This window comes from Pseudomaricurvus albidus (assembly GCF_018863235.1).
Lineage (GTDB): Bacteria > Pseudomonadota > Gammaproteobacteria > Pseudomonadales > Cellvibrionaceae > Pseudomaricurvus > Pseudomaricurvus albidus.
The window spans coordinates 57,476-115,146 of the sequence record NZ_JAHKRS010000008.1 but is presented as its reverse complement, the minus strand read 5'-3'; the positions used below and the strand labels follow the sequence as shown (position 1 = coordinate 115,146).

Genomic DNA, 57,671 nt, shown 5'->3' with positions numbered 1-57,671 from the left:
GCGAAGACTTATGCGACAAAGTGTCAGAGTATAATATACTGTTCATACGAGTGGGCAAGTGTTGTTAAATCCTGTTGGATTGAGATAACCCGAAGAAATTAAAATTCAAATTCATTAGAACCAAAGCGTACTTATCGTTCAAAAGACAAACAGACATATAACCAAGACAAGAAAGCGGGAAATCCTCCTGCGATCAGTCAGTAATGGTTAATACAATCACGGATTGAAATTGACTCCAACATCGCAGACACGGATGAAACAATGCACAAACATATAACCGAATGGATAACACGGTAAGCTGATGATTAGCTCTCCCGGATTTTACAGTTATCTACTGACTTTTTTAGCGTTTACCTTTCTATCACTCCTGCTGATAGCCTCATCAAGAAAGAAGCATCATGGTAAACGTCTGATTATTGCCTGTGCAGCCACCTCTGTCTGGGCACTGCTGGCCGCTCTGAAAGAAACTTCCTTACACATCCCGGACCCGCTATCTGATTCATTTGAATGGTTTCGCTATGCTGCCTGGGCCTACTTTCTGTCCGGGCTTATTTCAGGTGATACAGACTCAAGTGATACTTCGGTTAATTTAGAAAAGTCGACTCCCATCATCAAACCCCATACCGTGTTACTCATCGGCTTCGTCACCTATGTAGCGGTCATCTCACCCTATGTCCTGCAATGGCTGCCACAATCGGTCAACTCTGGCTTTTCTCAAGAGGGAGAAAGCAGAACACTTCAAATTTCCATCCTGATTCTTCTGACTATTCTGGGGCTCGGTGTTATCGAACAAATCATACGCAGCAGTTCTCCGGAACAACGCTGGGTAATCAAATTCCTATGCCTCGGCATCGGAGCGATGTTTGTCTATGACTTTTATATGTACAGCGAGGCACTGCTGTTTAAAGAGGTAAACCCACAGCTCTGGATAGCCCGAGGCATCATTAACGCCCTGACAGTACCTCTCATCGCTGTATCTGCAGCACGCCACACCAACCTGAACCTAGGAATCCATGTTTCCCGTCATGTGGTTTTTCAATCCGCAACGGTGATGGCGGCGGGTATATACCTTCTGGCAATGGCCGCCATGGGCTATTACGTTCGCTATATTGGTGGCACATGGGGCAACTTATTGCAAATCCTGTTTTTGTTTGGATCTGGGCTACTTCTGGTCGCCATGCTGTTTTCCAACAAACTGCGCATGAACCTGAAAGTGTTGCTCAACAAACACTTCTACAGCTATAAATATGATTACCGTCAACAATGGCTGGAATTCACTCATCATCTTGCAAACACATCCGGCGAAGTGCCGGATCGAAGCTGTCAGGCGATAGCAGGCCTCCTCAATTGTGCAGGCGCTCTGCTATGGAGTAAAAATCTAAACCAAAAGTACGAACTGTTAAGCCACTGGAATATGCCACCGCCTGATATAGGAAGCGATCAGCTGCAAACAGACGTGTCCTCGGTCAATCAGTTCTTGGAGAAAACCCTCTGGGTCATTGATTTCGATGAATATCTTCAGGATCCGCAACGCTATGAAGGCCTGGTTATTCCCGAGTGGCTTATCGCCATTCCAAAAGTCTGGTTGATTGTTCCCCTTATATTGCAAAATCAGATTTTGGGATTTGTGCTTTTGAAAAAATCTGACATCAGCACATCTGTAAACTGGGAAGACCGTGACCTTCTAAAAATGGCAGGGCAACAGGCAGCCATTCATCTGGCACAATACCGGTCAGAAATGGCACTTATAGAAGCACGACAATTTGAGGCATACAACCGCCTTTCTACTTATGTCATGCACGACCTGAAAAATATCCTTGCCCAGCAATCTCTGATCGTTTCCAATGCCGAAAAACACCGTCATAAACCCGAATTTGTGGATGATGTTCTCAGTACGATTGCCAACTCAGTCGATCGAATGAAACGGCTCTTGGGTCAAATGAAACGGGGGGAACGCAGTGAATCAAACCGCCTAATTGCTTTGCAGTCCCTGCTGGAAGAGGTCATCAATGAACACGCTATCCGCAACCCCATTCCTCAATTGGTATCACCATCAACTCCCGCAACAGTGCTCGCTGACAGAGAACAGCTCAAGAATGTTCTTGGGCATCTAATCCAAAATGCCCAGGAGGCCACCCCCGACAACGGCGAAATTACTGTGGAATGCGTCCAATCCAATCAAGCGACTGTGATTACCGTCTCGGACAGTGGCCATGGAATGGACGCGGACTTTATCAGAGAACGCTTGTTCAAGCCTTTTGATTCAACCAAAGGCCTAATGGGGATGGGCATTGGCGCTTATGAAAGCCGACAGTATATACTTTCAATTGGCGGGGATATCCGAGCTTACAGTGAAGTAGGTATTGGCAGTCAATTTAAAATCACCTTGCCCAGTCCTTCTCCCTCTTACTCTGCTGCAGATCAGAAATCAGCATTGGATACAGAAGAGGCAGGAAATGCGCTAATATCACAACAGCACAACCCGCCAGGCAACGCCGACACGTGCGAGAAAAACGCGTCAAATGAAAGCATCGAACAAGGATTGACAACTCAAAGGAGCAGTTTGTGAACGACACTGAACGACACCTGCTGGTGGTCGAAGATGATCCCGGACTCCAGAGCCAACTGCGCTGGTGTTTCGACGACTTCAATGTCGCCATCAGCAGCAATCGTGAAGAAGCCATTGCCATGGTAAGGCGCCAACCACCAGGTGTAGTCTTACTGGATCTTGGCCTGCCTCCGGATCCCGGCGGAGTGACTGAAGGCATGAACACGCTGCGAGAAATTCAAGCTCTTTCACCCACAACCAGAATCATCGTTGTCACAGGGGATCACGACCGCGACCATGCGGTAAAGGCCATTGGTCTGGGAGCTTACGATTTCTATCAAAAGCCCGTCGATGCCGAAATCCTCACATTGATGGTCAATCGTGCCTACAGCGTTTACGAACTGGAACAAGAAAACCAGCGATTGCACACCTTACAAAAAGAAAGCCCACTGGAAGGCATTATTGGCTCAAGTCCACAGATACTCAAAGTCTGCCGTACCATTGAGAAAGTCGCCCCCAGTGACATCACCACGCTGCTTCTGGGAGCCAGTGGCACCGGTAAAGAGGTTTTTGCCAGAGCGCTTCACAACCTGAGCTCCCGCAAAAAACAAAAGCTGGTTGCTATCAATTGCGCTGCCATTCCGGAAAATCTCCTGGAAAGTGAGCTGTTCGGTTATGAAAAAGGAGCATTCACCGGTGCCGCCAAGCAGACACCCGGTAAAATCGAATACGCTAACGGTGGCACCTTGTTTCTGGATGAGATTGGTGACTTACCTCTGGAGCTTCAATCCAAACTGTTGCGATTTCTGCAGGAGCGAGTTATTGAGCGAGTTGGCGGAAGAAAGGAAATTCCCGTAGATGTCCGTATTATCTGCGCGACGCACCAGGATCTATCCACTCACATACAGGACGGTCGTTTTCGGGAAGACTTGTTTTATCGAATCAGTGAGATTACCGTCAACATCCCAAAACTAAAAGATCGCGAAGGTGATGCCCTACTACTGGCCAGAACATTTTTAAATCGTTTTAGCAGCGAGCATGGCAAGAATCTAAGACGTTTCTCTGATGATGCTATACAAGCTATTGAGGGATACTCCTGGCCAGGCAATGTCAGAGAGCTGGAAAGCCGTATCAAGCGGGCTGTTATTATGGCCGATAACAATCACATCACTGCTGAAGATCTTGAAATTGAATTTGATCCGGCCGAAAAAACACCCTTGAACCTTAAGCAAATTCGAGAAGAAGCCGAGCGGAATGCTATTTTAAGAGCCCTCAACCACTCTAACGACAACATTTCTGAAACAGCCAAAAGCCTTGGAGTAACCCGCCCCACTCTCTACAACATGCTGGAAAAGTATAACCTTAAAGCATAATGATCTTCTGGACTGAATCAGGGGAACCCCCTGAAGAACATCTCAATCATTTAAATGATATTGAAGGCTCCAAGATGTATCGCATGACGATACGTTTTAACGAGAGCCTTTCTTGAACAGAACAATCTCTACGGTTTGAATTAAGATGTAGAGATCCAAAAGAATCCCGTGATTTTTGATGTAGTACAAATCGTACTTCAACTTTTCAATCGCGTCTTTTTCCGAAGCTCCATAGGGATAACACAACTGCGCCCAACCGGTTAATCCTGGAGCCATCCGATGGCGATCCGCATAGAACTCATTGAGTTGACACAATGAGCTGACAAATTCTTTCCGCTCTGGACGAGGTCCCACCAAACTCATGTCTCCGGCCAGTACATTCCATATCTGTGGAATTTCATCAATGCGGTATTTTCTGATGAATCTACCTACACGAGTAATTCTTTGGTCACCGTTCAGAGCCCATTTAGCGACACCATCTGCTTCAGCATCCTGACACATGCTCCTGAATTTATAGATTGTAAATTCAGAACCACCCCGCCCCACGCGTACTTGTGTGTAGAAGACAGGTGCTTTACGGCCACACTCAATCATAATCGCCAAGGCAGTAAGCACCATCACAGGCAAAAACAGAATCCCCAAGACGACGGCAACAACAATATCTACCATACGTTTCAGGAAATACGAGAGGAAATTATTGGTAAAACCACCTGAACGAATCAGCCAACCGCTTTGAATCAAATCCAACTGAATAACCGAAGCTTCACGCTCAAAGAAATCGAGATCATCAGTCACATCTATTCCAGACATCCTACAATCCAGCAAATCATTCACCGGTAATCCCTGGCGGCGATCATCCAGAGCAATCACAACCTCATCGACCTGATGATCCAATGCGTACTCACAGATACTGTTTAATTTCAGCAACTTATCGGGATTAACATAACAGTGCTGGCAACTTTTAGTAGGAAGAAACCCCATCAGCTTGAAACCTCTACGATCGGCTTTTCTCCGTAACTGCTCAATTCGTTTGGCTCGCTTACCAGTACCCAACACTAAAACATTACGTCTAAGCACCTGACCATCTACAAAACGCTCAAATAAGGTCCTGACAATCATCAAAGAAGATGCCAGTACAGACACACCAATTGCTATGTTGATGTAGCTCCAGCTAGCTTCCGCCAACACCTTATTTAAGGTCAACATTGTGACAGCACACAAAACAACGGCAATAAGAATATGAATAAACACATCCAGCAGGCCATTTCTCTGTCGAGCATTATACAGTCCCATAGCCGTCAGAGAGAGAACCACCATCGTTGAAAAAACGGCTCCTTTTACAGACAAGAAAGACACGGCTGGCGCATTATTTAATAAAGAATCCATAGAGGAGTAAATAGCAATCGACAGCAACCATTCGACAACCGCCAACCAGACATACTCGACATGAACAAAATGCCCTGCGATACGCACCTTTCCCCTGAGGGAGCGATGACGAGAAAACTTGTTACTCGCTGGTTTGAAAGTTAGGTGCTGATCTTCAGGATGTGAATTATCTGCCGGAAACACACCGTCATTGTGACGTATATACGGCATTTTTTTTCTGAGTTGCACCTTCGTTTGAGTCATTGTCTCAGGCCCCACACCTTGATAATCCCTTATTCAGAAAGCCATTCATCCCGCTGTAGATTGTTGTTGGGGATCAACGTTCCATGATTTTCGCCATTCAGCACATTCAACTTAAAAAGTTATCTTTGGCAATTTTTGTGACACAGTTAACTATAGTTAAGTCGAGCGTGTTTACAATATCTTTATGACCTTTATAAATTAATATTTTATAAACTTGGACCTCATGAATTTATTACGATTCAGTACCCAATTCTTACCCACCGAAAAAAATCATAAAACAATATTTTTTTATACCTTATAGTTTTTGAGCTGGATTTGTAGAGCCCGACATCAACCCGTTATCATAAGAAATAAAAAATTCGAGCTTAAGATTAATTAAATAGGAGATTCACCGGCAGCTCTCACGGGAAGGGCTCCATCCACCGGGTCTTCATAGAATTTAATAACAGCCTCACCATAATCCAGGATGTTTTCAGATTTCTTAATTTCCAGCAATTTCCTAACTTCATCTTCTCTGACACGTGCGGTTCTGGCGATTTGCTTTGGCCCCACTTTAATGGATCGGTGATGAGGATTCTTGCGACTAGGTGTCGCAGATTTCCACAATTCATTCAAAGCAAATTCAACCCGTCCGGTTTGAGGGGCAAATGCCTGAACCATTGCAAGGTTATCCGTATCTCGAACTCGCTTGGCAAAGTGCTTTAGTAACTGCGCCAAGTGATCTGGCTTTTTTTTCAGCATCTCAAACATTGCGGAACGTTCAATGGATATTACCTCTGTATTTACCAATGCTGATGCTTTTGCCGAACGTCGCTCTCCATCAAAGACGGCCAACTCACCAAAAAGTGCGCCACGAGAAAGATTGGCTAATACCATTTCGTTACCATTAGGGTCTTCCCGAGAAATTGCAATCCACCCCTCGTCAATAGCAAAAGTATGAGTTGCTTCGTCCCCTTGCTCAAACAACACCTCACCCGGTGACAATAAAACCCGTTCAAACTGACCGCAGAAATTGTCCAGCCAAAAATGATCGACAGACTTTTTGATTTCACCAAACGTCCAGGCAAAACCAGTCTCAAAAGGCGCCACCATAGGCACCATATAGTCGTTTACCTCTTCCTTCCACTCACTATCAGCAACGGTTTCAAATCCGAGACGTCCATAAAGAGACAAGGTTTCTTCACTGATCGAACCAATAATGTGAGTCGCATTACGACTGTACATAATACCTGCCACGCTCTTAAAGAGGGAAAATATGACATTACGACGATTGCGCCAGTCTTTATGAACCGCCAGCATGCTGCCGCTTACTAACTTTGGGGGCTTTACTTCAGATTTATCACCAACACATTGCTCCAGTGCAAGCTGATATTTTTTTTCCAAGTCCTCACGGACACCACCGAAATCAAAGTAATGCTCCGCAGGAAGACCAATATCTGAATCCTCATTTACCCGTATAGACGCAATGGGCTCACCATTAGAATAAGCAATGATATTAACGACACCCGGAATGGTGTCGAAGTGATCGACGATTCTTGGATTATAACTGGAAGCTGTTTCAAACTTTCCTCGCTCCTCAACGTAGACGCGATACCTCAAGTTATAAACATCATCCAGTTCTTTTGCAGTACGTGCAATTTTGATCAGTACAGACATACCAAGCAGGCTCTATAGATACCCTCAAAAAGGAAGGAAAAGAAATTTATTATGGTTTCAGTATAGGCGGGATAAACAATACACAAATAATAATATTTAAAATATATGACGAAGAATAGCCCCACAATGTGGAGCTATTCGCTTTGAGCTTTAGGGTTCTTAAACGTCAACTTCAGGCTTCTAAACTTTTGCGTCTTGCAAAGAATCCCATTAACAGCAGACCAAGACCCATCATAGAAACCATGGCAGGTTCAGGGACTGCCCGAATTCCATGCAAACCGAGGTCTACAGCAACTGCGCCTTCAAAGTTGAACACTACGCCTAACAGTTCCAAGTCTGACAAGTCAACTATATCAGCATCACCACCACTACAGATTACATTGACCAATCCGCATTGATTGAACAAGGATATATCGATATAGAAGAGCTGACTGCTTCCAACAACAAGGGGGACTGTGGCTGCAACCAATTGAACAACAGAATTACGACCGCTTCCATCTGCTGCAATCAACTGAAACTTCCAAGCCGCATCATCGCCGGAATCAGAAAGGAAAACATCTACCTCAAATGCGCTAAAGCCGCTAAGGTCAAATCCTCCCAGACCGGTACTGCCCTGGCCATCCCAAATGAGTGTTGCCTCACCTGTTACCTGTGCATCATTACTCATTGCAAATACATTTCTACCCAGCAAGGCAGAATAGCCTACTACGGCCTCTGTTCCCAAACTACCAGGACCGCCACCACCATTGTCGATACAGCCAGTAAGGCAGTTAACTGATAGATCGCGATAACCACCCACGATATCCGGATATGGCCCTGCTTCCAGCGCATCAACAGCCGCGCCACCATCGGTATAATCAGCCGCGAACTGTGCTATTGGAGCTTCCGGGGTTCCACCACTGAACAAGTCAATAGCAATACCACTCGCAGAAGATAACGAACTCGCCGCCAGTAAAACTGGAATAGAGATCGCTTTGAATAAATTTTTCATTTCACTTCTCCCTAAAACTCGTAAAAGCCTCGAAGTCAATTGCAACTTTGAACCCTAATCTATAACACTGTCTTTCGGGTTTAACCGACACAGCATGTTATATACGGGGATTAAAGCCAGGATCGTGCCAGTTTATTTTTATACATTTAAATCAGTTAGTTAGATATTTTCAGTCCCGTAAAATAAAATCCCGACACCCAGCCTGTAAAAATTACTGACACCACACATGGCACCTAAATTCACCCCACCTAATACCTGCTCATCCTCGGACATGAAACAACACATAGACCATCCCCGGATAGTCGATAATGTCATGCAAAAACACCACGGTTATTCTTAAAGATTAAACCGAGCACACTGAAGCCGCCCCTATCCATTAACACAAAAAGAAAAGCATGCCATATAAGGTGCCTCGTTATAGCTGGAAATATCACCAACCTATGCGTATTCTTAAGCCACAAGCACTTTCGGTGACCTTCAAATAATCAAGGGCTCCGATCAGCTTCTTCAGGATCGAAAAAATCGGAGCCCAGAAATGACAGGACGTACAATAAAGATGCGCGTTATGAGTAATAGCTATCCACTTAAAACAACCAACCACTTTCTGGTATTCCTCCTGATTTTAATTTTAGGCGCCACAAGTGGTTGTCTCGGAGGGAAAAATCCGGAAGAACTGTTTAAAGAAGCAAAGGCTTCCATGGAAGCTGGAGACTTAAAAGCTGCAACTGTACAGTTAAAATCCATTCTTCAGGAATATCCTGACCATATACCGTCACGTATACAGTTAGGCCGCCTCTATCAAGAAGCAGGCAACCTGCCAGGCGCCCAAAAAGAACTGGAATATGCGCTGAAAAACAATGGATCCAAGGAGGAAATCATCCCTCCTTTACTCAGTGTATATGTCGACCTTGGTGAACATCAAAAGGCTATCGACCTTCCGCTGGAAGGGTTATCTGACGACAGTCTGGCAGTAGCTTATTCATTTAAAGCACGCGCTTACCGGAGGACCGACGAGCCCGAAAAAGCCACACAAATGATGAAAATGGCAAACCAGCTGTCTTCTGAGGCTCCTGAAGTCAAGACTGCCACAGCTGTTATGACCGCCATGGACAACCCTGCCGAGGCTGAATCCCTGCTTAGGGATGTCGTCGACAACAACCCTGAATATGCACCCGCCTGGAGTCAACTGGCCCACATTTACCGCACCGAAAACAAACTGGACTCAGCTGAAAAAGCCTACGACGAAGCAATCAAGCTTAACCCCACCAATGCAGCTGACTTTATTAGAAGAGCGGGGTTAAGAATTGAAAATCGTGAGTTTGATGCAGCACAGAAAGATCTTGACTCGGCAAAGGAACTGATCTCTGGTTATTATGAAATAGACTTTTTACAGGGTGTCATCCAGATGTCTCAAGGCAAAAACATGGATGCTCAAACCTCATTTCAACAAGCGTATAATAAGCAACCAAAGTTTTTGCCAAACCTTTACTATTTAGCACTAAACAGCTTTATGATTCAGCAGTACGATACTGCCGAAGACATGGCGACGGCCTATTTTGACCAAGCCCCAGAATATTTGCCCGGCAGGCTATTATTGGCCCAGACAAAATTGAAGGGCAATGATTTTGAAGCAGCCCGTTTACTGCTTGAAGATGTCGTTAACGCCCACCCTGAAAACAGCCAACTGCTGGCCTCTTTGGCAGATGCCTACCATGGCCTAAGGATGTATGACAAAGAGTTAAAGTTGCTGTCCAAGCTCAAAATCTTGCTGCCAGACAGCCAATTTATTCAGGTTCGTGAAGTCACGGCATTACTCCAAAATGGAGAGGCTGAAAAAGGCCTCAAGGCTGCGGATGAACTGCTTGTAAAATATCCTGACAACTGGCAGGTCGTTAGACAAGTTGCGACCTATTACTCAACACAGAAATCTTTTGATAAAGCACTGGCTGCAGCAGAGGAATTCAGCAGAAATAACCCTGAGAATACCAACGGTTACAATTTGCTTGGGTTGACTCAACTGCAAATGAAGCAACTCGGTGAAGCCAACAACAGTTTTTTAAAAGCCAGAGAACTATCCCCAGACAACATCAGCGTTTTACACAATCTGGCTTCTCTTTCGCTGGTTTCCGGGGATTCCAGCAAGGCAGAATCCTATTACCAAGAAGCTCTTAAGCTGGATGATGAACATCTTTCGACATTAGTCAAATTGGCACTACTGGAACAAAAAACTGACCCAGAGGCATTTATCAAACATCTGGAAACTGCAATCTCCAGCCACCCTACAGAGCTACAACCACGCTACTTATTGGCACGCCATTACCTAACCCATGGTGAAACCGAAAAAGTGCTGACCACACTGGGAGAACAAAATACACGCACTAAAGAAAGTATCGAAATATCCCTATTGCTGGCCGAATATTACCTTGGCAACAACCAACTACCGGAAGCGCAGGATCATATTAGCCGCGCACTTAAATTGTCGCCTAATAATGTTGATGCAATTTTCCTGAAGTCACAGCTATTGGCCAAACAGGGTAAATCAGAGGCTTCACAGCAAGCTCTCGATCAAGCACTTGAGCTGAATCCCAATCACCTGATCAGTAATTTGGCGAATATTAACAACATGCTCAGAGCCGGTCATTACCAACAGGCAAAAGACGAATCCGAACGCCTGCTGGCTTTGGCACCCGATAACCCAACCCTATTGTTGACCAAGGGTAAAGCCGAAGCAGGATTGGGAGAATCCAGGCAGGCAGAAGCCACTCTCAAGCAGGCATTTGCGAATGCGCCATCAAAGCAGACGCTGTTTCCTTACAGCAGTGCAGTCTATAAGCGTGATCAACAGGAAGGCTATGCAATTCTGGAAGACTGGTTAGAAGAAAACCCCGATGATATTGTCAGCCGCAACTTTTTAGCTGGCGTCTATCTCAATGACAAGATGAACGATAAAGCTGTCAGCCATTACCTGATAGTGTTAGACAAGTCCAATGACAATGCCTTGGCTCTGAACAACATGGCTTGGCTGCTCAGGGAAAAAGACCCCAAACAAGCATTGGAATACGCGGAAAAAGCAACGTCGGTGAATCCAGGCTCGCCCGCCTTACTTGATACACTCGCGGTAGTTTTAATGCATAACAATCAAAACGAGAGAGCTCTCAGAACCATTAATGAAGCCACCAGAAAAATGGATATTAACAATGGAGACCCCAGTTTTTTCTACCACAAAGCCCAAATCCTGAAAGCCCTGGGGAAAAGTCAGGAAAGTCGCACCATCCTCAGTGCACTGCTGGATGCAGACGGCTCATTTAATGAGCGAGAAGAAGCGCAAGCCCTGATTAAAACTCTCTAAACCAACTGCCTCTTGATATCATCAGGGGGCGATCCTATCTACGCCCCCTCTTTCGACTTGATAAGTAAGTCTTCCAAAGGCTTGCGAAGAGAGCGAGCTACGGGGGCAGGACCATATCCCAGACGGCCCATAAAGACTCCGCTGTGCAGATCACAATCACCAAAGAACGTCTTTAACCGCTGCCTGATCTCATCCGCCTGAAGTGCTCCATTTTCATCACTTGTAAATCTCTGGCCAGATTCACTGTACTGAGAGAATATCAAAGGCGTCATTTCTGGCTGAAATTGCAGCCCCAGTCGAGCCGCTTCCAGCCAGAGCCTCTGCACCGCTCGACCAGCGTTCAGATAATCTTCTGTGTTTTCCGGGGTTTTCTTCGCCGTTAAAATAAAGTGAGCTCCACAATACAAGCCAGGCATTAAATCCAGCTGAATGCGTGGCAGCCAGGTGCCTGCCAGATAACGATTCAGAAACTGTACCCGCTTCCAGCTCTTGAGAGCCCATCGCATGAGTTTTAAACCGACTGGATCCATGCCCACGGCCTGATCCGGAATTCGATCCTCACTATATTGAGAGTCCCACTCAATGACTTTACTATGCACATCGTAAGCCTCTTTGATGGTGAGCCTAAGTTTAGCACTGCGAAACAGTAATTTGGCCATATCCCAGCGGCTGTTGCCGTCAACCCAGATCAGGGAGTAATCATCACCGACTATTTGTTCTAACTGGGTTTTAACTCGGTCTGTTATCTGATTTCTCTTTAGCAGTCGACGCTGCACCGAACGGGTTTTAATGTATGGCAATAAGGGAGCTGCTGGTGCAGTTTGTGTTTTCGTCAGATTGACATCGATCAGTGTTTTACTCTCGTCTGACTGCTCAATCAGTTGCCAGTCGACTAAAAAACTCTGCTTATTTGCCGCAATTTCCAACGTTTGCAGCAATGCCCCCTGGGCTATCTGGCTGGCACGCCCACGAAGATCATAGACACACCAATCTCTTGTATCATAACCATGAATACGAACTGAGGTATCACTCAGTAACTCAAAATCCCATACTTGTGTATTGTCACCACTGGGTGCCCAACGAGCCCACTCAAGAACCTGCTCTATATCAGACGCTGTTTTTTTCATATCAGGAGCAACATCTCCAGCTTTAGCCTCTCGTTGCTGCTCTCTCTGACTCATCAGACTTTTACGGGCAATTTTCAACATCAGCTTTTGTACGGGGTTACTGTTGCCCCACGGCCGCCAAGTTGTTTTGAACTGATTTTTATAGGCATCAAAATGAAGCCCCCAGGGCGCTGCCTTGACTTTTCCACGGTTCAATAAAAGTTTCAGTGTGTTGGTAGCTGCAACACCTGCACACATTTCACAGGCCATCGGTGTTGAGGGTCCCTTCTGATTTTCCAGATCTACCCGGCTTTGATCAGCCAGGTACCCCAACTGTAACATTGCAGGTGACAACCCCACCAAAAACCTCAGACTTTTTTCATCCGCGTCGCAATTCTCCATACGGAAGTATTGCTCAAAACTCATCTGCCCTGGCTGAAATGCCAAGAACGCAACCCCCATTCCCAAAGGGGCTGCCGTCAATGCCGGAATCCCTTTATCGTAGCAGGCCTGAAAAACGGCACGCCGCAAATCCAGCACAAAAAAATCCAGACCATCAATATAGACATCCACATCACTCAGAAACTCATCTATGTTGTCCAACGTAACACCGTCAGAAAACTTGGTGATCTCGAGTTCGGGATTGATTCCAAGCGCCATTTCTGCCATGACATCAATCTTGGGCCGCCCAATATTTTGGAGGTAAGCTCCCGCCTGACGATTGAAGTTTCCCTGTTCAAAGGTGTCGAAATCCGAGATATTGAACTTGCCAATACCCAATCGGGTCAGCGTCAATAAATGCACACCGCCGACCCCCCCTACTCCGGCAATAGCAATCTTTTTAGAACGCAGTACTTCCAGCTCATCCTCAGTAATCCATCCCAAAGTTCTGGAAAAGGCTTCGTGGTAGTCAAACGTGTCAGTGGTATTGGTTTTATGGTTATCCATAAGCTTCAAACTCAATATGTTCCCGGACTGTATTCTTCTTCAGAAAATATCCAGCCATTCCAGATTAGAGGGCTAATGTACAACTTCCATTTTGTAATAACCTAATCCTAGCAGTTTTTTTATCTTTGTAACTATTACAGATAAGAGGCCCGCGACTTGTCAGGCAAGATTTAATATTGGTCAGGCTTTATAAGTAAATTTTCTAAGGTTCTGAAAACGGTTGACAATACCCTATACCCAGAACACATCAGGAATGTTGATGCAGACGACTGGAAATATTCTCCAGCAAAGCATCAACGGCTGACTCCAACATTTCATAAACATGATCAAAACCCGCTGCACTTCCATAATACGGATCAGGAACCTCCAACTCAGAGGTATTGCAAAAACTCAACAGTAACCGGGTCCGATCAAAAACTTCCGGATGGCTCTCTTTCACATAGTTGAGTTGCTCGCGATCCATCACCAGAATGTAGTCACTTTTCAAATCTTTTGCTTTTAAGCGCCGTGACTTTTGACGGGAAATATCAATTCCGTGCCTTAGAGACACCTTCTGTGCTCTTTTGTCCGGTCGACGACTTATTAGTGACGCCTGAGTTCCGGCAGAATCAACCTTAATAACCTTTTCCAGCTTCAGGGATTTGATTTTCTCTTTGAGGATGCCCTCCGCCATGGGGGAACGGCACACATTGGCATGGCAGACAAACAGTACGGCAATCTTAGGCATTTACGGATTTTCACTGATGAGTTTATTGGCATAACGGATAGGGATGGCGTAGGTGATACCAGAGGGTTTTTGCAAGACGTTTTCTTTGGTTTCTTTGACAAATACGCTGTTAATTACCCCAAGAACGGAGCCATTATTAACATCGTATAAAGGACTGCCGCTGTTTCCTGGATAGGCAACAGCGTCCAGTTGATAAACTTCGAAAGGATGACGCAAGCGTTTAATATGTTCCGGTGTCAGGCTGGCAGAGGAATGCGCTGGAATGACCAATGGAGTAATCGCCGAAACGGTAGCTCGATGAGTCACTGGATAAAGCCCCAGCACCATGCCAATAGGAAACCCCGTAAAGGCCAGATCGCTCCCTTCGCGAATATACGCATCTTTGGCTAGCGTAAGCGGTTGCAAGCCTCGGCCTTCCAGCTCCAGCAGTGCCAAATCATGAACCGCATCGACGGCCTTTATGCGCGCTGGCGTAGACTTTGCGCCGGATCCGCGGCCCGCAAAAACCGAGAGGACTTCACCATTTTTTGTGTCCAGATTGTCAGGCAGCACATGCAGGTTGGTAATCACGTGCTGACCATTCCCCACAACAAACCCGGTTCCCATAAATTTGATCGGAATTCCTTTTGCCTTGACCGCTTTCACGGGTCTAACTGTACCAATGGCAACGATGCTGCTTCGAACTTTATCAATGGTTGCCGGCAAGGGATTGGCCAAACACCACGTCGCACTCAGCAGCCCAGCCACAAGCAACCAACTTGCCATTAATTTTGCAACTACGGAGTGTCTCAGCATCGCTCCTTCCTTGAATATCCGGGTTTGGTCACACCTGCTTCCGCAGCTTACTGCTCCGAACCTCTTACTTTATGACTGTTCTTGGCAAGTGTAGTCATATAAACCAACATCCGAAAGCGTGGTCGCAGCAATATTCAGCTCAAAACATTGTCGAGGATTGAAGAGGATAATTCACGCCTATCCTTCAAAACGCTATAATGGTTTTTCATTCTTCATTACAGCTCTTGTGGTATTCCGTTTGAACAACACCGTCTCGCCCCACCCTTCCATCAATCGCCGTTTCACCGTAGCCCCCATGATGGAATGGTCTGATCGCCACTGCAGATACCTTTGGCGGCTGATTTCGCGCCATGCGGTGTTGTACACCGAAATGGTCACCACAGGTGCGCTTCTGCACGCCGATCCGGAACGTTTTTTACGATATAACCCCAGTGAGCACCCTCTGGCGCTGCAGCTGGGTGGCAGTAACCCCGCTGATCTGGCCACCTGCAGCAAGATGGCCGAGGACTGGGGCTACGATGAAGTCAACCTCAACTGCGGCTGCCCCAGCGACCGCGTACAAAACGGGATGATCGGAGCCATATTGATGGCCCATCCGGAAAAGGTCGCAGACTGTATCAAAGCGATGCAGGACGCAGTGAGCATTGATGTCACGGTGAAACACCGTATCGGCATTGACGATATGGAAGATTACCCCGGTATGGCGCATTTTGTGGAAACAATTGCCAAAACCGGATGCAAGACGTTTATCGTTCACGCCCGCAAGGCCTGGCTCCAGGGTTTGAGCCCCAAGGAAAACCGCGAGGTTCCCCCCCTGCGCTATGACATGGTGCACCAGTTAAAAAGGGAATTTCCTGAGCTGGAAATTGTCATTAATGGTGGATTACACACGCTGGAGCAGTGTGAAGAACAGGTAACCGGGCTGGATGGGGTCATGGTGGGGCGTGAAGCGTACAGCAACCCCTATCTGCTGGCGGAAGTCGATAAGCGCTTCTATCATGATGAGCACCCGATTCCCTCACGCCAGGAGATCGCCTCACAATTTGTCGCCTACTGTCAGGAACAAATGAACGAAGGACAATTGTTAAAATACATGACACGCCATGTGCTGGGGCTGTTTCAGGGATTACCCGGTGCCCGGCGCTTCCGCCGCCATATCAGTGAGAATGCTCACAAACAGGATGCCAGTATTGCGGTGCTGGAAGACGCCATATCACTGGTTAACTTTTAACCAGACAAGATCTTCACAGTATTAACTCACCTTTATCAACTGGGCTGTATTTATGCTTGCCGGACTCAAAACGTTTTTTTCAGAAATTCTTGAAACCGACACCGAGGTTATAGATACCATGGATGCCAGACAGCTGGCAGCTGCGGCCCTGATGATCGACGTGGCCACTATTGACGATAATTTTGACGAAAACGAGACCCAAGCTCTGATCAGTGAATTGCGCCGGCAATTTGATCTCAATAATGACACCTTGCACAAGCTTATTGAGCAAGCCAGAAAAGAGAGCAAGGATTCCACCTCACTGTATCAGTTCACTCGTTGCATCAACGACGAGTTCAGTCCCGAAGAGAAGTGCCACCTGTTGCTGGGCATGTGGCGTATCGCTTTTGCCGATGGGGATTTGGATAAATACGAAGAACACATAATTCGCCGCGTCAGCGATCTGATTTATGTGTCCCACTCAGACTTTATCCGCACTAAGAAAGCGGCCATGGAGATGGATCAATAAAATAGCAGGCCGCCGGGTAGGCTTGGCCTCAGGTGGAGGAATCTTCGAGAGTCTTTACAAGGTCTTGAAAAACCTCACGATTTTGGTCGTTGAGGTCCATCAGGATTCTGTGGGCCTCAAGGACTTTCTGCTTGGCCGTACCCTCGTCCATCTCACTGACCTCGAGACACTGACTGACTTTCAACTTATCAGGCAGTTCTGTCATGATCTCAAAAATTTCGGCAAAACCCATGGTATCCAACAAGCGATTGATGCCCGGCGAGGTAGAAATAATCACAGGACGCAGCTGCTTACGCTGCTCAGCCAGGATGGATATCTTTGCCATCAATCCCAGAGTAGTGCTGTCGATGGCTTCAGCCTGGGTGAGATCAAAAATAATCGACGCGAAATCGTCCGCCTCAAACATGGCACTGATAAACTGGTCAAACGACATGCACAACGTCAGTCTGACATCGCCAACCATCTTGATAACATAGACACCGGCGTGGTCAGCGACCCATATCTTACCTTGCTGCATACTTGTTACCTATTGATGCCTGAACATCTTTGGCTTCAAACATATAAACTCTATTCGATTACACGCAATTTTCGCACCGACAATGATCATCGGACACGCTAAGGCCAGTCCTAAGCTCCACGCACCAGACTGAGGACAGCAATGTCATCCGGTGCATCCTCAATAGCATCCAGATTCAAAGCTCTGGTGACGTTTGCCAAGCCACCCCCTGCATCGGTAAGCATGTGCAGGAGATGATCCTCCTTGTCCAACAAATCCTGTGGTGGCATCACCTCCAGAATTCCGTCTGAGAATGCCAACAAGGTAGAGTGTGGTGGAAAGTCCACTTCATACAAAGGCCACTCCGAATCGGGAAACAGCCCTAAAGGCCGCCCCTTGCCTTCCAGGAAACGATCCCCTTCAGGTGTCAGCAATGCCATCAAAGGCAGATGACCAGCGACCGCATAGTACAGGCGGTGCAACTGTATATCCACTACTCCCACCAAGCAAGTCATGTGGTGGCCTAATCTTGTCTCCAGCAGTAGCCGATTCACCTCCGCAAGGGCAGTATTCATGTCCTCTTTCACCGAGCGGGTCCCATCGAACAACTGACAGTTGCGGGCTATTTCCGTGGTCGCATGCTTGACCCAGATGGTAGCAAACGCCGATGAGGAGCCATGGCCGGATACGTCGGTAAGGTAGAAGGACAGGTAGCGATCACCAAAATACCCCAGATCAATAAAGTCGCCACTGAGGAATAACGAGGGTATTACCTTGTGTTCGAGGCAATAAGAACCACGCTTCACCGGACTCGGAGGCAACAATTGCTGCTGAACCCGCCGACCGGCCTGCTGATCCTTTTCCAGTGTCCGCAGGTGCTCCTTGAGTTCGCTATTGGCCACTTCCAGCTCTTCGCGATAACGCTGGTTTTGAGCCAGCAGATCCCGTCGTTCCAGGCTCTTACTGACGGCATGCACCAGCACCTCCATATCGACGAGAGGCTTGATCAGAAAATCAGAGGCTCCCAGACGCAGTGCCTTTACCACATCCCCCATCACCCCGACACCCGACATGACTATCACCGGAGTTTCCGGCGAAGCCTGGTGAATTTTTTCAAGTACCTGCAAGCCGTCCATAGAGGGCATGCGCAGGTCAGTCAAGACAACATCCGGGCAGTGCTCATGAAACAGGGTCAGCCCCTGAATACCGTGATCGGCTTCCAGCATCTCGAATCCACTGTCTTCGAGATAAGCCACCACGCTTTGCCTGACAATGGTGTCATCATCGATGATGAGGATTTTCCGGTTTCCTGGAGGCATTATCCACCCGTTTCGAGCTGTGGGACTCGCGCTGAATATGAGAGTTGCCGGGGCTTGTACAGGACCGGCCATAAGGTCCCATCAGGTAAGTCCGCGGTATCTTAACCATCCTCTGCAATCAGCAAAGAAATAAGCGTCAACACTACTCCCATGGGCGAAACCCTGCAAGTACTTCGCCGAGGCTTTGGCAGAATCGCTAAAGCCTGCACATTCAGTAGGCTTGAGGGCGATTAACTAATGCTAGAAGTCGTCGTCACCGCCGAAGCTGTCTTCCACGGTACCGTCGTTGATCAGATAATCCCGCCGCTGCAGATAGGCATCACGGATAAACGTGTACTTGTCACCACTGAGCAGATCTTCAGCATCCAGCAAAGAGGCGCGCGTGTCGATCAGATCGACTCCGGCGATGCTATTGCGGGTTGGAACGTGATCCACGTAATTGATGGGGCTCACATAAGCGTTAAAAGGCATGCCAGCGGCATCGCGCAGGGTGCTGGAACCGAAAAACGGCAACACCAGGTAGGGGCCCTGCCCGGCTCCCCAGGCGGAAAAGGTCTGGCCGAAGTCTTCCCCCTCATTACGGGGCATGCCAAAGTACTGGGCGACATCAAAAAAACCAGCAACACCGACCGTGCTGTTCACCAACAAGCGTCCGGTGTCATTGCCCGCCTGAGCCCACTTCCACTGCAGGACGTCATTCAGGACGTTACGGACCTCTAACAGATTGGAAAAGAAGTTGGATACTCCGGTCTCCACAGGATCCGGAGTCACAGCCCGGTAGCCCTTGGCCACAGGCTTGAGGAAATAGGTATCCAGAGTGTCATTGAAGACAAAAATTTTACGGTTTACCCCTTCCCAGGGATCATTGATCTCTGCACTGTCATTAGCAAAGCCATATTGACCAGATGCAAGCAACAGCAATCCTGCTGTTAATGTTGTAAAACGGGCTTTCAATGCCACCGTGCCTCTCCTGCTATAAACGGAAAAGCCATTCTAGCCCAGGTCGGATAACAGGCAAAGCGCCACCACCCGACCATTTGGCTGACTTTACTTGGCACACTGGAACTGATAGTGCAAATAATAGCCTGATTGATTAGGAACAGACCACTCCTTCAGTTTTTCCCAGCCGTTGGGGCAGTAATGTGCCATCTGCACATACAGGCCTTTAAGCGCGGACTCTGGCCCACCCGTGGTGGTAAAAGGTTCACGGATATTGAAGGCTAAACCGGCATTATCTGACTCTGCAGCGGCGGTAGCGCCTGCACTCCCGGAAACCGATGAACGGGGAGTTGCTGCCGTTGCTTTAGCAACTTTCTTAGCTGTAGACAGATCTTGCTGAGGGACAGAGGTTTTGCTGGATTCGCGATACGCCAATTGCTGAGCTGGTTTTACCGAAGGCTTATCTGCGTCATCATTAGCATAAGTATCAATCGCTTTCGCATGCTTGCCGAAGAGTTTAGTGCCCTCTTTCGGATCGTAAACAATATCTGGGTTGTCGTCACACTCAATGTGCAACTTACTGAAATCGAGGCTGTCGGCCATATCCACATCTGGAGAACATTCGTCCGAAGCCGCAAACAATGATGCGGAAGTCAGCTGCAAACTGCCAGCCAGGGCCAGAGCCATCCAAGTGATTTTTTTCATCATTTTCTCCACAAAAATGATTTTCTGCTCTTTGCTCTCACTCTTTGTATGTGTGCACTGAAGAGTAAAGAAACAAAAACAGATACAAAAAAATTAAAAGAACACTTGCAGGAAAGGTGCCGAAGCACCTTTCCTCAATATCTAACTGAGGTCATCCCCAATTAAAATTTGTGTTCCATACCGATACCGAAAACATCATCTTCTTCTGAGTAAGAAACCAGATTGTCGTTGCTCTCAATATTCGAGTAGTAAGTGTAAATCTTGGTGGTTTTCGCCAGGCTGTAATCCACACCCAAAATCCAGGCTTCACGCTCGAATTTGTCGCTCACAACACTGCCGCCAACTGGTGCCAACTGGATGTCGTATTCGCCTTCACCGTACTGTGCTTTCAGTTTGAAATTACCCAGTTTATAAGAAGCACTCAGCATGTAGCTGTCTTCATCGTAACTTGAGTTACTCAAATCAAAAGTATTTTGATCGTAGTTATCACCTTCCTCTGCCTGCTGATAAATACCACCCACAGTCAGATCACCCAAACTGTAAGAAGCCACAAAACGGTTAATGTTCAGGAACGCTTTTTCCAAGCTACCGGACTTCACGTTCTCATCGCGCGCCAGAGCCAGATACAGACCACCGTGCTTAAAAGTCAGGCCAGCAGAGTAGCTATCCAACAAACCATCGCGACGATCACCGGCATCTTCACCCAGAATGCTCATCACAGAAAACTGGAAGCCGGCCATCTCAGGAGTGCTGTAGTTGATCACGTTGCTGGAGCGAGTTTCACCGGACATCCAGTTCTTGATATCGCCACCCTGAAGGTCACCAAACAAATCGACTTTGGCCTGTGACAGTTTCAGAACTGAGTCGCTGCGACCCGCAAAAATGGTCCCGTAGTTACCGCTCAGACCTACGTAGATGTTACGCTGTTTAAAAGTTTGATCATCAGAACTGCTACCGGAAATACCGCTGTCTACAAACACTTCAACTTCAGCTTTGTAGATGGCGTACAGGCCTTCAGACAATTCAGTTTTACCTTTAAAACCAACGCGGGAAGCGTTACTGTTCAGGTTCCAGCCACTTTCGTCAGTACCTTCAATGCTGGATTCAAAATTTGAATTAACAGCAGTAACATTCATTTTACCGTAGAAAGTGGTATCGGTTTCGCCCATCGCAAAAGCCGTTGCAGGCATAACAGCAGCGATCGCCAGTGGCAGTAATAACTTTTTCATGGAGTCATCCCCTAGATATTTTGGTTGTAATAGACAATCTAAATAGTCGTTGTTGATGACGCCGAAGCGCTTTCAACAACATGGTGTTAGTAAGTCTGAAACGCAATCCTTGCTCGGTGACTACGTTATGGAGGGGCATTCTGAAGAGATAATATTTCAGTAATATGACGGGAGCTTAAAAAAGGTTTTTTTTATTTCTAAAGGCTTAAAAATAGAAATTCTTATGAAGATTTTGAGCCAGGCCAGAGGGTTGATTCCTACTGGCCTAAAAAAGTAAAAGAGATTTATTTCAAAAAACAAAGACAACTGTAATAATTTTGAAACAAAGATAGTCTAAGCATCGGCCCACAGCTTTTTCAGCCGCTTTTCCGAAACCGGCATCAGAGTTTTCAACGACTGGGCAAACAAAGAAACTCTGTATTCCTCCAACATCCAGCGGTATTGCACCAGCTGATCATTGGCATAGACCGTCGCCTCTCCGTCTTTTTCGAGACGCTGCTGCCAGGGTTCCCACAAGCTGTCCACTTCCGCCGTCCAGATCTTGTCTTTCTGTATTTGGGATGGGGCTTTCTCCAGTCTCAGGATGATCGCTTTGAGATATCGGGGATACTGTTGCAACCATTTCTGTGGGGTTTGGTATAGAAAACCGGGGTAGATCAATCGCTGAAGCTGCAAGTTGATGTCACCAGCAGCAACGGCAATGGCGAGGGCATTCTTATTGGACTTGATGTTTTTCTTGATGGCCACAACCTCTGCCAAAACGGTCACCATCAACTTTTCAAGCTCCGTAGCCCGTGCAGTGATCTGATCTCTGCCCGCTTCAATGCAACCCAGAAACGCCTCACGGGTTCTGGGAAGCTCTCCACTGAAACAACTGTCGGCAACCGCCGCCATGATGATGTCATCCACCACCGCGTCCCGCTTACCCAGAGAGACGACAGTCAAACCAAGATCCTTGCCTTTAAGCAGCTCCTTGCGCAGATATTTCACACTGCTCTGCAAATGCAGCAATGCCAGGCGGGTAATCCCCCGTCTGGTGAGGTATTCAGCCTCGACAGGATTATCACTCAGCCGCAGTGCTACTGAATCTTTCTCGTCGATCAACTCCGGGTACGCCGTGATACTCATGCCCGCCCGCTTCAGGCGAATGTCTTTTGCCAACTGGTCAAAGTCCCACTCGGTAATCCCGGACCGCTCAATGGAATCATCATTGCTTTTGAGAGTTTGCTGCAACTGATCCCGATAACGCTCGCGCAGGCTCGCCAGATCTCGTCCTTGCGCCAACACCTTGCCGCGCTCATCCACTACCTGAATATTAAAGCGATAGTAATCATCCAGCTGCACCTGCAGCCACTGATCTTCAGGGATATCGATCGTAGTTTGGCGCTTCAACTGATGGCCAAGAGCTTCTGTTAAAGGCACATCGTCAGGACTCAGTGAGGCCAGTGCGGTATCCACATAATTGGGCACCGGTACAAAGTGCTTGCGCCACTGTTTGGGCAGCCCTTTCACCAACTGAATGCATTTTTCCCGAAGGATACCGGGTATCAACCACTCCAGGCGATGCTCAGGCACTAAATGCAAAGCGGCCACGGGCACCTGAATACTGACGCCGTCTTCTGCGTGACCGGGCTCAAAATGATAACTGAGCGGAAACGTCAGCCCCTGCCAGCTCAGTTCCGCAGGAAACTGGGCTTCGGTAATGGCACTGGCGTCGTGCTGCATCAGATAATCACGAGTCAGATACAACAGCTCTGGCTGGGGGTTATCCTTGTCCAGCTCCACCGATTTACGCCAGTGCTCAAATCCGGCCAGATTGACAATATCCGCCGGCACCCGTTCATCATAGAAACGGTAAATGGCCTCTTCGTCCACCAGAATATCCCGGCGCCGGGATTTGGCTTCCAGCTCGTGCAATTCGGCAATCAATTGCTGGTTGTGTTTGAAAAAAGGCCCCTTGCCACGGTAGCGCTCCTCCACCAGAGCGGCACGAATAAACACTTCACGTGCCGTTTTGGGATCGATACTGCCAAAACTGACTCGCTGCTTTTCCACCAGTGTCAGACCGTACAATGTCACCCGCTCATAGGCCATCACCTGGCCGGTTTTGACATCGTAATGGGGTTCAAACTGATTGCGCTTCACCAGATGTTTGGCGGCCTGCAGCGCCCAGTCGGGATCAATCTTCGCAACCTGATGAGCGAACAGGCGGGAAGTTTCCAGCAACTGCCCGGCCATCAACCACTTGGGGGATTTCTTGCTCTGGGACGAGCCGGGGAAGATCATAAAGCGGCGATTACGCGCCCCCAGATACTCCTTGTCTTCTGCCTTGTTACCGATGTAGCCCAACAGTCCGGTAAGAAGCGCCTGATGAATGGTGTCGTACGAGGCTGCCTCGTTATTTTGTTTGAGGTTTAACGGCTTGAGCGCCGTCAACAACTGATGGTGGATTTCCCGCCATTCCCGCAATCTCAGGTAAGACAGAAACTCTTTTTTGCACAGTTTGCTGTATTGACTGGACGACAGATCCTGACGCTGCTGCTCGACGTAATCCCAGAGGTTCAGATAGGCCATGAAATCTGAATGATCGTCATTAAAGCGACGGTGTTTCTCATCGGCAGCCTGTTTTTTCTCGGCCGGACGCTCTCGCGGGTCCTGAATGGACATACCGCTGACGATAATCAAGACTTCCCGCAGGCAGCCCAGTTTCGCTGCAGCCAGCACCATCCGTCCCAAACGGGGGTCCACGGGCAGAGTCATCAATTGACGGCCCAGGCCATTCACCTTGCCCTGCTTGTTGACAGCCTGCAGCTCTTCCAACAGTTTGAAACCGTCGTTCAGCAAGCGCTGATCCGGTTTATCGACAAACGGGAAATGACGCACCTCTCCAATGCGCAGGTTCAGCATTTGCAGAATCACAGCGGCCAGATTGGTCCGCAAGATTTCGGCATCGGTAAACTCGGGTCGATTGAGAAAGTCCTGCTCATCGTAGAGTCGATAACAAACCCCTTCACTCACCCGGCCACAGCGTCCTTTGCGCTGATTGGCGCTGGCCTGGGAAATGGGCTCGATGGGCAACCGCTGAATTTTGGAGCGAAAGCTGTAACGGCTGATGCGCGCCAATCCCGGATCAATCACATAGCGGATACCGGGCACGGTAATACTGGTTTCAGCCACATTGGTGGCAAGCACTATCCGCCGTCCTTTGTGGGCATTGAAGACCTTGTTCTGCTCCGCCAGACTCAGGCGGGCATAGAGCGGCAACACCTCCACATGGGGAAACTGAGCCCGGCGCAATGCCAGTGCCGTCTCCCGGATTTCCCGCTCGCCACTGAGAAACACCAGAATGTCGCCGCCCCGCCGGGAGCTGCTTTTTTCGGTCGTCAGGATTTCATCCACGGTTTCAGTGATTGCGCCGTAAAGATCCTCGTCTTTATCGGCCATGGGGCGGTAATGGACATCCACGGGAAAGGTGCGGCCCGACACCTCAATGATGGGCGCATTGTCGAAATGCTCTGAAAAGCGCTGTAGATCGATCGTTGCCGAGGTAATGATGAGTTTCAGATCCGGGCGCTTGGGCAGGATTTGCTTGAGGTAACCCAGCAAAAAATCAATGTTCAGGCTGCGCTCGTGAGCCTCATCAATAATCAGCGTGTCGTATTTGTTGAGGAAGCGATCGTTTTGAATTTCCGCCAGCAGGATACCGTCGGTCATCAACTTGATGTGTGTCGTATCTTGAGAGTGATCGGTAAACCGCACCTGATACCCCACGGATTGTCCCAGCGGGGTATTCAATTCTTCCGCGATACGGGACGCCACCGTTCGGGCAGCAATTCGCCGTGGTTGAGTGTGGCCAATCACGCCCTGGATGCCCCGTCCCAGCTCCAGACATATTTTGGGCAGCTGGGTGGTTTTACCGGAACCGGTTTCGCCGGCCAGAATCACCACCTGATTCTCCTCGATCAGCTTGGCGATCTCCTCGCGGCGACCAGACACTGGCAGACTCTCGGGGAATTCGATCCTGGGAACAGATTCTGCGCGTCGGCGGCACAACTCTAATGACCGCTCAATGCCCGCAGCAAGCTTCTCAATGGCCTTATCCGCAGACTGGTCACTTTTCAACCGGTCTTTTATCTGTCCCAACTGGCGGGCAAAGCGATGGCGGTCACGCCCCATTACCTCTGTCAGCTTTGTTTCTAATGATGAAATAACCTCTGTGGACAAAGCGGACTCCTGACGACTCAATAATGGCGGATTTTGGCTAAAAGCCAACCATTATAAGGGCTTGAGTGCAGATAGAAAAACCGCTCAGTACCCCTCGCCGCCGACAAACATGACCATCTCGCCCGGCGCCATCTCTTGCCATAGCTCATTATTGGTCAACGGCTCTGTCGCAATCACGGTCACCACGTCATTAGGGGTCGTTTCACCGGCAAAATCGATATGGACATCAGCATCCATCAGCTGGGCTTTGCCGAAGGGGGCACGGCGGGTAATCCACTGCAGTTTGGTACTGCAATAGGCCAGCAGAAAGTGGCCGTTACTGAGCAGGCAATTAAACACCCCCATCTCCCGCAATTGTTCACAGCGCGGGTAAAGAAAGTCTCGCAGGGTGTCCGGAGCTGGCGGCTCGCTGAAAGCAGCCCTTAATTCACCCAGCAGCCAGCAGAAAGCTCTCTCACTGTCGGTGGTGCCAATGGGAAGATCTTTATCCAGTATCAGGCTTTCACTGTTTGCCAATTGACCGTTGTGTGCAAAGGTCCAGTTTTGCCCCCAGAGCTCTCGGGTAAACGGGTGGGTGTTCTCGAGACAGATACCACCCACATTGGCCTGACGGATATGACTGATGACATAACAACTTTTGATGGGATAACGCTGTACCAGACTGGCGATTTCTGAATTCACACAAGGGTCTGGATCGCGAAACTCGCGAATGCCTTTGCCTTCATAGAACACGATGCCCCAGCCATCTTTATGAGGACCAGTGCCACCTCCCCGCTGAAGTAGCCCCTGAAAACTGAAACAGATATCGGTGGGGACATTGGCCGACATACCGAGAAGTTCACACATTCCATGCCTCCCAAATAAAGACTGGCTTTTAGGATGGAAGCCTTGCCATCAAGATGATCTTGCGTCCCTGTCGAGTATAACGTTCAAAGGCATCCCGCATAAACGCAGGCGCCTGTTCAGGATCACGCCATGTAAATCCCGCTTGCTGGTAAAAGGCTTGCAGATGATCGAAGGGATAACAATAGCATGGATGCTGCTGTAAGAAATCGCTCAACCCCAACAACAGTTGGGAGCCCACTCCCTGCCCCCGAACCTCCGGGGCAACACACATGGCTCTGAGAAAGTACCAGCCATCGGCTTTTGGCTCCAGCCGGACGGCAGCCACAATCCCCTCACGGCCTTTGAGTACATACACGACATCCCCTCGGACGGCTTTCGCCGAGTAACGACACTGTTTGTAAAACTTGTTGACCAGTGGGATTTGTAATTCCGGAACGGACTCTAACTGATACATGAGTGGTTGCTGCGCTGGGCCTCGTAGTGTTGTAAGAAACGTTGAAAGTACTCATCCAGGGCAAGAGCGGATGAATCAAATCCCAGTGATTGTAACAGGGTGATACCGGTTTCAACGGTGGAAAGGTTACCTGGCTGTTGATTTTTTCGCAGGTCATAACAGCTGGGGCTATCACTCGATAGCCCCAGCCGTGGCAGCGATTGCAGCTCGGATGAACTGCGCACCATTTTGCGAGCCTGCTGCCAGGTGCCGTCCAACAGGATAAACAGGTAATGCTCCAGCCCCCGAGGCGACGAGAGAAGATCCTCCTGGTCCAGGGTTTCGAGGGTTTCGAGGGTGTCGCCGGCAAGGTCGTCGAGCGGAAACAATAAAACTGGCTGCTGGCCTTTGGCTTTTGCAGCCTCAATCAACGCAGGCCCCGAAGTTTTACGCTGCCAGGTTTCGATTTGGCAGTGAGGCAGAGACGCCTCGAGCAATCGCCCGGTATTGGACAGTTTGGTAAACTCCCGCTCGTGAGTGAGCAGTAACAGATGGAGTCTGGGGGTTAACTCCGGAGCTTCGTGACACAGACACACACTCTTTCGCCAATGGCATCGGCCACAGGTTTCATCAGTGTCAGCTTTTCGCTCCGTCTGGGTTGCCATTTAAATCATTTTCCAATTCAGCCAGAAGCGCATCGACATCCTGCGCATTCTGCATATCCTGTTCAGACAGTGGTTCATTTTGATCCATGCTTAATTCAGCTTCGGTGACCTTATCACTGGATAAATCCAGGTCCGTCATCGCCTCCTCGCCAGTTTCGATTTCAATGGGTGCGATATCGTCATCCCGATCTGAAGTTTCGCTCTCCCGAGCATCCACAGAATCTCGGGCATCATTTTTTTCAGGCTTGTTTTGCCCCGGCTGTTTGGATTTTACCGGATTTTCTTCCTGAATTTCGTCTGTTTCGGCTTCGACGTCAGATACCGCCTGTTCCAGTTCTTTCAGGCTATCCTCTTTACCCGTGCCCATCACCAACCGATAAGCCATATACGCGATAAACAGCAGCAGCAAGTTACCTCCGCCAATTACCGCATACAAGAGCCAGTCCGGCATCTTGGCAGGTACAGCTGGCTCGGCTTTCGCAGCGGTCTCTTCGACCACAGGTTCCTCTTTGACCGGTTCTGGCTCGGTTTTTTTCACGGGTGGCGCCATACCGGCAATTTCACGGACTTGCAGATAGTGGGTTAACTGTCTTTGAAAGCTTTTTCCATCCACCACCACGGAAAGCTTATAACTGCCGGCCTCATGGAATACATCCAGACGAGCTGAGTACACACCATCAGCCGGTGGAGTAGCCTCGCTCAGTATTTGTTGCCAAACCTGCTTGGGATCAGAAGCATTGGCTTGTGCTTCTGCAGAATCAAGCTGATGGACAGAACCGGTAACCGTCAACAACTGCAGAAAGTCAGCGTCCGTAATTGGCCCTTCCTGATCCTGCATGCGCAATGAGAGATCCAGCGTCTGATCCCAGAAGACATTGTTCGGCAGCGGCTTAATAAAAAGATTAAGGTTGCTGACGATGGTGACACGACTGTCAGGCGCAATATCTGCCAACACATTCCACTCGCCCTCTACGGGTTGCTGCAAGGTCACCAGATCGTACTGATCCGTGCGATACCACCTGGCATCGTCGGTCTTTTGTTCAAACTGGTACTCCATGCCATCCGGACTGATCAGGCGGGTGGCCGGACTGCCCGGCTGGCGAAAAATCAGGGCGGTAAACTCTTCAATACTGGAATCCACCAAAAATCGGTTGTCAGTAAGCGGCAGCTGTTCAGCCGGCGCAGTCTGATCGAAGATGCGTAAAAACACCTTCATCAGCTCGTCTGCGCTATGAGCCACCGCCGACACGCCTTCGGACGCCAAAGCCAGCTCATCCAGTAATGGCTGGTCAGCGTGGTCGGACAAGGCAATGGTGTGCAGGGTGTACCCGGAAGATTGAATGACCGGCAACACCTTCTGCAAGATACGCTGTCGCTCTGCCTGATTTATTTTAGGATCTTTGCTGATGTCCACCATGCCATCGGTGAGCAAAATGATATGCGTCTGGTAGCCCTCATCAGGCACCAGATGATCGTAGGCAGCCTTTTCCAGCGCCTCTCCTATATTGGTAAATAAGCCATTGGAACTGATTTTCGTGGCCTGACTCGCGGCCCCCGCCTTCCAGGTATCGCTGACCTGACGATGAGGGACCAGCATGTTCACATGCTGCCCAAAGGTCCAGACGCCGGCTTTACTGGTCTCGGGCAATAACTGCATCAGCAGCTCCAGCGCCGGCTGACGCAAATTGGCCGGATCATTTTTTTTCATGCTGCCAGAGATATCGATCACCACGCGCACATCCGTGGCTTTGGGAAGCTCAAGCTGTAGTTGATCGGCTGGGAACTGGTCAGTTTGACCCAGAACTACGGGCACCTGCAAAACAAGTAGTACTAGCAAAAAGCTCCCGGTTAAGACTGACCGTCGAAATGGAATCAGCAAAATGAGCGCAGAAAGGATAGAAGACGGGGAAATGTATTTCATGGTTTTGCTCATTGGCTCCCGACACCACTGAGCGAGCTTCACCCGGTTGGCCGTATTTAAAACATTACTGTGTTTATAAATACGGCCAAAAAGCGGAATGCTTTAGCAAAGACCGACGAGAAAAGGTCGTGCTAGTGCACAATCACACCAGAAGATCGGCCATACGTCGACCTTTCTCGGTCAAATACCAGCGAATCCCATGAAGTCCACTGACTTTGCCCACCATCTCCTTGGAGGCTAGCTGGGATAACGCCTTGCCGGTGGCGGTTTCTTCAGAGCCATTTGCCTTGCTCAATCCCGCCAGAGAACGGAAAGTGTGTTTGCCTGTGGCCAGGGATTTGAGGGTTTTCTGAGCGACCTCATCCAAATCAGGGTCAATCTCAGGAGCCGCGCCTTCATCCAACGGAGCATCCTGCTCAGTCTCTGCTTCCACCAATGGCAGCAGCTCGTCGCGCAGCACCCGCAACTCCTGCTGAGTGGCTTCAGATTGAGCCCTGGCCAGTGTGGCCTCGCGCAGGATACGATCGGAAGTGTTTACAATCACCACCCGCGCGGCGATGGCGGCAATCAGACAGAATCCGGTATAGATCAATAAACGGGAGGGATCGCCCTGAATTTCCAAAATCAGATCACTGTTGACGAAATCCAGAATCACAGGCACCAGAAAGGAGGCGCCCATGCCAATCACAATACAGCGAGGCAAACTGCCGGAGTCGCTGGTGTTCTGGTTCATCTGATAATAATTGATCAACCCACCAAAAATTCCTGACACCAGCATAATCGCCGCCAGGATAAAGATGTGATTCCCCATTGCGTTCTCCTAATTTGAAAGTCCGTTCTTCTTTTCACTTGTTCCTGGTGATTCTCTTCCGGCTCTAGGCGCCTTCGGCCTCGGCCGCTTCATGGGAGCGCTCTTCCCTGACTCGCTGGTGATGGTGCCAGAGACGGCAGGCCCCGTCCCACAAGAGCGCCATCACCAAACCAAAAGCCAGAAAACCCAACAGGCTAGGGCCAACCCGATCAAAACCGTCCGGACCACCAAAAATGGTCTCCATCAGCATCATCAGGGTCGCGGGCGCCATAGCCTGATAATCTTCACCAATACTGAAAGGACACACCAGTGCAATCAACATCACTACCCGCAGCACACGCCTTACCGGCGACCAGCTTATTCCGCGAGTGATACGCCACCAAACGGCAAACATGCCCAATGCCCCCAGCATGTAATACGTCCAGGCCACACGCGGGTTATCCAACATTGAACCTTCAAACCATGAAGCATCTATCATCTTTTTATTTCCAACGACTTAACTTTCCAACTGCTTATATTGCCAACGACCCAAGTCTTACTTTCACTCTACCCAGTGGACAATATAATCTTCCAATTCATCTTCGGGAATATCACTTTCGGCGTAAACCCTTCCCCGTACTGAAATCCCCGCTTTGTGGACTGATTCCGGATTACCGGAAAGCAGCGGGTGCCAATCGTACAGAGGCTTGCCCTCAGCCACCAGACGATAGGCGCAAGTCTGCGGCAGCCAGTGAAACTGGGCCACGTCTTCCGGCTTGAGATCGATACATTCAGGCACCAGTTGCAAGCGCTGACTGTACTGCTGACAACCGCCCTTTTGACTGTCCAGATAACGGCAGGCCACGCAGGTGTAATGGACCTCGCCGGTGTCCTCATCTTCCAGCTTGTGCAGACAGCACTTACCACAGCCGTCACAGAGTGACTCCCACTCATCGTCGGTCATTTCAGAGAGAGATTTGCGTTCCCAAAAATGAGCAAACTGGGCAATCACAGCAGAATTCGCTCTATGCGCTGAACACTGGTCACTGCAGGTGAACGGCTGCTCACTTGAGATTCATCTTGGTGTTCTGCAAATGAATTTCAGCCATCTCTTTATCCTTGAGCGGCGGCATTTGCAGATAGTAGCCATTCACTTCCAGTTGCTCCATCACCCGTTCGGCATCCACCCGTGCCAGTTTTTTGCCGGGCTGCAATAACAGAGTCATTACATGGCTTGGTTTTCCAAAACGATCGAGCAACGCTTCAGGTACGCGGGTCAGGGCTTCAGACTTTTTAACGTAGAGATACATTTCGTCTTCGGCGGGGCTTCTGTAGATGTCACAAATGAGTTTCATAGTCTTCCCATTGGGCAATAGTCTTACCGTATTATGCTGGCAGCCGCAGGCACTCCTCAGCCCGGTTCCAGTCAATTTACTCTGGCCTGTTATCGTGGGTTGTGGCGCAATCACCACTGCCGGGCAATGTCCAGCAGCCCCTGACCAACCACCTCACGCCGCCATCCTGACAAACGATCATTTAAACTATAGTCACGATTTTCCATACCAGAGCGAATCAGATCTTCATAATCTTTTTTACGCACCAGAACCTCCGGTGCAATCACCAGCTTGTCGGCCGTTTCTCTGGTGTACTGCTTCAAGGCTTTCATCAGATCGCCCTGCTCCGGCGGCAGTGGCTTGGGCAGGCGCTCGGGGCACTCGGCCACCGGCTTCTGACGCTGCTCGGCGATAATGGCAAGTAAATGCTCACCATCGGCGTTTAAGGTGCGCGCCGTCATACCTTCCAGTCCGGCGATCTGTTTCAGTTCAGTGGGCTGATAACGAGCCATATCCCACAGAGCTCGCTCCTTGATCAGGCGATTGCGGGGTATATCCCGCTCGCGAGCCTGCTCTTCACGCCAGGCAGTCAGTGCCTGTAACGTTGCCAATTGGGGGCGATTCAGCTTCCAGGCGGATTTGATTTTGAGGTACATCTGATCATAATCGATGCCCTGCTCTGCCTGCGCCACCAGATCGGCACAGTCCGCTTCAACCCACGAGAGTCGATCACTCTCCTTCAATTGCTTAAGCAGCAGACCGTAAACCACCAGCAAGTAGGCCACATCCAGGGCGGCGTATTGTAACTGGGGCTGACTTAAGGGGCGTTGCAGCCAATCAGAGCGCGTTTCACTCTTGGGCACCTCCATCCCCAGCATCACTTCAACGAGCCTGGCATACCCCAGAGAAAAACCTTTACCGGCTATAGCAGCCGCCAGCTGGGTATCAAAAACCGGCGACGGGGTAATCCCCAGGAAAGTCTGGAACACCTCCATATCTTCCGAACAGGAGTGCAGTACTTTTGTCACCTCGGGGTTGGTCATGATGGCGGTAAACGCCGAGAAATCATCAATCGACAAAGGGTCCAGCAAGTAGCAACCCTGCCCGTCCCCAACCTGAAACAGTGCAGCAATCGGGAAAAACGTGGTGCTGCGCATAAATTCAGTATCTACAGCGATCGCAGCCTGCTGACTCCAGCGCTCGCACAAGCGTTCCAGTTCGGCAGTTTCAGTGACCCAGATAGGTTCTGAGGGGATGATAGACATGCAATTACTCAGTTAGACGTTAGGAATACGATAGCGAATTTTGTACAAGAAGAACCGGCTACACCTGGCGGTTATACCGCGCGACGGGAAGATAAAGCGTGTGCGAGCGTACCACCATCAATGTACTCAAGCTCCCCTCCCAAAGGCACGCCATTGGCGATTCGGGAAACCTGAACATTTTGCGCCTTGGCCTGATCCGCAATGTAGTGCGCGGTTGCCTCACCTTCAACAGTAGGGTTGGTCGCCAGAATCAATTCCTGAATTTCGCCACTTTGCAGGCGGGTCAACAGGACATCCAAACCAATGTCCGCGGGACCAATACCATCAATGGGCGACAGATGTCCCATCAAGATAAAGTATTTGCCCTGATAAATACCGGCCGACTCCATTGCCAGAACATCCGCCGGTGTCTCGACGACACACAACAGTGAATCGTCACGTCGGCTGTTGGCACAAATGCCACAGACCGTTTCTTCGGTCAGTGTCCGGCAGCGACTGCAATTGCCAACCCCTTCTACCGCCTTGCCAAGACTCGACGCCAACCGTGAAGCACCTTCACGATCCCGCTCCAGCAAGTACAGCGCCATACGCTGTGCCGACTTGGGACCCACACCCGGCAAACATCGCAGGCTACTCATTAATTCATCAATTAAGGGGCTAAACATAAATTACGTTTCTGGACTCACGATAAAGCGGCAATTGCGCGAATATTGACCATTGAATGGGTGTTAAAATGGCATTTTAAAGCCGGGCGGCATCTGCATTCCGGCCGTCAGATCACCCATTTTATCTTTGGTATTTGCCTCAACTTTGCGTACAGCATCGTTAACGGCAGCAGCCAGTAAATCCTCCAGGATTTCCTTATCTTCTGTCAGCAGACTCGCATCGATATCCACCGACTTCACATCGTGACGACCGGTCATGGTCACCTTGACCAGCCCGGCACCGGATTGCCCCTGAACCTCTGCATTGGCCAACTCCTCCTGCATTTTTTGCATGTTGGCCTGCATTTCCTGGGCTTGCTTCATTAAGTCGCCAAGACCTTTCATACTTACCTCTCTTAACCCGATTGCGGGTTGATTAAACCTTTATCTCTTTACGCTGAGCCGAACGTTAGCGGCTCAGATTACTCATCCAGAATGGGGCGCACAGACTCTTCATCCAAAACGCCCTCAAATTGCTGGAGCAACTGCTGTACCACCGGATCGGTATTCATGGCATGGAGTGCATAGGCGTGCTGTTCCTGACGAATGCGAATGGCGCATGCAGCAGGTGTTTCAGCAGTAACTGTACCCAATTCAATCACGGCGGTGATCGGCTGACCAAAATACTGCACCAACAGCTCGGACAATCGGCCCTGATGTCCCTCGTCATAAAGTGTGCTGTGGTTGTGATCCAGCAGGAAGTACCACTGATCACCGTCAATGTGTTGCAACAAGCAGTTGGAAACCGTGCTTTGGAGTACACCACCCACACCGAGACCTGCGTAGAGTTCAATCCAGCGTTCCGGGGTCATGGCCGCCAGCGGGATTTTCTTCAATTCGTTGGGCTTGGGCTCTGGCTTCTCCGCCGCTGTTACCTGACGAGCCGGTTGCAACCCCATGGCCGACATTTCTTCGGGGGATAAACCGCGTTTTTGGTTAGGCTCAGCGGTTTGCGCCACAGGAGGCTCTGGAGACTGAACGGGCTGCGGCTCTGGTGCAGGCTCAGGCGCGGTTAACGGCTGAGACTGCTCAACAGGCTGAGGCTCATTTACAGGCTGAGGCTCATTTCTAACCAGCTGAGGCTCAGGCTGTTGCACGACTGAAGCTTGCTGTGGCTGGTGGGCAGCTTGAGAGTTTTCTGTCGTGGGAGCAACCGGTGCAGGAGCAGGCTCACGTTCCGGTTGCGCTTCTTGCTCATTCTGAAACGATGGAGACTCAGGCTCGACTGCTGGCTCCGCCGATTCTGAAAGCTGTATGGGCTCAGGGGCTGTCTGGGACGATGGTGAGGATTGCGGCAGCGGTTGTGTAGGCACACTGTGAACGCCCTGCGGCCTAAAAGCCATCATGCGCAGCAGCACCATCTCAAACCCGGCGCGCAGATCCGGTGACATGGGCAGGTCGCGACGCCCCATCAGAGCCGTCTGATAAAACAGCTGCACGTCTTCGGCGGGTAATTGCTGCGCCAGTGTCAGAATCTGCTGACGATCGCCGCGGCTGTTGTCCACCGCTTCCGGCAGAGCCTGGGCAATGGCAATACGATGCAGAGCAGAGAGCAGTTCTGCCAATGCGCCACTGTAGTCTGGCGCGTGCTCCGACAGTTCATCCACGGCTTTCATGACAGCTTCGCCCTGCCCTGACACCAGGGCCTCCAGCACGCGATAGACCAGATTCTGGTCAATGGTACCCAGCATGGCACGGACTTCACTTTCAGCCACCTTGCCGCCACCAAAGGCAATGGCCTGATCCGCCAGACTCATGGCATCGCGCATACTGCCATCGGCAGCGCGGCCCAATTGCCACAGGGCAGATTCTTCAAACGGCACCATCTCCTGCTCAAGTACGTACTTGAGATGGCCCACAATGCGCTCGGGGTCCATGTTTTTCAGGTGAAATTGCAGGCAGCGGGACAGAATGGTCACCGGCAGCTTCTGCGGATCGGTGGTGGCCAGCAGGAACTTCACGTGCGGTGGCGGCTCTTCCAGCGTCTTCAACAGCGCGTTAAAACTGTGACTGGAGAGCATGTGCACCTCATCGATCAGGTACACCTTGTAGCGGCCGCGAGTCGGCGCGTATTGAACGTTTTCCAGCAGCTCCCGAGTGTCTTCCACCTTGGTGCGAGACGCCGCATCCACCTCGATCAGATCCACAAAGCGGCCTTCGCTGATCTCCATACAGGCGCCACACTGGCCGCAGGGCTCGGAGCTGACGCCGGATTCACAGTTAAGGCATTTGGCCAGAATGCGGGCGATGGTGGTCTTGCCTACCCCGCGGGTGCCGGTAAACAGATAAGCATGATGCAGACGATTATGGTCCAGCGCATTCACCAGCGCCTGCAGCACGTGCTGCTGTCCAACCAGTTCGCGGAAAGTCCGCGGACGCCATTTTCGGGCAAGAACTTGATAGCTCATGGAGGTTGGGGATTCCTTGTCTGTCATCAAAATTAGGTACTGGATCAGCGATTATATCGACAGAAGCTGCCGCTGGCGAGCAACCCACCCAAGTGAACAGATATAAAGAAGGAAGAATAAAATACAGAAGGAATAACGGGGGATGCTTCAAGAATTGGGTGGCGGCTCAAACCAGCCACACCCCGGCACATGAACTCACTGCTACCGTTGCTCCCTTCCGGGCCTGGCGGGGTTTACAGCTAATCATTGCGAGGGGACCGGAAAGAGCCACCATTGCAAAGCGGGGCGATTATTCCTGTTTTGGGGGTCGATTGCAAGCCTGAGTGCGCCATCCAGGCCACTCGGGTTCCTGTGCAGCGTCTCGAATCGGGATTATATCTCCAATCCTGCCCTCATCGAGCTTTATATGGCTCACGACACCTTAAATGAGCATCAATGTGTCCCCTGACAGCGGCACTCTATCCGCTGACACAGCGACGTCTAATGACCATGTGCAGCCGAGCAAAAATGTAAAGATTTGTAACCGAAAAATTGGCTTCACCCAGCCCACGACCGCAAGACGGAACTTGATGCAGGCATAAAAAAACCCAGCCGCTAAGGCTGGGTTTTTCTGAAACGGGAGATTACAGAATTTAGCTCGCAGGCAAAAATGAACCAAATCCCATTTCATGGCCCAGCTCCGGTGCCAGCTGTTCGTTATCCACAGCCACACGGCCATTGATCACCACAGTTTCCACCAGACCAGGGTTGCGGTTTACCAGGCGCTGCAAACCAAAGTTTTCCATTTCCGCCCAATGCACCTGCTCCAGATTCTGATCGAAGGCTTTCGGGTTGACCACAATCACATCGGCGCGCTCACCGGTACGTAGCTTACCGGCGTTCACACCGAGCCAGTCTGCCTGCTCACCGGTCATACGCCAGACAGCTTTTTCCATACTCATCAGTGGCGCACCGCGATCGTGGGAATCTTTCACAAGCTTCAGGAAACGCAGAGGCTGATTGTAAAATGCCATATTGCGGATATGAGCACCGGCATCTGAAAAGGTAATCAGAGTATTCTTGTCCTGTACCATTTTGCTCAGTACATCTGGACGGTGATTGGCAACGGTGGTGTACCAGCGCAGGGAGTTACCATATTCCACCACCAAATCCAGGAACAGATCCACTTCATGGATTCCACGGGCCTTGGCGATTTCACCAAAATCCTTGCCAATCAGAGACTTGTCCGGGCACTCCAAAATAATGGCATCGGAGAAATCACGCTGCCAGACTCGGGGGCTCAACTTCTCACCGTAAAACTTGCGAAACTCACGACGATATTTCTCATCTTTCAACAAATTATCACGCTCAACCCGGTCTTTCAGATCCAGCGCCATCTCCCCTGCGCCAAACTCCTCAAAGAACACCACATCGATGCCATCGGCGTAAACGGTAAATGGCGTCGGTAATACCTGCCAGCGAAAATCTCCGCCAATCCAATTGATAATACGCGCAGCCAACTGTGCCAGCGGTCGCAAGGTGGCATTGCCACGCAGATCCATAAGAGAAATCAATGTGGTTTTCAGAGGCTTGCGGATACCACCCCAGGTTTCCCAGAGGTACTGGAGAATTTGCAGTGGGCTGGCCGCATTTGGCGCCCCCTGGTGCACGCGGTTGCGAGCACGCAGCAATTTATTGAAACGGCTGATCTCGCGCCACTTGGCATAGGTGCTGGGCAAACTCTTGGACCATTCGCGATCCCCGTCCACCTTGTCCCAGTTCAGGCACATGGTCGACAGTCCCAGGAAACCGCAATCCAAAGCTTCTTTGAGATGCGCTTCCATTGCCTTCATTTCTTCTTCACTGGGCACCACATCATTATCCGTTGCACGCGACAAACCCATAACGGCTGTGCGCAGATCGCTGTGCCCCAAAAACGAAATCAGGTTAGGCCCCAAGGGTTGCTTTTTCACAAATTCGACCCACTCGCGGGGCGTCTTCCAGGTTTTGTGTTTGTTAAGAATCGGCAAGACTTTTTCTCGCGGCACAGTTTCCACACGAGTAAAAATATCCGAGGCATCTTCGTCGTCACTGCACACCATACTCAGTGAACAGCTGCCGACCAAAACTGTAGTAATACCGTGACGTACGGATTCCGTTAAGCCGGGTGAAACAATAATTTCGGAGTCGTAATGAGTATGGGTATCCAGAAAACCAGGCATAACCCACTTGCCTTCTGCATCGACGACTTTTGCAGCGGATTCGATCTCGGCATCATTGAGGTCAAACTTCGCTACCTTGCCATCTTTGATTCCGACACTTCGGACCTTGGCTGGAGCACCAGTGCCGTCAAAAAGCAGACCATTTTTAATTGCTATATCTAACTGTTCCATTCTCTCCACCTATCGAATTATCATTATTGAAAGATGCACAAATATTATCCTGTACCCGCGCAAAAAACTTGTCATTTGACGTCAGAGGAAACTAAACTGAAACAGTTTCTCCAACACCCAAACGCGGACGTTCAAACAAACAAAAAGCCTCCACAAAAACAGCTTCTCAAACGTTTTTATAACTAAATATTCTCAGAGCCGTAAACATCCAGAAAATGTATTCTCAAGTCTATCAATCACGCAGCGCAGTCTTAACCGGTTTTTCATCACTGGTAGCAGATCTGGGTGGCAATGCCAGCGAACTGCTAACCTGGGCGGGCTTGCCGGCAGAGCTGGACACCAATTCCGAGCAACTCATTCCCTATGATCTGGTCGAAAAATTACTGGAGCACGCCGCTCAAACACTGAACTGCACTGATTTTGGATTACGTCTGGCAGCCAAACAGGACATCCATATGCTCGGCGCTCTGGGTTTATTGCTCGAAAACTGCCCAACGGTTGGCGCCGCACTGAGCCTCTCACAAACCTTCATTTCCACCCATGTTCGCAGTGAACTCTGGCGACTTCAGCAATACGACAACCAGTGCGTTATTCAACGCCAACAACTGACCCACGCCTCTTCGCTCGCGCGTCAATCAAAGGAGTTATCCCTGGCGGTCTGTGTAAGATTACTGCGCACGCTCGCCGGCTCCGATTTTGAAGTTCTTTACGTCAACTTTACTCACGATAAAATTTCACGCGACTCGACTTATTCCTCGTTTTTTCAGTGTCCAGTACGCTTCAACCAGGAATATAACCAGATTGGTTTTCCAAAACGTTTTCTCCAGCAACCGGTGGTTCGCTATTCACCCGACAGGCGCAAGTACTTACTGCAGCGCCTGCAAGGCCAATTGAACTATTACGCCGGGGATATAATCCAACAAGTCAACAGCCTGATTCTGCAAACGCTGGGCAGCTCAGATCTGACCCTTGCCACCATCGCAAATTTTATGGGTCTGGAGAAGCGAACATTACAACGGCGACTGGCTGATCGCGGCACCACCTTTAAAGCCCTTCTGAATGATGCCCGCGTAGGTCAGGCACGCTGGCTATTACACTCAAGCCAAATCGACATCACCCGAATTTCAGAGCTGCTGGGGTACAGCGATATCACCAGTTTTTCTCGAGCTTTCAAGACCGCAACCGGGGTATCTCCCAGACAGTGGCGCAATCAAGAAAACCCTCATTCGAGCTGACCACAAACTCCGCAGCCAGCTTCTTTTTCATCCCGGCTACTTTTGCATCATCTGATACATGGCATCTGTGATGTCTTCCATTTTGTAGGAGGTCGGCTTTTGACGTGGCGGATACTCTTGAAACGTGCTGACAAAGTCAGCCACAATTTTAAAAGCAGGCATCGCCAAATATTGATTTTGTGTCTGCCAGTGGTTGAATGAGTTCGCGTTATGCTGTGCACGCTCATAAGGATCCATGCGCAAATCAAAAATCAGTGGAATACGCAACTGGACAAACGGCTCACGCCAAACCTGCATCTGTTTCGCACGCTGCTCGGCAAACACCAATTTCCAACGCCCACCGTAACGCAACCCTGTTAACAAACCATCATCGCTGAAATAGAAAAATTCCTTGCGGCGCCCTTCCTTCTCTTTGCCCAGGATATGGGGCAGCATGTTGTAACCGTCCAGATGTACCTTATAGGTATCACTGCCCAGACGTTTGCCTTTTTTCAGTTCAGATTTGATGTTGTCGTTACCCACTGCGGCCATCAAGGTCGGCACCCAGTCGAGATGAGACATCACACTGTTTGAAACCGAGGCCGGCTCGATCTTTCCGGGCCAGCGAACAAAAGACACCACTCGATACGCCGCTTCCCAGTTGGTGTTTTTCTCGCCACGGAAAGGAGAAATACCCGCATCCGGCCACTCATTCAAGTGAGGACCATTGTCGGTGGTATAAATCACAATGGTGTTGTCTGCAACACCCAGTTGATCCAGTTTATTCAGCAACTGTCCGACGTGATCGTCGTGCTGCAACATGCCGTCAGCGTAAAAATTCAAACCGGAACGGCCACTGTATTCATCCGGCACATGAGTGTTGTAATGCATACGACTGGAGTTAAACCACACGAAAAAGGGTTTATCTGCAGCCACAGCCCGGTCCATAAAGTCTAAAGAGGCCGCCATAAATTCATCATCGACGGTTTCCATGCGTTTTTTGGTCAACGGACCACTGTCTTCAACTCGACCATCGGCATAGGAGCGTACAACACCGCGAGGCGAAAACATTTTGATCCATTTGGGATCGGTAAAGTAATGGGGTTTTTCCGGTTCTTCTTCGGCATTGAGGTGATACAAATTGCCGAAGAACTCATCAAAACCGTGGTTGGTGGGCAAGTATTCATCGCGATCACCCAGGTGGTTTTTGCCAAACTGACCTGTGGCATAACCCATGGGCTTGAGCATTTCTGCCAGCGTCGGGTCTTCTTTCTGAATACCCAGTGGCGAACCGGGAATTCCCACTTTGGTCAACCCCGTTCGCACAGGGCTTTGACCGGTAATAAAAGCCGAACGGCCAGCGGTACAACTTTGCTCACCGTAGTAATCTGTAAAGTACATCCCCTCTTTGGCAATCCGATCGATGTTGGGTGTGCGATACCCCATCATCCCAAAACTCAGGTAACTGATGTTGGTATGGCCAATATCGTCGCCCATAATCACCAGAATATTCGGCTTCTCTGATTTAGCTGCGAAGGCAGCCACAGAGGTGAAGGCCAGCAATACAGCCAATACAGGCGACAGCCATCGATTCGGGCCAGAAATATGATCCATTTTCTTTTCTCGTAATAGGTAAAACAAGTGAAATGAACTGACCTCAGGATCAGTCCATTTCCATCATTTGCGCAAGTAGCTCATCTCTTTCTTTCACAGAAAGAGATGAAAGCTGACCAACCATGCTCGCCAGTTCTTGCGGAAACGCGATCTCCGGAACATGCTCCTCCAAACCTGAAATAATGGTATTCGCAGCGTCCTCGGTAGTGACGACACTCCCCACTTTAAAGGCATTCCCCTCTGCCATTTTTCCCTCAAGGAAACCCGGGTATATGCCTGTTACTGCAATACCCGAATCCTTCAGCTCCATCCGAATGCCATCCACCATCATCCGGACAGCCGCCTTTGAAGCGTTGTAGACATGCTCATAAGGAAAGCCGGCATAACCCGCCAAACTCGACACAGCAGCAATATGCCCCTTTTGACGATGCAGGAAATAGGGAACGATCTGAGGCAGAAATACGTAATTTGAGATGATGTTAATGTCGAAGTGTTGCTTCGCCAGGCGCCAATCAAAATCTGTCAGCTTTTGCGGTTTATCAATCCCCGCATTCAACAGTAACAGATCAATGTCTTGATGCTCTTCCAGGACGTTACGCAGCAAAGCATCCAGAGCCTCAAAATCAGTTTGATCAACAAAATACGCTGAAAAATCTGCAGACTCTGGCAGCGAGGCCGACAACTGCTCAATCGGCTCACGGGAACGATTGATCGCGACAATGGAAACACCCTGCTGGGCAAACTGGCGACACAGCGCCATGCCCAAGTCACCACCCGCACCTGTGATCAAAACTTTACGATAACTCACTGCGACACCTTTTTATTCAACATTAACAACATCATTTAGAGTACGCTTAAAAAGCATAGCTCGCTTCAACGGCAAAAGTTCTTGGACGTCTGATTTCTGCGTGCAGACCACCTGGCAGAGGCCCGGCGTTACTCAGCGCAACGTCAGAACCATAAGTCATGATGCGTTCATTGGTCAGGTTTTTACCGGTCAGGGCCACTTGCCAGGTATCGTCAAACGTAGCCAGGGCAATACGCGCGTTGAAGGTTGTCGCCGCGGACTGTTCGTGACGACGATCCAGAGAACCTGCTACATAGTGGTTGTCCATGAAATTGGCATCCAGCGTGGTGCGCAGCTGCAGGTTGTCCGTTAGGGAGCGGTCGTAATTCATACTCAGGTTAACGGTCCATTCCGGTGCGTGCATGTTCTCACGTCCGGTCAGGTCACAGTTACCACTGCCACTGGGGCTTGGCACCTGGGCGCCCACACCAGGACACACACCTTCAGAATAATCAGTCCACTCATAATCCAGATAGGCCGCACTGGTGACAAACATCAGGTTTTCAGTGGCGCGCCAGCGTCCATCCAATTCCAGGCCCTGAACTTTGGCAGCACCGGCATTGAATACGTTGAAGCCGAATGTACCGTCGTAAACCGAAACCTGCATGTCGGTGTAATCGGTTCTGAATGCCGCCAGATTGAGTTCAGCCGAACCGTCCAGCAACGTCATTTTGGCACCGACTTCAAAGGTTTCAGCTTCCTCTTCATCGAACTGGAAGTTATCACCGCCCAAAGCCAGCACGCTGTAACCATTGGGGTTATTGCTTGTAGTGGCACCATTGATACCACGCGCATCAAAACCGCCGGATTTATAACCGGTGGTGTAGGTAGCGTAGAGCATGATATCGCCCGTCAGGTCGTACTGGACATTCAACGACGGCGTCAACACCTCTTCGTCACGCTTGCCGCTCAGATTGTGGTCGGTCAAACGAAATCCACCAGCTGACGCATCCAGAGCCAGAGCATCGGCCACGGTAAAATTGGGAGCCAGCTCAAGATCCGATTGCAGGACACCGGGTGCAAGGTTGAGGGAATAAAGAGTCTGGTCTCTGGAACCTTCTTTTTTCTCTTCGGTATAACGCAAGCCGGCAGTCACCCGCAGGCGATCAGTGACGTTCCAGGTACCCTGGGCAAACACCGCCCACATATCACTTTCCTGGTAAAACGGACGATCCACCAGACTGTCAAAAACCGGCAAACCGCCAGCCGTCAAGCCTACGGTAGAAGGATACAGACGAGCGACTTCCTTATATTCCTGCTCGGAGGTTTGATAGAAAGCACCCACAATGTAGTCCACTGTCTCACCCCCGGGCGAGGCCAAACGAATCTCCTGACTGAACTGCTCAAACTCTTCACCCATGTCCATATCAATCACGCGCAGCTCGGAGAACTCGGCGTCGTAATTGGTTTCCTGGAAGTCAAAGTCCGAATAGCCGGTGATCGAGGTCAGAGTGTGCTGCCCCATGGCATAATCCAGATTCAGAACCACGTTGTTGCTCTTGAAGCTGATTTTGTTGTTCTCATTGGCAGTGCGCTTGAAATCCAGCTTGTCATCGCCAGCAAGCTGATCCATCACCGCAGGATTGATCTGGTAGTTGCCGTAATCGATGACCTGACTGATACGCCCCGCGCGTTTAATATCGGATGTTTCCAGTTTCAGTGTGGCCAGCAGATTATCAGTGGCATCCCATTCAAAGGTCAGACGCGCGGCCTTCTCGTCCACCGCAGGTCCGTCTTCGTTGCGGACCGTATTCTCCAGGAAACCATCTTCCTGACGATCACGGACTGCCAAACGGGCGCGCAAGGAGTCGGTAATTGGACCGCTAACATAGGCATTGATTTCAGTTTCATCATACTCGGGCGCGTAGCTGATGCTGGCCTTGCCTTCAAACTCACTCGTGGGCTTGGCACTGACCAGGCTGATGGCACCGGCAATGGAGTTTTTGCCAAACAAAATAGACTGGGGACCACGGAGTACCTCGACACGCTCCAGATCCATAAAGGAGGAGCGGGACTGCAAACTGCGCCCCATGTAAATACCATCTGAATAGGTACCAACAGATTGCTCAAAGCCCTGGTTGGCGCCGGAACCGATACCACGGATGTACATCATCGGCACGATACCGCCATCAAATACTTTCAGGTTAGGTACATAAGCCGACAGATCCTGCAAGTTTTCAATACCCGCGTCGGACAGTTTTTCACCTCCCATCGCACTCACAGAAATGGGGACATCCTGAAGGCTTTCTGCCCTTTTCTGGGCGGTCACCACCACTTCTTCAAGGGCCAGGGATTCGGCAATGGTATAGGATGATGTCAAGCCACTGGCTGCTAACACGGCCATGGCCAATGGGGATTTAAAAGGGTTTTTGCCTGCTTTCATCGCGACTCTCACTGTTTATTATTATGTCTTGAACGTTCAAAGGCTTGAACGATTTCGTATTTTTATCATTTCCTCAAGATATGAGGTGGCCCTATAGTAATCTGGAGCCCTACCGGAAAACTTGACAATAGGTGGCCAAAACTTGACTATGGGTGCCCTTGCCAAGCAGCACCACTCTCATTTCATTCGATTTAGGAAGCCTAAATGGCCTATTTGTTAAGAACCGGATCCCTGGAAGGGTACTTGGAACTCATGGAAGAACTTGGTGCGGATAGCGGATTTCTGTTGAGGCAAGCCGGTCTCAAGCGCAAGATTTTTGACAACCCTGACACACGGATCCCCTTTCAAACAGCCAATCAGCTGCTCGAAAACTCCGCCCATCACACAGGCAATACTCAAATCGGACTGCTAATGGCCTTCAGGCGCTCCGGCCATGTTCTGGGATTATTTGGCATTCTCTGCCGTCATAGCCCGGATGTGGCGACAGCCATTAATCAAGCCATTCGCAATATTGACCTGCACAACCAGATGGAACATTGGGAGCTAAAAAACCAGGGCTCGGACGTAATACTCATACGCCATATCAAGGATTATCGCATTAACCGCATGGCACAAATGGATGATATGGCTCTGGGTGATGTCGCTCGTTTTCTGCAATCCATAAGCGAGGGATCAATCAAATTAAAACGGGTTTACTTGACCCACTCAGCTCCGACCAATGCACAAATCTATAATCACTATTTCAAAACCGAGGTCCTGTTCAATCAGGATTTTAATGGTGTCAGCTTTGACCAGAGTCACCTGAGTACTAAGCTTCATTCACAGGATCGGGACATTCAAAAACATCTCGAATACTACATACAGTCAATGAAAAGGGAACTCAACGATGACATTGAAGAACAAACCAGGCATCTGATCGAACAAACCCTAACCTCATCGGACTGCAACATCGAGGAAATCAGCCAACTACTGGCCATGCACAAACGGACTCTGCAAAAAAAATTAAACTCACGCGGTACCAGTTTCAGTGTGATTCTGGATCAGGTGCGCTGGGGTAAAGCTCAGCAAATACTCAGCAACTCAAACATGCCAATCTCGAAACTTGCCAGCCTGCTGGGTTACTCGGAACTCAGTGCGTTTTCCAGAGCATTTAAAGAGGAATTTGGCATATCACCCAGGCAGTGGAGAAAAAACCTCCAATAAGACGTAATATCAGGCATCGCGGTAAAACTGTTTAGGCAGGGCAGGATTAATAAAATGATCTACCCGTGTGAACAGAGCTTTTCTTAATCCATTAGAAGCAATGGACCATCAATAGACTTGGATGGCGGGTTCGCTGCGCGAAGTCCCGATTGCGATGCAATCGGTCGAACCGGGGAATTTGTTAAATCTTTCCCGCTACGCGGTTAATAAAAAAGGGCCTACCCTTGCGGGTAGGCCCTTTTTTATTAAGTGGCGGAGAGGGAGGGATTCGAACCCTCGATACGTTGCCGTATACACACTTTCCAGGCGTGCTCCTTCGACCACTCGGACACCTCTCCAGTTGCTGAAATCTGCAGTTTAATACCAACCCTGCTTCAGCGAGGGCGGTACAATACACAAATGATTTCTGAAAGGCAATCTCAATTCGCAGGCCAGGGGTGAAAAAAATCTTCCGGATCAGGATTCGGTGGTGTCTTCAAGGCAATGGAGGGAGTTCCAAGGTAGATAAAACCTGCAATCAGCTCTCCTTTTTCCAGCCCCAGTCCCTGCATAACAACCGGGTGTTCAGCCATGGCACCACTGCGCCAATAGGCTCCAACGCCAACAGCAAAGGCCCCATTGATCAAATTTTGGCCGGCAGCACCCGTTGCCAGCACCTGTTCTACGTGCGGCACTTTGGGGTGTTCGATATTTCTGGCAATCGCTACAACGATCAGCGGAGCCCTCAGTGGCATCTTCCGGAAACGCTCGCGCTGCACTTCGCCCAACTCCGGATCATCCTTCAGCGCAGCCTTCACATACAGATCCCCCAAACGCTCCAGCCCCTCACCTTCGATTTCCAAAAAACGCCAGGGCTGCAAATTTCCATGATCCGCAGCGCGCAGCGCAGCGCGGTACATCAGATCACGCTGCTCCGCAGTCGGAGCCGGGGCAGTCAACTTGCCGCAGGAGACGCGGTTTAACAATAATTCAGTGGCTTGCATGTTAAAGGACCCTAATATCAGTAACTGCACGGGAGCTATCACGGCTGGTGAAACCAACCTCAGTGCAGATGGGCAGCCATTTTAACCACTAGCATAGCCTCTGACCACCAACCCCCTTTCCAACAAAACTGGCCTATAGTTGAAACAGCTTCTAAACAGGCCCACTCAATGAGTAATGACTATGCGCTGGAAAGGCAGACGACAAAGCAGCAATGTAGAAGATCGACGCGGAGAATCCAGCGGCTACTCGGCCGCCGGGAGCGGCGCAGGAGTCGCCATGCTGTTTCGCTTCATCCCTCGCATGCTGGGCAGTAAGACGGGCCGGATGATATTGATTGTGGGTGTGGTGGTTATTATTGGCAGCCGTTTCCTCGGCATAGATCTGCTGCCATTGCTGCTCGGAGGAGGCAGCCCCGCCATCACTCAAAGCTCCAGGGAACCCACGCCTGAAGAACAGCAACTCAGTCAATTTGTCGCCGTAGTGCTTGCGGATACTGAAGACACCTGGAATGCCATCTTTAGAGCTCAAGGAAAGCAATACCAGGAACCCTCACTGATCCTGTTCTCAGGCAGTGTCAACTCCGCCTGTGGTCGCGCCAGCGCTGCAGTGGGGCCTTTTTATTGCCCTGCAGACCAACAAGTGTATCTGGATCTATCCTTTTTTCAGGATCTCAAAAACCGCTACAGAGCACCCGGAGACTTTGCCCAGGCTTACGTGATCGCTCATGAAGTAGGTCATCATGTACAGACCCTGCTGGGCATCAGCGACAAGGTGAGGCAGGCAGGTCAGGGAAAGAACCAGAAAGCAGTCAATGCCCTTTCCGTTCGACAGGAACTTCAGGCCGATTGCTTTGCCGGTGTCTGGGGACACACCGCGCAGCGTCAACAGTTACTGGATCCCGGTGATCTGGAAGAGGCGCTGATTGCCGCTACTGCCATCGGTGACGACCGACTGCAGAAACAGGCCGGCGGGCAGGTGGTGCCCGACAGCTTCACTCACGGATCTTCTGAACAGCGTGTTCGCTGGTTTCGCAGGGGGTTTGATTCCGGCGATACCCAATCTTGCAATACGTTTTCAGTCCGACAACTGTGACCCATTTATAATCAAAGCAGTAATTATTTAGAGAATCTATTCAGTAAAACTATAGAGGCTTGGTGGCGCCTAAAAAATAAACACTATTGACAATGAAAAACCTGCCGATAGCGTTTGTTCAAGCGATTGTTCTGGGAGGAACAAGGTAAATGCAGGTCTCTCACTGGGTTATTTTTGGCGTCATAGAGCTGATCGGACTATTGATCCTGATTTGCCTCTATCTCCTGATGCACACGCGCAGCCTTAAACAGCTCGTCCTGCGCCTCCAGTCCCGACTGAAACGTGTGGCTTTCGACCTCAAAGTGTCTCGACAGGCGAGTAATGACCCGGGGCCCGAACAACCTCCCACAGCCACCGACGACACAGAAGAGACTCCAGCAGAAGAGATGGACATCGAGGCTTTGCAAAAAGCCCTGTCAGACAGCCAGCGGCGCGTGGAGAACCTGAAACAGTTTAAGACCCTGTTCTTAGAGCTGGAAGAAAAGTGGCAGAACGCTCAAAATCAGGCTCAGGAATACCATTCCCAAATCAGTCATCTGGCATCCGATACAGACCACAAAGACGAATTCGACACCCTGCTGCAAGGTTATCAGGCGGCCTATGAAGACTTCAGCCACGCCTTCCGCCAGCAGGATCAGTCCGAACAACCTGCAGCAACCGTGGAAACGCCAATAGAACCCTCCGCGGAGCTCGAGCGCCTCAAATCCATTGCCAGCAACCAGCACAATCTGATCAGCGAGTTACAACAACGTCTGGCGGTTGCCTATTCCAGCGCCGATAAAGAAGCCCTGATTGATGACCTGAAAACACAACTGGATCAACAGCTTCGCTACCTGAATGAATCGGAGACCTGCGTCAAACTGATGGAAAGAGAGCTCAGCGACGCCCACGAGCAGATAACCAGACTCAAATCCCACGTGACCAGCCGTGATCATCAACTCCGTCACGACAAGGAAGAAAATCGCGATCTGCGCCGCAAACTGGCCAAATTGGAAGAAGAACACGAACAGAAAAGTCTGGCGATTCAAAGATTGAAACAGGAAAGCGAGCAACTGGTGCTGCAAATGCAAGCCACTCTGGAAGGGCAAAGCGAGGGTGCCAGCCATAAGGAGCTGGATCAACTAAGGAGCGACTATGAGGGATTACAACAGCAATATACTGAGCTCGAAAGTAAATACCTGAGCATGAGACTGAAAGCTTGAAAAAGCTTCTGAAGGGTGAAATCTAGCCTCAAATGAAGCCGGAAACCAAACAATCAACTCAAAAAGATGTAATGAGTGCCAAAAGTTACCTTTCTGCCTTTTTCATGGGGACGCAGAGTTAGACAAAGTGGGCTAAAAACCCTAATATCGCCCAGTAACTAAAGGAAACAGGTGCCTTTGGCCCACTTTCGCAAAGCGCAGGGGTACTCCACGCGCAGTGTAGAAACCTGAGCCACTAAGCGTATTGGACAAGTCATCGCTGCACAGACAACTGCTTTTCGCTCGACCTCTTTAAATCAGGGAGACTGAGCGCCTCCGCAAAGGATATTGCAAACAGATTCAGAAAAAAGAGTACGACCACTCATTTTCAGCGGTCAGAATACCTTAACCAGCCCTTTTTGGTAGGAGCAGACGCCAGCCCGCAGGCAGGCAAGTCAAGACAATGACAGATGACCCTAACGCCCAGATGGACTCTGTAAAGTCACAGTACTATTTCAGAGCATTAATATGCTTTGCGGCATCTGGCACCCTGGCATCTCAGCTCAACCTCAGCGACATCGATTTCTTCAAGGCTGGTACGATTTTCTTCAGCCTGATTTACATCTACATTGCTTATCGCATTTGCCGCCGGGTCGGGGCTGAGAAACTGCCAGAAGTGGTGCGCTGGCTGGGCTGTGCAGATTCCATGTTGCTGGGTTTCATCCTGGCACTGTCCAGCTTCACCCTTCTTCCCACGCTGCTGTTTGTCACCATGGTGCAATTCAATGCCCTGCTGAACGGCGGCGGCAAGAAGTGGGCACACGACAATCTGGCCATGACCGCCGGTATCGCTCTGGGACTGCTGGTTTACAAACCCCAATGGATCTTATCCACGCAACTGAATATCAGCCTGGCGAGCCTGATTGGCATCCTCACCTACTTCTGCGCCTCGGCTTTTTATACCTACAGCCAGATCGCCAACCTGCGTAAGCAAACAGACCTGCTCAATCGCGAGAAGAACACCTTCAAAATCCGGGCTTACAAGCTGTCCCGCTATATCAGTCCGCCGGTATGGTCCGCCATCAATGAAGGCCGTGACAGCACACTGCAAACCGAGCGCAAGCGTCTGACAATCTTCTTCTCCGACATCAAGGACTTCAGTCAACTGTCGGAAGAACTGGAAGCTGAGGCACTGACCGATATCCTCAACACCTACCTCAAGGAAATGTCGATGATTGTCAGCCAGTTCGGCGGCACCATCGATAAATTCATGGGTGACGGCATCATGGTCATCTTTGGCGACAATCAGAGCAAAGGGATCAAGAACGACACTGTGCAGTGTGTGTCTATGGCACTGGCCATGCGCAAGAAAATGAAAGTTCTGCAGAAACAGTGGCAGGATCAGGGCATTAAACGCCCAATGCAGATCCGTATGGGCATCAACACCGGCTACTGTACTGTCGGTACTTTTGGCACATCACACCACCTGGACTATACCGTCCTGGGTACCCACGTTAACCTGGCAAGCCGCCTGGAGTCAGCGGCTTCACCGGATGAGATTCTGGTCACTCATGAAACCTGGTCTCTGTGCCGCGAAACCATCATGTGTCGCGACAAAGGCGAGATTGGAGTCAAGGGGTTCAGCCACCCCATCAAGGTCTACAGCGTAGTGGGATTGCGCAAGGATCTCGGCAAGAACCAGAACTACTTCGAACACAGCCTGGACGGCTTCTCCATGCACCTGGACATGGACAAGGTGCGCAACTATGACCGCGAACGCGCCATCAAGGCACTGGAAGCTGCAGCCGACGCACTGCGAGACAAGGTTATTTAACGTTGACCGGGGAACCTAACGGCCCCCCGCCCGCATCCCCGCTAAAACATCCCTGCCGGCAGGCATCACTGCCTGACCAGTCTCACATCCATTGGGCCTTCAGAGCCATTGGTGCGGTAGGGGTTGATATCCAATCCACCGCGACGTGTATATCGAGCGTACACCGTCAACGCTTCCGGTTGACAGCGCTCCTGAATCTCCAAAAACATGCGCTCTACACAGTGCTCATGAAAGTCCTGATGCTCACGGAAGGAAATGATGTATTTCAACAGCGACGCCCGATCAATCTGGGCGCCACGATACTGCACAAACACACTGGCCCAATCCGGCTGACCGGTCACCGGACAATTACTCTTGAGAAGATTACTGTACAGAGACTCACTGACTATTTTCTCGGGTTTATGCAGTGCCAGCAGGTCCGGACTGGGTGAATAACAGTCGATTTTGACCGGCTCATCGTCAATACACTCCCCTGTAAAGTGCCCCACACCTTCAAGAGCCACGCTCTCTAAAGGCTTCAAACGCACCATAACCGTTGCCCCCGCCGCACTGGACAGATCCGATTCCAGAGTCTGTGAAACGCTTTGTACGTCTGAGAATGCCGTCTGATTGAACGAATTGAGGTACAACTTAAACGATTTGGACTCGATGATCGCCGGGCTGTTGGCCGGCACTTCAAACTCGGCAATGGCCACTACGGGCTTGCCATCATTATTCAGCCAGGAAATTTCGTAGGCCGTCCAGATATCGACCCCGCGAAACGGCAAAGCCCCCGGGTTAATACCCAACTCGCGACGCGATTGCTGCCGGGGAATCGGACACAGCAAGGAAGGACTGTAAACGGAAACATATTCTGTGTTCTTACCCAGCAGGGTTCCCTGATGGGGATCTTTACCAGCCATAATTCAATACCTATGACGCTTATTCGCCAATTTTGTACGACTCAATTGTATACGGTTTAGTTGATGATAATGGTTCAATTCGCTGCCATTGTGCACAACTGACATCAACAATCACTCTACCCTTTTGCAATCAGGCTCTGAGCCGCTTTCCGGTTTTCAGAAGATGCAGGCAGTAAACCGTCAATGCCACAATAAACACTGCCACACCAGCAAAGGCGAAGCTGATATTAATGTCTGAAACTCCCAACACCCCATAGCGGAAAGCATTCACCATGTAGAGCACAGGGTTCAATTGCGAAACCCCCTGCCAAAACTCCGGCAACAAGCTGATGGAATAGAAAACACCCCCAAGATAGGTCAGCGGCGTCAGCACAAAGGTCGGGATAATTGAAATGTCATCGAATGAGTTGGCGTAAACTGCGTTCACAAACCCCATCAGCGAGAACAGAATTGAAGTCATCAGAACAATGGCCACTGTAATGCCCAAATGCTGAATATGTAGCTTGGTAAACAACAGCGATACGACTGTCACAATCAGGCCGACCATCAGCCCTCGCGCCACACCGCCACAGATAAAGCCCAGCAAAATAATATAATTAGGCGTCGGCGATACTAGCAATTCTTCTATATTGTGCTGAAACTTGGCACTGTAAAAAGACGACACCACATTGGAGTAGGAGTTGGTGATGACGGACATCATAATGAGACCGGGAACCACAAACGACATATAGTTAAAGCCACCCATTTCACCAATACGGGAACCGATCAGGGTTCCGAAAATGACAAAGTACAGGGCCATGGTAATCACCGGGGGCACCAGAGTTTGTACCCAAATACGCATAAATCGGTGAATCTCTTTGCGGATGATAGTGGTCAAGGCGATCCATTGCTCCTGCGGACTCATGCTTTCACCTCCGCTTTCTCGGTCTTGTCAGCGCTGCCATTGACTAACGAGACAAACAGTTCTTCCAGGCGATTCGCCTTATTTCTCATGCTCACTACATGCACTCCACTTCGGGTCAGGGATTCAAACACTTCATTCAGCGACCCCCCTTTCTCGATTTCAATTTCCAGACTGTGCTCTTCAACCAGTTTAAGCTGATAACCTTCAACCTCTGGCGCAGCAGTCAGAGCTTCACGCGTATCCAGCACAAATACCTCTTTATTCAGCGTTTTCAACAGCGCCTTGATACTGGTGTTTTCTACAATATTGCCCTTGTCGATAATGGCAATGTTACGGCAAAGGCTTTCAGCCTCTTCCAGATAGTGGGTAGTCAGAATAATGGTGGTCCCCTTGGCATTAATGTCCTGGAGAAACTCCCACATTGAGCGGCGCAGCTCGATATCCACCCCCGCGGTTGGCTCATCGAGAATCAGCAGGTGAGGCTCATGCACCAGTGCGCGGGCAATCATTAAACGTCGCTTCATACCGCCAGACAGCATCCTCGCCGGAGTGTGGCGTTTCTCCCATAACCCCAGTTGCTTGAGGTACTTGTCGGCCCGCTCCTCCGCGAGAGATTTTTTCAGACCGTAATAACCGGCCTGATTGACAACGATGGTGCGAACCTGCTCAAACTGCGAAAAGTTGAACTCCTGAGGCACAATCCCCAACTCTTTCTTGGCTGCCGCAAAATCGGTATCGATATCATGACCGAAGATGGAAACCTTGCCCCCGCTTTTGGTCACGAGCGAGCAGATCACGCCAATCGTAGTGGATTTACCGGCACCGTTAGGCCCCAGCAAGGCAAAGAAGTCGCCCTCTTTCACCTCCAGATCGATGCCTTTTAATGCCTCAAAGCCGTTGTCGTAGGTTTTCGACAATTGCTTGATTGATAATGCAACACTCATAACTTTCCACCCGAAATCTGCTGATGCTTGCTTCCTCAAAAACGCCCTGCTCATTCCATGAACCTGACAAGTCTTCTTGCCACTCCATATTGGGGTAGAATGACAGAATTAAAGATGAGGAGCCCCATGAAAAACCAATACGTCCAATTTCATCGCAACCTGCTGCAAGCTCTGCAACAAGCCGCAGCTCAGGCCATGCCTGTCAATGAGCTCAGTGAAGAAGATCAGACCCTGCTGTCACAACTTGACCTGCTGGCCAACAGCAAATCATTTGATGAGGCCTTTATCGCCACAGGCCAACAGGCTTTGTGCCGCATTGTGGCGGCTTACCCACACCTGGCTCCACAGGTACCGAGAGATCTGTTCTGGTTGTTTGGCGGCGACTGCCTGCATTACATGCCGGATGAAGAGATTTCCCTCTACCAGCAATTGGACGAGCTGCGCTTTGAGGCGGAGAATGATAACACCGATTTCGATTACGAAAAGCAACGGGCAAGAATTTTGGGGCTACACTGAAGCATTTGCCGGGTTAGCCCCCCGGCCCTAATCGCACTCTAGCCAGAGGATGAGTCCGGGCGTCCCCGCGACTGATCTTCCAGTGATGACTCGCTGCGATGCTCCAGCGACTCCCGAATTGCGCGCTCGTAGCTGAGCGCTTCCCCGGGTGAACCGGGGTGGATGTGAACACCACTGAGCGTAATGCCCCCCTGCTCGCGCCTGCCCAACAGCCAGCTCATCAGCCAGACACAAAAGATCGCCGCGGCCAGGGAGCCTGCGACGATATAGAGGCTCAACCGTCCGTAATCGGGCCAAATCCGGAAAGCACTGCTGGCCTCGGCAATCACCGTGACCTGAGCCTGCCGATCAAACTGACGCGCTTCCAGTTGCGCCAGCCTGGTCAGCGTATCGCGACTCAGCTGCTCCAACTCTTCCAGATCCGTAACCAGAGCTTCATGCTCGGTGAAAACCGCCGTAATTTCTCTTGCTTCCGCTTTTCGCGCCGCGAACTCTTCACGCAAATTCTTCGCCACACGCTGGGCCCGTTCGTACTCTTGCTCAGCCTCATTCAAAGCCCGGCGGGTTGCTGAGGCCTGAATATTTCGCAACTCTTTCTCCAGCGCCTCAACATCTTCGGGAATCTGCCGTAACTCAGGCTTTAAATTGATGTAATCTCTGGTGTAGCGCTGCTCCAGCACAGCCAACCTGGCTCTCTGGGCGTTTAAACGGTTCTGCAGGTCATTCACATACTCCTGCTGACTCGGAGCGACCAACAGCCTTCCCTGCTCCCTTGCCGCCTGAACCTCCTCCAGCTGCGATCTGGCAGTGACTTCAGCCTCCATCGCCGCATTGAGGGACGTGTTGAGTCCACGCAATCTGGATAGCGCCTCATTTTCCTCACGCTCGGCAGAGACAATATTGTGCTCCTCACGGAACGCATCCAGCGCCTCGCGCGCAGCCGTCACCTGTGTCGAAATCTGCTCCAGTTCCTGCTCGACAGAACTTTTGGTTTGCTGCACATTGCGCCTTACGTCATCCGCCCGCATCGCCAGATACTCCTGCACCCAGCTGTGGACTAAAACAGGTAAAGCCTCCTCATCACTGCCTTCTGCCGACAAATCCATCAGGTTTGTGCCCTCAACCGGCAATGCCTTCAACAGCGGCCGAACATCACTCACTGACATCTCAGAAAGACCGGCAGACTGAGCCCGCCGAATCGTGCGCTCCAGCAGCTTGTCACTCAGCAAGACTTCCCGCTGAATCGCCACCTGCTGAACATCAGCCTCTACCCCCCCCTGATCGATGGCCACAGGCGCCGAGATAAGCAGATTCGCACTACTGCGATAAACAGGGTTCAAAAACAACAGCACTGAAAAACCCGCCACCAGGCAAAATAGCAAGACGATGACAAACACCTTAATGCGAGGCGAACGCCGATCATGGCGCTCCCGAGGCAGGAAAGCAGCCGCAGACACCCCTTCATGAGAAGTCGCATATTTTTCCATAAACGTGCCCAAACCAGCTTCAGTGAAATCGCAGCTCAACAAAAGTCAGCAAACAGGAAGTAACCGAGAGAGCGAACCCTGTTGAGTTTAGCTGAATAAACCGAGGTCAGAGCCGGCTAAGGGCTGTATATACATCAGGCGAGAAGAGAGTCACACATGAACAGAAAAAAGATTAAATGCGGCAAGACGCAGGCTCGGTTCCCGCCCCTGCCCGGAACGGGTAGAGTTCAGGAAACAATCTACGTCAAAACTAGATGGATCTTAATTTGGAGCGGGATCAAAAGGCAGGAGCCTTTTGACACAGCTTTGCTGCCCGCAGGGTGAGCGACAAGGATGTCGCGAATGCAACGAGACGCAGGCTCGGTTCCCGCCCCTGCCCGGCACGGGTAGAGTTCAGGAAACAATCTACGTCAAAACTAGATGGATCTTAATTTGGAGCGGGAAACGAGACTCGAACTCGCGACCCCAACCTTGGCAAGGTTGTGCTCTACCAACTGAGCTATTCCCGCATAAAGCCGCCACAGACGTGGCCGGCTTGAAGATGGCGTCCCCTAGGGGAGTCGAACCCCTGTTACCGCCGTGAAAGGGCGGTGTCCTAGGCCTCTAGACGAAGGGGACAGAAACTGTACCGGTCAAAAACCGGAAAATTTCTTTCCTAGGAAAGAAAAGCCGCAGAAAATATCTGCGGCTTTAAAAATTTGGAGCGGGAAACGAGACTCGAACTCGCGACCCCAACCTTGGCAAGGTTGTGCTCTACCAACTGAGCTATTCCCGCAATGGCGTCCCCTAGGGGAGTCGAACCCCTGTTACCGCCGTGAAAGGGCGGTGTCCTAGGCCTCTAGACGAAGGGGACCCTGGACCTTCCCAGACTTGCCTGTGTGGCGTCGTCTTCAGAAGTGGGGCGCATTCTAAGTAGCGGACGCACCCCTGTCAATATACTTGTGTCATTTTTTTCAGTTTTTATACAAGGACTTAGATCACCTTGTCCCAGAGCTCGAAAACGCGTCCTCACGACAAACAGCTCACAACCGTCAACCACTTGAAACCCGCCGCTGATCAGCTCACGAGACGCCAACGGATACCTTTTGACAAATTATCGGGTACACTGACGCCTAAATCATTAATTTTAGAAAGCTGGACGGCCTGCGCCAGGACGGGGTTTGCGAGAAGACCTCATGTCTGCCGGTTTCAGGCCGATACCTATACAAAGGTTCACCATTACGAGTCCGGATTCCATGTCTTCTACCGCTATCATTGCCATCATTATTGTCATCCTGGTGATACTGGTCGCCTACGCCTTTATCTCCCAGACGATGGAACGCAAGCGCAAACAACGCCAACGGCAGCTCACTGCCTGCAAGCTGCGGCTTAGAGACTTCAAATATATGGCCAGTGGCTTCCCGGCAGGATTTCTGCCAAAAGAACTCAACCTGCTGGTGTATCAAAGCCTGATCGATGCCTGCGAGAAACTGACCCATCTGGAACCCAAAATCACGACCCATGTCGACGAATTAACCCTGTTCAGCAAGCAACTCAATGAGCTGCGTCAGCAACCAGCCTCCAAGAAACGCACTACCCTCAACAGCTCTCAGCAAGTCAAAGAGGTTCAATCGCTGCTCCAGGCCCTGACCAACTATCTTGGGCAACTGAAAAATGCGGGTAAACTCAGCGAAGCACAGTTGCAGCAATACACCAGTCAGATTAAGCGCTTGCAGGTTCAGATCACCGTTGATAATCACATACTGAACGCCAAACAAGCCCTGAACAGCCAAAAAGAACGATTGGCAATTCACTTTTACACCCTCGCGAAAAAGCTGTTAGCCAAAGAGAGCGGTGAAGTGAATTACCAGAAACAGATCCTGCAGCTCAATGATGTGATCGCCAAGCTGGAGCAGCAAGTCGCCCAGCAAGATCCCAAAGGGCAGCCGGGTAAACAAGCCGGTCCACAATCTGGCGAGTGGGAAGAGTTCGAGGCCGACGTCAACTGGAAGAAAAAAGCGGTGTACGATTAATCGCCGCACCCGCCGCCAACATGCCTAGATGATGTCACTGTTG

The 57,671-nt window shown here is 50.2% G+C and carries 46 protein-coding genes, 5 tRNA genes and 1 other RNA gene (1 of these 52 cut by a window edge); 12 read left to right on the top strand and 40 right to left on the bottom strand.

Annotated elements, in window-relative coordinates:
• The first annotated feature begins 301 nt into the window (after positions 1 to 301).
• Complete coding sequence (prsK, locus tag KOI40_RS13620) at positions 302 to 2,569, top strand: XrtA/PEP-CTERM system histidine kinase PrsK (RefSeq protein WP_216098079.1); 2,268 nt, start codon at positions 302 to 304, stop codon at positions 2,567 to 2,569.
• Positions 2,566 to 3,921, top strand: a complete 1,356-nt coding sequence (gene prsR / locus KOI40_RS13615; RefSeq protein WP_369413189.1) for a PEP-CTERM-box response regulator transcription factor — start codon at positions 2,566 to 2,568, stop codon at positions 3,919 to 3,921. Before prsK ends, prsR begins: the two co-directional genes overlap by 4 nt.
• Positions 3,922 to 4,017: 96 nt before the next feature.
• Here the strand turns inward: prsR and KOI40_RS13610 are convergent, their stop codons facing one another.
• From KOI40_RS13610 to KOI40_RS13600, 3 genes are all read right to left on the bottom strand, one after another.
• Positions 4,018 to 5,550: a TIGR03013 family XrtA/PEP-CTERM system glycosyltransferase gene (locus tag KOI40_RS13610; protein WP_216098078.1), complete on the bottom strand. Its 1,533-nt coding sequence runs from the start codon at positions 5,548 to 5,550 to the stop codon at positions 4,018 to 4,020.
• Positions 5,551 to 5,925: 375 nt separating this feature from the next.
• Positions 5,926 to 7,206 carry a cyclic nucleotide-binding domain-containing protein gene (locus KOI40_RS13605; RefSeq protein WP_216098077.1) on the bottom strand — a complete coding sequence of 427 codons (1,281 nt, stop codon included), beginning with the start codon at positions 7,204 to 7,206 and terminating at the stop codon, positions 5,926 to 5,928.
• Positions 7,207 to 7,378: 172 nt separating this feature from the next.
• Complete coding sequence (locus KOI40_RS13600; RefSeq protein ID WP_216098076.1) at positions 7,379 to 8,197, bottom strand: PEP-CTERM sorting domain-containing protein; 819 nt, start codon at positions 8,195 to 8,197, stop codon at positions 7,379 to 7,381.
• A gap of 565 nt (positions 8,198 to 8,762) precedes the next feature.
• Between KOI40_RS13600 and prsT the strand changes: the two genes are divergently transcribed.
• A complete protein-coding gene (gene prsT, locus KOI40_RS13595; protein WP_216098075.1) occupies positions 8,763 to 11,546 on the top strand; it encodes an XrtA/PEP-CTERM system TPR-repeat protein PrsT in 2,784 nt (927 codons plus the stop codon).
• Positions 11,547 to 11,584: 38 nt separating this feature from the next.
• On the opposite strand, the gene KOI40_RS18680 is transcribed toward prsT, so the two are convergent.
• From KOI40_RS18680 to KOI40_RS13580, 3 genes are all read right to left on the bottom strand, one after another.
• A complete protein-coding gene (locus KOI40_RS18680; protein WP_216098074.1) occupies positions 11,585 to 13,600 on the bottom strand; it encodes a ThiF family adenylyltransferase in 2,016 nt (671 codons plus the stop codon).
• A gap of 247 nt (positions 13,601 to 13,847) precedes the next feature.
• Positions 13,848 to 14,327, bottom strand: coding sequence for a low molecular weight protein-tyrosine-phosphatase (locus tag KOI40_RS13585; protein WP_216098073.1), 480 nt, complete (start codon positions 14,325 to 14,327; stop codon positions 13,848 to 13,850).
• Entirely contained in the window at positions 14,328 to 15,122 is a 795-nt protein-coding gene (locus KOI40_RS13580; protein WP_216098072.1) for a S1 family peptidase, read from the bottom strand. It abuts the gene before it with no gap.
• Between the two features lie 298 nt (positions 15,123 to 15,420).
• Between KOI40_RS13580 and dusA the strand changes: the two genes are divergently transcribed.
• Both dusA and KOI40_RS13570 read left to right on the top strand, forming a co-directional pair.
• On the top strand, positions 15,421 to 16,353 hold the full coding sequence (gene dusA, locus KOI40_RS13575) for a tRNA dihydrouridine(20/20a) synthase DusA (protein WP_439653241.1): 933 nt from the start codon (positions 15,421 to 15,423) through the stop codon (positions 16,351 to 16,353).
• Between the two features lie 52 nt (positions 16,354 to 16,405).
• Positions 16,406 to 16,861 carry a tellurite resistance TerB family protein gene (locus tag KOI40_RS13570; RefSeq protein WP_216098071.1) on the top strand — a complete coding sequence of 152 codons (456 nt, stop codon included), beginning with the start codon at positions 16,406 to 16,408 and terminating at the stop codon, positions 16,859 to 16,861.
• A gap of 28 nt (positions 16,862 to 16,889) precedes the next feature.
• Here KOI40_RS13570 and KOI40_RS13565 read toward each other — a convergent pair whose 3' ends face one another.
• The 20 genes from KOI40_RS13565 to KOI40_RS13470 form a co-directional block, all read right to left on the bottom strand.
• Positions 16,890 to 17,378 (bottom strand): STAS domain-containing protein, encoded by a 489-nt coding sequence (locus tag KOI40_RS13565; RefSeq protein WP_216098070.1) that lies wholly within the window; start codon positions 17,376 to 17,378, stop codon positions 16,890 to 16,892.
• Between the two features lie 110 nt (positions 17,379 to 17,488).
• On the bottom strand, positions 17,489 to 18,676 hold the full coding sequence (locus KOI40_RS13560; protein WP_216098069.1) for a SpoIIE family protein phosphatase: 1,188 nt from the start codon (positions 18,674 to 18,676) through the stop codon (positions 17,489 to 17,491).
• Between the two features lie 240 nt (positions 18,677 to 18,916).
• Entirely contained in the window at positions 18,917 to 19,636 is a 720-nt protein-coding gene (locus KOI40_RS13555) for an MlaA family lipoprotein (RefSeq protein ID WP_369413188.1), read from the bottom strand.
• 87 nt (positions 19,637 to 19,723) lie between these two features.
• Positions 19,724 to 20,320: a hypothetical protein gene (locus KOI40_RS13550; RefSeq protein ID WP_216098068.1), complete on the bottom strand. Its 597-nt coding sequence runs from the start codon at positions 20,318 to 20,320 to the stop codon at positions 19,724 to 19,726.
• Positions 20,321 to 20,481: 161 nt separating this feature from the next.
• The gene (locus tag KOI40_RS13545; protein ID WP_216098067.1) at positions 20,482 to 21,549 is read right to left on the bottom strand and encodes a porin; all 1,068 of its coding nucleotides are present in this window, start codon (positions 21,547 to 21,549) and stop codon (positions 20,482 to 20,484) included.
• Between the two features lie 333 nt (positions 21,550 to 21,882).
• Positions 21,883 to 25,773, bottom strand: coding sequence for an ATP-dependent RNA helicase HrpA (hrpA, locus tag KOI40_RS13540; RefSeq protein WP_233710266.1), 3,891 nt, complete (start codon positions 25,771 to 25,773; stop codon positions 21,883 to 21,885).
• Positions 25,774 to 25,857: 84 nt separating this feature from the next.
• Entirely contained in the window at positions 25,858 to 26,619 is a 762-nt protein-coding gene (locus tag KOI40_RS13535) for a class II glutamine amidotransferase (protein ID WP_216098066.1), read from the bottom strand.
• 28 nt (positions 26,620 to 26,647) lie between these two features.
• Positions 26,648 to 27,073, bottom strand: coding sequence for a GNAT family N-acetyltransferase (locus KOI40_RS13530; RefSeq protein ID WP_216098065.1), 426 nt, complete (start codon positions 27,071 to 27,073; stop codon positions 26,648 to 26,650).
• The gene (locus tag KOI40_RS13525) at positions 27,061 to 27,717 is read right to left on the bottom strand and encodes a tRNA-uridine aminocarboxypropyltransferase (protein ID WP_216098064.1); all 657 of its coding nucleotides are present in this window, start codon (positions 27,715 to 27,717) and stop codon (positions 27,061 to 27,063) included. Before KOI40_RS13525 ends, KOI40_RS13530 begins: the two co-directional genes overlap by 13 nt.
• On the bottom strand, positions 27,689 to 29,554 hold the full coding sequence (locus KOI40_RS13520; protein ID WP_216098063.1) for a VWA domain-containing protein: 1,866 nt from the start codon (positions 29,552 to 29,554) through the stop codon (positions 27,689 to 27,691). The genes KOI40_RS13525 and KOI40_RS13520 overlap by 29 nt, the downstream gene beginning before the upstream one ends.
• Positions 29,555 to 29,780: 226 nt before the next feature.
• Positions 29,781 to 30,449, bottom strand: a complete 669-nt coding sequence (locus tag KOI40_RS13515; protein ID WP_216098062.1) for a YEATS-associated helix-containing protein — start codon at positions 30,447 to 30,449, stop codon at positions 29,781 to 29,783.
• Between the two features lie 64 nt (positions 30,450 to 30,513).
• The gene (locus KOI40_RS13510) at positions 30,514 to 30,927 is read right to left on the bottom strand and encodes a hypothetical protein (RefSeq protein ID WP_216098061.1); all 414 of its coding nucleotides are present in this window, start codon (positions 30,925 to 30,927) and stop codon (positions 30,514 to 30,516) included.
• 63 nt (positions 30,928 to 30,990) lie between these two features.
• Positions 30,991 to 31,440 carry a YcgN family cysteine cluster protein gene (locus KOI40_RS13505; protein ID WP_216098060.1) on the bottom strand — a complete coding sequence of 150 codons (450 nt, stop codon included), beginning with the start codon at positions 31,438 to 31,440 and terminating at the stop codon, positions 30,991 to 30,993.
• 52 nt (positions 31,441 to 31,492) lie between these two features.
• The gene (locus tag KOI40_RS13500; RefSeq protein WP_216098059.1) at positions 31,493 to 31,783 is read right to left on the bottom strand and encodes a YcgL domain-containing protein; all 291 of its coding nucleotides are present in this window, start codon (positions 31,781 to 31,783) and stop codon (positions 31,493 to 31,495) included.
• Between the two features lie 110 nt (positions 31,784 to 31,893).
• The gene (rnd, locus tag KOI40_RS13495) at positions 31,894 to 33,027 is read right to left on the bottom strand and encodes a ribonuclease D (RefSeq protein ID WP_216098058.1); all 1,134 of its coding nucleotides are present in this window, start codon (positions 33,025 to 33,027) and stop codon (positions 31,894 to 31,896) included.
• Positions 33,028 to 33,098: 71 nt separating this feature from the next.
• Positions 33,099 to 33,692, bottom strand: coding sequence for a recombination mediator RecR (gene recR / locus KOI40_RS13490; protein WP_216098057.1), 594 nt, complete (start codon positions 33,690 to 33,692; stop codon positions 33,099 to 33,101).
• A 63-nt stretch (positions 33,693 to 33,755) separates the two neighbouring features.
• Positions 33,756 to 34,076 carry a YbaB/EbfC family nucleoid-associated protein gene (locus KOI40_RS13485; protein WP_216098056.1) on the bottom strand — a complete coding sequence of 107 codons (321 nt, stop codon included), beginning with the start codon at positions 34,074 to 34,076 and terminating at the stop codon, positions 33,756 to 33,758.
• Positions 34,077 to 34,153: 77 nt separating this feature from the next.
• The gene (gene dnaX / locus KOI40_RS13480; protein ID WP_216098055.1) at positions 34,154 to 36,139 is read right to left on the bottom strand and encodes a DNA polymerase III subunit gamma/tau; all 1,986 of its coding nucleotides are present in this window, start codon (positions 36,137 to 36,139) and stop codon (positions 34,154 to 34,156) included.
• A 166-nt stretch (positions 36,140 to 36,305) separates the two neighbouring features.
• Positions 36,306 to 36,402, bottom strand: an RNA gene (ffs, locus tag KOI40_RS13475) — signal recognition particle sRNA small type.
• A 369-nt stretch (positions 36,403 to 36,771) separates the two neighbouring features.
• Positions 36,772 to 38,511 (bottom strand): N-acyl-D-amino-acid deacylase family protein, encoded by a 1,740-nt coding sequence (locus tag KOI40_RS13470; RefSeq protein WP_216098054.1) that lies wholly within the window; start codon positions 38,509 to 38,511, stop codon positions 36,772 to 36,774.
• 215 nt (positions 38,512 to 38,726) lie between these two features.
• On the opposite strand from KOI40_RS13470, the gene KOI40_RS13465 reads away from it, so the two are divergent.
• Entirely contained in the window at positions 38,727 to 39,746 is a 1,020-nt protein-coding gene (locus KOI40_RS13465) for an AraC family transcriptional regulator (protein WP_216098053.1), read from the top strand.
• Between the two features lie 36 nt (positions 39,747 to 39,782).
• On the opposite strand, the gene KOI40_RS13460 is transcribed toward KOI40_RS13465, so the two are convergent.
• The 3 genes from KOI40_RS13460 to KOI40_RS13450 are packed head-to-tail and all read right to left on the bottom strand — an operon-like array spanning position 39,783 to position 44,569.
• On the bottom strand, positions 39,783 to 41,339 hold the full coding sequence (locus KOI40_RS13460; RefSeq protein WP_216098052.1) for an arylsulfatase: 1,557 nt from the start codon (positions 41,337 to 41,339) through the stop codon (positions 39,783 to 39,785).
• A 49-nt stretch (positions 41,340 to 41,388) separates the two neighbouring features.
• Positions 41,389 to 42,147: an SDR family NAD(P)-dependent oxidoreductase gene (locus KOI40_RS13455; RefSeq protein ID WP_216098051.1), complete on the bottom strand. Its 759-nt coding sequence runs from the start codon at positions 42,145 to 42,147 to the stop codon at positions 41,389 to 41,391.
• Between the two features lie 46 nt (positions 42,148 to 42,193).
• Positions 42,194 to 44,569 (bottom strand): TonB-dependent receptor, encoded by a 2,376-nt coding sequence (locus KOI40_RS13450; protein WP_216098050.1) that lies wholly within the window; start codon positions 44,567 to 44,569, stop codon positions 42,194 to 42,196.
• A 204-nt stretch (positions 44,570 to 44,773) separates the two neighbouring features.
• Between KOI40_RS13450 and KOI40_RS13445 the strand changes: the two genes are divergently transcribed.
• Entirely contained in the window at positions 44,774 to 45,772 is a 999-nt protein-coding gene (locus KOI40_RS13445; RefSeq protein ID WP_216098049.1) for an AraC family transcriptional regulator, read from the top strand.
• Positions 45,773 to 46,022: 250 nt separating this feature from the next.
• Here KOI40_RS13445 and KOI40_RS13440 read toward each other — a convergent pair.
• Positions 46,023 to 46,110 (bottom strand) — tRNA-Ser (locus KOI40_RS13440).
• 81 nt (positions 46,111 to 46,191) lie between these two features.
• Positions 46,192 to 46,755 (bottom strand): nitroreductase family protein, encoded by a 564-nt coding sequence (locus KOI40_RS13435; RefSeq protein WP_216098048.1) that lies wholly within the window; start codon positions 46,753 to 46,755, stop codon positions 46,192 to 46,194.
• A 181-nt stretch (positions 46,756 to 46,936) separates the two neighbouring features.
• Here KOI40_RS13435 and ypfJ point away from each other — a divergent pair, with 181 nt between their 5' ends.
• From ypfJ to KOI40_RS13420, 3 genes are all read left to right on the top strand, one after another.
• Positions 46,937 to 47,848, top strand: coding sequence for a KPN_02809 family neutral zinc metallopeptidase (ypfJ, locus tag KOI40_RS13430; protein WP_216098047.1), 912 nt, complete (start codon positions 46,937 to 46,939; stop codon positions 47,846 to 47,848).
• Between the two features lie 149 nt (positions 47,849 to 47,997).
• Positions 47,998 to 49,050: a coiled-coil domain-containing protein gene (locus KOI40_RS13425; RefSeq protein ID WP_216098046.1), complete on the top strand. Its 1,053-nt coding sequence runs from the start codon at positions 47,998 to 48,000 to the stop codon at positions 49,048 to 49,050.
• A gap of 442 nt (positions 49,051 to 49,492) precedes the next feature.
• Complete coding sequence (locus KOI40_RS13420) at positions 49,493 to 50,863, top strand: adenylate/guanylate cyclase domain-containing protein (RefSeq protein ID WP_216098045.1); 1,371 nt, start codon at positions 49,493 to 49,495, stop codon at positions 50,861 to 50,863.
• A 65-nt stretch (positions 50,864 to 50,928) separates the two neighbouring features.
• Here the strand turns inward: KOI40_RS13420 and queF are convergent, their stop codons facing one another.
• The 3 genes from queF to KOI40_RS13405 all read right to left on the bottom strand — a co-directional run bounded on the left by queF (position 50,929) and on the right by KOI40_RS13405 (position 53,613).
• Positions 50,929 to 51,765 (bottom strand): NADPH-dependent 7-cyano-7-deazaguanine reductase QueF, encoded by an 837-nt coding sequence (gene queF / locus KOI40_RS13415; RefSeq protein ID WP_216098044.1) that lies wholly within the window; start codon positions 51,763 to 51,765, stop codon positions 50,929 to 50,931.
• A 130-nt stretch (positions 51,766 to 51,895) separates the two neighbouring features.
• Positions 51,896 to 52,669, bottom strand: a complete 774-nt coding sequence (locus KOI40_RS13410; RefSeq protein WP_216098043.1) for an ABC transporter permease — start codon at positions 52,667 to 52,669, stop codon at positions 51,896 to 51,898.
• Positions 52,666 to 53,613, bottom strand: a complete 948-nt coding sequence (locus tag KOI40_RS13405; RefSeq protein WP_216098042.1) for an ABC transporter ATP-binding protein — start codon at positions 53,611 to 53,613, stop codon at positions 52,666 to 52,668. The genes KOI40_RS13410 and KOI40_RS13405 overlap by 4 nt, the downstream gene beginning before the upstream one ends.
• Before the next feature lie 126 nt (positions 53,614 to 53,739).
• On the opposite strand from KOI40_RS13405, the gene KOI40_RS13400 reads away from it, so the two are divergent.
• Entirely contained in the window at positions 53,740 to 54,129 is a 390-nt protein-coding gene (locus KOI40_RS13400; protein WP_216098041.1) for a PA2817 family protein, read from the top strand.
• Positions 54,130 to 54,167: 38 nt separating this feature from the next.
• Here the strand turns inward: KOI40_RS13400 and KOI40_RS13395 are convergent, their stop codons facing one another.
• The 5 genes from KOI40_RS13395 to KOI40_RS13375 form a co-directional block, all read right to left on the bottom strand.
• The gene (locus KOI40_RS13395) at positions 54,168 to 55,616 is read right to left on the bottom strand and encodes a GumC family protein (RefSeq protein WP_216098040.1); all 1,449 of its coding nucleotides are present in this window, start codon (positions 55,614 to 55,616) and stop codon (positions 54,168 to 54,170) included.
• 433 nt (positions 55,617 to 56,049) lie between these two features.
• A tRNA-Gly gene (locus tag KOI40_RS13390) sits at positions 56,050 to 56,125 on the bottom strand.
• A 33-nt stretch (positions 56,126 to 56,158) separates the two neighbouring features.
• Positions 56,159 to 56,234 (bottom strand) — tRNA-Glu (locus KOI40_RS13385).
• 81 nt (positions 56,235 to 56,315) lie between these two features.
• Positions 56,316 to 56,391 (bottom strand) — tRNA-Gly (locus KOI40_RS13380).
• A gap of 2 nt (positions 56,392 to 56,393) precedes the next feature.
• Positions 56,394 to 56,469, bottom strand: a tRNA-Glu gene (locus KOI40_RS13375).
• 382 nt (positions 56,470 to 56,851) lie between these two features.
• Between KOI40_RS13375 and KOI40_RS13370 the strand changes: the two genes are divergently transcribed.
• Entirely contained in the window at positions 56,852 to 57,628 is a 777-nt protein-coding gene (locus KOI40_RS13370; RefSeq protein ID WP_216098039.1) for a hypothetical protein, read from the top strand.
• A 24-nt stretch (positions 57,629 to 57,652) separates the two neighbouring features.
• Here KOI40_RS13370 and KOI40_RS13365 read toward each other — a convergent pair whose 3' ends face one another.
• On the bottom strand, positions 57,653 to 57,671 hold the 3' end of the coding sequence (locus KOI40_RS13365; protein ID WP_216098038.1) for a DNA-3-methyladenine glycosylase I. Its footprint extends 662 nt past the window's final position; 19 of the gene's 681 nt are visible here — the last part of the coding sequence; its start codon lies beyond the right edge, outside the window; its stop codon occupies positions 57,653 to 57,655.

Bases quoted from the DNA above. Each gene is read 5' to 3' on its own strand.
- prsK (WP_216098079.1), top strand. From the start codon at position 302: ATGATTAGCTCTCCCGGATTTTACAGTTATCTACTGACTTTTTTAGCG.
- KOI40_RS13610 (WP_216098078.1), bottom strand. From the start codon at position 5,550: ATGACTCAAACGAAGGTGCAACTCAGAAAAAAAATGCCGTATATACGT.
- KOI40_RS13605 (WP_216098077.1), bottom strand. From the start codon at position 7,206: ATGTCTGTACTGATCAAAATTGCACGTACTGCAAAAGAACTGGATGAT.
- KOI40_RS13600 (WP_216098076.1), bottom strand. From the start codon at position 8,197: ATGAAAAATTTATTCAAAGCGATCTCTATTCCAGTTTTACTGGCGGCG.
- prsT (WP_216098075.1), top strand. From the start codon at position 8,763: ATGAGTAATAGCTATCCACTTAAAACAACCAACCACTTTCTGGTATTC.
- KOI40_RS18680 (WP_216098074.1), bottom strand. From the start codon at position 13,600: ATGGATAACCATAAAACCAATACCACTGACACGTTTGACTACCACGAA.
- KOI40_RS13585 (WP_216098073.1), bottom strand. From the start codon at position 14,327: ATGCCTAAGATTGCCGTACTGTTTGTCTGCCATGCCAATGTGTGCCGT.
- KOI40_RS13580 (WP_216098072.1), bottom strand. From the start codon at position 15,122: ATGCTGAGACACTCCGTAGTTGCAAAATTAATGGCAAGTTGGTTGCTT.
- dusA (WP_439653241.1), top strand. From the start codon at position 15,421: ATGGAATGGTCTGATCGCCACTGCAGATACCTTTGGCGGCTGATTTCG.
- KOI40_RS13570 (WP_216098071.1), top strand. From the start codon at position 16,406: ATGCTTGCCGGACTCAAAACGTTTTTTTCAGAAATTCTTGAAACCGAC.
- KOI40_RS13565 (WP_216098070.1), bottom strand. From the start codon at position 17,378: ATGCAGCAAGGTAAGATATGGGTCGCTGACCACGCCGGTGTCTATGTT.
- KOI40_RS13560 (WP_216098069.1), bottom strand. From the start codon at position 18,676: ATGCCTCCAGGAAACCGGAAAATCCTCATCATCGATGATGACACCATT.
- KOI40_RS13550 (WP_216098068.1), bottom strand. From the start codon at position 20,320: ATGAAAAAAATCACTTGGATGGCTCTGGCCCTGGCTGGCAGTTTGCAG.
- KOI40_RS13545 (WP_216098067.1), bottom strand. From the start codon at position 21,549: ATGAAAAAGTTATTACTGCCACTGGCGATCGCTGCTGTTATGCCTGCA.
- KOI40_RS13535 (WP_216098066.1), bottom strand. From the start codon at position 26,619: ATGTGTGAACTTCTCGGTATGTCGGCCAATGTCCCCACCGATATCTGT.
- KOI40_RS13530 (WP_216098065.1), bottom strand. From the start codon at position 27,073: ATGTATCAGTTAGAGTCCGTTCCGGAATTACAAATCCCACTGGTCAAC.
- KOI40_RS13525 (WP_216098064.1), bottom strand. From the start codon at position 27,717: ATGGCAACCCAGACGGAGCGAAAAGCTGACACTGATGAAACCTGTGGC.
- KOI40_RS13515 (WP_216098062.1), bottom strand. From the start codon at position 30,449: ATGGGGAATCACATCTTTATCCTGGCGGCGATTATGCTGGTGTCAGGA.
- KOI40_RS13510 (WP_216098061.1), bottom strand. From the start codon at position 30,927: ATGATAGATGCTTCATGGTTTGAAGGTTCAATGTTGGATAACCCGCGT.
- KOI40_RS13500 (WP_216098059.1), bottom strand. From the start codon at position 31,783: ATGAAACTCATTTGTGACATCTACAGAAGCCCCGCCGAAGACGAAATG.
- rnd (WP_216098058.1), bottom strand. From the start codon at position 33,027: ATGTCTATCATCCCCTCAGAACCTATCTGGGTCACTGAAACTGCCGAA.
- recR (WP_216098057.1), bottom strand. From the start codon at position 33,692: ATGTTTAGCCCCTTAATTGATGAATTAATGAGTAGCCTGCGATGTTTG.
- KOI40_RS13485 (WP_216098056.1), bottom strand. From the start codon at position 34,076: ATGAAAGGTCTTGGCGACTTAATGAAGCAAGCCCAGGAAATGCAGGCC.
- dnaX (WP_216098055.1), bottom strand. From the start codon at position 36,139: ATGAGCTATCAAGTTCTTGCCCGAAAATGGCGTCCGCGGACTTTCCGC.
- KOI40_RS13470 (WP_216098054.1), bottom strand. From the start codon at position 38,511: ATGGAACAGTTAGATATAGCAATTAAAAATGGTCTGCTTTTTGACGGC.
- KOI40_RS13465 (WP_216098053.1), top strand. From the start codon at position 38,727: ATGTATTCTCAAGTCTATCAATCACGCAGCGCAGTCTTAACCGGTTTT.
- KOI40_RS13460 (WP_216098052.1), bottom strand. From the start codon at position 41,339: ATGGATCATATTTCTGGCCCGAATCGATGGCTGTCGCCTGTATTGGCT.
- KOI40_RS13450 (WP_216098050.1), bottom strand. From the start codon at position 44,569: ATGAAAGCAGGCAAAAACCCTTTTAAATCCCCATTGGCCATGGCCGTG.
- KOI40_RS13445 (WP_216098049.1), top strand. From the start codon at position 44,774: ATGGCCTATTTGTTAAGAACCGGATCCCTGGAAGGGTACTTGGAACTC.
- KOI40_RS13435 (WP_216098048.1), bottom strand. From the start codon at position 46,755: ATGCAAGCCACTGAATTATTGTTAAACCGCGTCTCCTGCGGCAAGTTG.
- ypfJ (WP_216098047.1), top strand. From the start codon at position 46,937: ATGCGCTGGAAAGGCAGACGACAAAGCAGCAATGTAGAAGATCGACGC.
- KOI40_RS13425 (WP_216098046.1), top strand. From the start codon at position 47,998: ATGCAGGTCTCTCACTGGGTTATTTTTGGCGTCATAGAGCTGATCGGA.
- KOI40_RS13420 (WP_216098045.1), top strand. From the start codon at position 49,493: ATGACAGATGACCCTAACGCCCAGATGGACTCTGTAAAGTCACAGTAC.
- queF (WP_216098044.1), bottom strand. From the start codon at position 51,765: ATGGCTGGTAAAGATCCCCATCAGGGAACCCTGCTGGGTAAGAACACA.
- KOI40_RS13410 (WP_216098043.1), bottom strand. From the start codon at position 52,669: ATGAGTCCGCAGGAGCAATGGATCGCCTTGACCACTATCATCCGCAAA.
- KOI40_RS13405 (WP_216098042.1), bottom strand. From the start codon at position 53,613: ATGAGTGTTGCATTATCAATCAAGCAATTGTCGAAAACCTACGACAAC.
- KOI40_RS13400 (WP_216098041.1), top strand. From the start codon at position 53,740: ATGAAAAACCAATACGTCCAATTTCATCGCAACCTGCTGCAAGCTCTG.
- KOI40_RS13395 (WP_216098040.1), bottom strand. From the start codon at position 55,616: ATGGAAAAATATGCGACTTCTCATGAAGGGGTGTCTGCGGCTGCTTTC.
- KOI40_RS13370 (WP_216098039.1), top strand. From the start codon at position 56,852: ATGTCTTCTACCGCTATCATTGCCATCATTATTGTCATCCTGGTGATA.